General features: G+C 67.3%; 54 protein-coding genes, 1 tRNA gene and 1 riboswitch (1 of these 56 running past the window's edge). Of the genes, 29 read left to right on the forward strand and 26 right to left on the reverse strand.

Annotated features, from left to right (window positions below; translation table 11 throughout):
• Positions 1 to 687: 687 nt before the first annotated feature.
• Positions 688 to 2,505, reverse strand: a complete 1,818-nt coding sequence (typA, locus tag WFP78_RS02180; RefSeq protein ID WP_336958234.1) for a translational GTPase TypA — start codon at positions 2,503 to 2,505, stop codon at positions 688 to 690.
• Between the two features lie 255 nt (positions 2,506 to 2,760).
• Here typA and WFP78_RS02185 point away from each other — a divergent pair, with 255 nt between their 5' ends.
• From WFP78_RS02185 to WFP78_RS02195, 3 genes are read left to right on the forward strand one after another with little or no spacing between them, the layout of a single operon-like run.
• On the forward strand, positions 2,761 to 3,969 hold the full coding sequence (locus tag WFP78_RS02185) for a toxic anion resistance protein (protein ID WP_336958236.1): 1,209 nt from the start codon (positions 2,761 to 2,763) through the stop codon (positions 3,967 to 3,969).
• 4 nt (positions 3,970 to 3,973) lie between these two features.
• Positions 3,974 to 4,699 carry a hypothetical protein gene (locus WFP78_RS02190; RefSeq protein ID WP_336958238.1) on the forward strand — a complete coding sequence of 242 codons (726 nt, stop codon included), beginning with the start codon at positions 3,974 to 3,976 and terminating at the stop codon, positions 4,697 to 4,699.
• 41 nt (positions 4,700 to 4,740) lie between these two features.
• Positions 4,741 to 4,896 carry a hypothetical protein gene (locus tag WFP78_RS02195; RefSeq protein WP_336958240.1) on the forward strand — a complete coding sequence of 52 codons (156 nt, stop codon included), beginning with the start codon at positions 4,741 to 4,743 and terminating at the stop codon, positions 4,894 to 4,896.
• Between the two features lie 126 nt (positions 4,897 to 5,022).
• Here the strand turns inward: WFP78_RS02195 and WFP78_RS02200 are convergent.
• Positions 5,023 to 5,096: transfer RNA gene (locus WFP78_RS02200), tRNA-Gln, on the reverse strand.
• 244 nt (positions 5,097 to 5,340) lie between these two features.
• Between WFP78_RS02200 and WFP78_RS02205 the strand changes: the two genes are divergently transcribed.
• Both WFP78_RS02205 and WFP78_RS02210 read left to right on the forward strand, forming a co-directional pair.
• Positions 5,341 to 6,456 carry a Ppx/GppA phosphatase family protein gene (locus WFP78_RS02205; RefSeq protein ID WP_336958242.1) on the forward strand — a complete coding sequence of 372 codons (1,116 nt, stop codon included), beginning with the start codon at positions 5,341 to 5,343 and terminating at the stop codon, positions 6,454 to 6,456.
• Positions 6,453 to 7,130, forward strand: a complete 678-nt coding sequence (locus tag WFP78_RS02210) for an RlmE family RNA methyltransferase (protein ID WP_336958244.1) — start codon at positions 6,453 to 6,455, stop codon at positions 7,128 to 7,130. The genes WFP78_RS02205 and WFP78_RS02210 overlap by 4 nt, the downstream gene beginning before the upstream one ends.
• A gap of 90 nt (positions 7,131 to 7,220) precedes the next feature.
• Here the strand turns inward: WFP78_RS02210 and WFP78_RS02215 are convergent, their stop codons facing one another.
• The 5 genes from WFP78_RS02215 to WFP78_RS02235 form a co-directional block, all read right to left on the reverse strand.
• Positions 7,221 to 7,778: a hypothetical protein gene (locus tag WFP78_RS02215; RefSeq protein ID WP_336958246.1), complete on the reverse strand. Its 558-nt coding sequence runs from the start codon at positions 7,776 to 7,778 to the stop codon at positions 7,221 to 7,223.
• Positions 7,779 to 7,860: 82 nt separating this feature from the next.
• Positions 7,861 to 8,658, reverse strand: a complete 798-nt coding sequence (locus WFP78_RS02220) for a transporter (RefSeq protein WP_336958248.1) — start codon at positions 8,656 to 8,658, stop codon at positions 7,861 to 7,863.
• A 43-nt stretch (positions 8,659 to 8,701) separates the two neighbouring features.
• Positions 8,702 to 9,499 carry a DsbA family protein gene (locus WFP78_RS02225; RefSeq protein ID WP_336958250.1) on the reverse strand — a complete coding sequence of 266 codons (798 nt, stop codon included), beginning with the start codon at positions 9,497 to 9,499 and terminating at the stop codon, positions 8,702 to 8,704.
• A complete protein-coding gene (locus WFP78_RS02230) occupies positions 9,496 to 10,857 on the reverse strand; it encodes a M48 family metalloprotease (protein WP_336958846.1) in 1,362 nt (453 codons plus the stop codon). The genes WFP78_RS02225 and WFP78_RS02230 overlap by 4 nt, the downstream gene beginning before the upstream one ends.
• 264 nt (positions 10,858 to 11,121) lie before the next feature.
• Entirely contained in the window at positions 11,122 to 13,890 is a 2,769-nt protein-coding gene (locus WFP78_RS02235) for an Rne/Rng family ribonuclease (RefSeq protein ID WP_336958252.1), read from the reverse strand.
• A 565-nt stretch (positions 13,891 to 14,455) separates the two neighbouring features.
• On the opposite strand from WFP78_RS02235, the gene WFP78_RS02240 reads away from it, so the two are divergent.
• From WFP78_RS02240 to WFP78_RS02265, 6 genes are all read left to right on the forward strand, one after another.
• Positions 14,456 to 15,391, forward strand: a complete 936-nt coding sequence (locus WFP78_RS02240) for an N-acetylmuramoyl-L-alanine amidase family protein (protein WP_419722893.1) — start codon at positions 14,456 to 14,458, stop codon at positions 15,389 to 15,391.
• Positions 15,392 to 15,481: 90 nt separating this feature from the next.
• The gene (locus WFP78_RS02245) at positions 15,482 to 18,001 is read left to right on the forward strand and encodes a penicillin-binding protein 1A (protein WP_419722906.1); all 2,520 of its coding nucleotides are present in this window, start codon (positions 15,482 to 15,484) and stop codon (positions 17,999 to 18,001) included.
• Between the two features lie 145 nt (positions 18,002 to 18,146).
• Complete coding sequence (gene prfB, locus WFP78_RS02250; RefSeq protein ID WP_336958254.1) at positions 18,147 to 19,274, forward strand: peptide chain release factor 2; 1,128 nt, start codon at positions 18,147 to 18,149, stop codon at positions 19,272 to 19,274.
• A gap of 29 nt (positions 19,275 to 19,303) precedes the next feature.
• Positions 19,304 to 20,026, forward strand: a complete 723-nt coding sequence (locus WFP78_RS02255; RefSeq protein WP_419722894.1) for a class I SAM-dependent methyltransferase — start codon at positions 19,304 to 19,306, stop codon at positions 20,024 to 20,026.
• Positions 20,027 to 20,144: 118 nt separating this feature from the next.
• Positions 20,145 to 21,278 carry a GNAT family N-acetyltransferase gene (locus tag WFP78_RS02260; RefSeq protein WP_336958256.1) on the forward strand — a complete coding sequence of 378 codons (1,134 nt, stop codon included), beginning with the start codon at positions 20,145 to 20,147 and terminating at the stop codon, positions 21,276 to 21,278.
• A gap of 106 nt (positions 21,279 to 21,384) precedes the next feature.
• Positions 21,385 to 22,191: a cupin-like domain-containing protein gene (locus tag WFP78_RS02265; RefSeq protein WP_336958852.1), complete on the forward strand. Its 807-nt coding sequence runs from the start codon at positions 21,385 to 21,387 to the stop codon at positions 22,189 to 22,191.
• Here the strand turns inward: WFP78_RS02265 and WFP78_RS02270 are convergent.
• The 3 genes from WFP78_RS02270 to bla form a co-directional block, all read right to left on the reverse strand.
• Entirely contained in the window at positions 22,169 to 23,257 is a 1,089-nt protein-coding gene (locus tag WFP78_RS02270; RefSeq protein ID WP_336958258.1) for a GNAT family N-acetyltransferase, read from the reverse strand. The genes WFP78_RS02265 and WFP78_RS02270 overlap by 23 nt on opposite strands.
• 93 nt (positions 23,258 to 23,350) lie before the next feature.
• Positions 23,351 to 23,710, reverse strand: coding sequence for an Mpo1-like protein (locus WFP78_RS02275; RefSeq protein WP_336958260.1), 360 nt, complete (start codon positions 23,708 to 23,710; stop codon positions 23,351 to 23,353).
• 104 nt (positions 23,711 to 23,814) lie between these two features.
• Positions 23,815 to 24,879 carry a class A beta-lactamase gene (gene bla / locus WFP78_RS02280; protein ID WP_336958262.1) on the reverse strand — a complete coding sequence of 355 codons (1,065 nt, stop codon included), beginning with the start codon at positions 24,877 to 24,879 and terminating at the stop codon, positions 23,815 to 23,817.
• Between the two features lie 158 nt (positions 24,880 to 25,037).
• Here bla and ung point away from each other — a divergent pair, with 158 nt between their 5' ends.
• From ung to WFP78_RS02295, 3 genes are all read left to right on the forward strand, one after another.
• Positions 25,038 to 25,754, forward strand: a complete 717-nt coding sequence (gene ung / locus WFP78_RS02285; RefSeq protein WP_336958264.1) for a uracil-DNA glycosylase — start codon at positions 25,038 to 25,040, stop codon at positions 25,752 to 25,754.
• 141 nt (positions 25,755 to 25,895) lie between these two features.
• Entirely contained in the window at positions 25,896 to 26,183 is a 288-nt protein-coding gene (locus WFP78_RS02290; RefSeq protein ID WP_336958266.1) for a hypothetical protein, read from the forward strand.
• Positions 26,184 to 26,290: 107 nt separating this feature from the next.
• Entirely contained in the window at positions 26,291 to 26,557 is a 267-nt protein-coding gene (locus tag WFP78_RS02295) for a DUF3297 family protein (protein WP_336958268.1), read from the forward strand.
• A gap of 27 nt (positions 26,558 to 26,584) precedes the next feature.
• On the opposite strand, the gene WFP78_RS02300 is transcribed toward WFP78_RS02295, so the two are convergent.
• The 4 genes from WFP78_RS02300 to WFP78_RS02315 form a co-directional block, all read right to left on the reverse strand.
• On the reverse strand, positions 26,585 to 27,310 hold the full coding sequence (locus WFP78_RS02300; RefSeq protein ID WP_336958270.1) for a CHAP domain-containing protein: 726 nt from the start codon (positions 27,308 to 27,310) through the stop codon (positions 26,585 to 26,587).
• Positions 27,311 to 27,407: 97 nt separating this feature from the next.
• Positions 27,408 to 27,938, reverse strand: a complete 531-nt coding sequence (locus WFP78_RS02305; protein WP_336958272.1) for a CHAP domain-containing protein — start codon at positions 27,936 to 27,938, stop codon at positions 27,408 to 27,410.
• A gap of 115 nt (positions 27,939 to 28,053) precedes the next feature.
• Positions 28,054 to 29,124: a DNA replication/repair protein RecF gene (gene recF / locus WFP78_RS02310; protein ID WP_336958854.1), complete on the reverse strand. Its 1,071-nt coding sequence runs from the start codon at positions 29,122 to 29,124 to the stop codon at positions 28,054 to 28,056.
• 162 nt (positions 29,125 to 29,286) lie between these two features.
• Positions 29,287 to 29,838, reverse strand: a complete 552-nt coding sequence (locus WFP78_RS02315; RefSeq protein ID WP_336958274.1) for a hypothetical protein — start codon at positions 29,836 to 29,838, stop codon at positions 29,287 to 29,289.
• A 118-nt stretch (positions 29,839 to 29,956) separates the two neighbouring features.
• Here WFP78_RS02315 and WFP78_RS02320 point away from each other — a divergent pair, with 118 nt between their 5' ends.
• Complete coding sequence (locus WFP78_RS02320; protein ID WP_336958276.1) at positions 29,957 to 30,346, forward strand: VOC family protein; 390 nt, start codon at positions 29,957 to 29,959, stop codon at positions 30,344 to 30,346.
• 5 nt (positions 30,347 to 30,351) lie between these two features.
• The gene (locus WFP78_RS02325; protein ID WP_419722895.1) at positions 30,352 to 30,912 is read left to right on the forward strand and encodes a peroxiredoxin; all 561 of its coding nucleotides are present in this window, start codon (positions 30,352 to 30,354) and stop codon (positions 30,910 to 30,912) included.
• A gap of 24 nt (positions 30,913 to 30,936) precedes the next feature.
• Here WFP78_RS02325 and WFP78_RS02330 read toward each other — a convergent pair whose 3' ends face one another.
• Both WFP78_RS02330 and WFP78_RS02335 read right to left on the reverse strand, forming a co-directional pair.
• A complete protein-coding gene (locus WFP78_RS02330; RefSeq protein WP_336958278.1) occupies positions 30,937 to 31,833 on the reverse strand; it encodes a dienelactone hydrolase family protein in 897 nt (298 codons plus the stop codon).
• A 141-nt stretch (positions 31,834 to 31,974) separates the two neighbouring features.
• On the reverse strand, positions 31,975 to 32,391 hold the full coding sequence (locus WFP78_RS02335) for a gamma-glutamylcyclotransferase family protein (protein ID WP_336958280.1): 417 nt from the start codon (positions 32,389 to 32,391) through the stop codon (positions 31,975 to 31,977).
• A gap of 411 nt (positions 32,392 to 32,802) precedes the next feature.
• Here WFP78_RS02335 and WFP78_RS02340 point away from each other — a divergent pair, with 411 nt between their 5' ends.
• Complete coding sequence (locus WFP78_RS02340; protein WP_336958282.1) at positions 32,803 to 32,991, forward strand: PspC domain-containing protein; 189 nt, start codon at positions 32,803 to 32,805, stop codon at positions 32,989 to 32,991.
• Between the two features lie 120 nt (positions 32,992 to 33,111).
• Here the strand turns inward: WFP78_RS02340 and WFP78_RS02345 are convergent, their stop codons facing one another.
• Both WFP78_RS02345 and WFP78_RS02350 read right to left on the reverse strand, forming a co-directional pair.
• Positions 33,112 to 33,870, reverse strand: a complete 759-nt coding sequence (locus WFP78_RS02345) for a DUF72 domain-containing protein (RefSeq protein ID WP_336958284.1) — start codon at positions 33,868 to 33,870, stop codon at positions 33,112 to 33,114.
• 12 nt (positions 33,871 to 33,882) lie between these two features.
• Positions 33,883 to 34,461 carry a 2'-5' RNA ligase family protein gene (locus WFP78_RS02350; protein WP_336958286.1) on the reverse strand — a complete coding sequence of 193 codons (579 nt, stop codon included), beginning with the start codon at positions 34,459 to 34,461 and terminating at the stop codon, positions 33,883 to 33,885.
• A 144-nt stretch (positions 34,462 to 34,605) separates the two neighbouring features.
• On the opposite strand from WFP78_RS02350, the gene WFP78_RS02355 reads away from it, so the two are divergent.
• The gene (locus tag WFP78_RS02355) at positions 34,606 to 35,070 is read left to right on the forward strand and encodes a hypothetical protein (protein ID WP_336958288.1); all 465 of its coding nucleotides are present in this window, start codon (positions 34,606 to 34,608) and stop codon (positions 35,068 to 35,070) included.
• A gap of 43 nt (positions 35,071 to 35,113) precedes the next feature.
• Here the strand turns inward: WFP78_RS02355 and thiC are convergent, their stop codons facing one another.
• Positions 35,114 to 37,015, reverse strand: coding sequence for a phosphomethylpyrimidine synthase ThiC (gene thiC / locus WFP78_RS02360; RefSeq protein ID WP_419722907.1), 1,902 nt, complete (start codon positions 37,013 to 37,015; stop codon positions 35,114 to 35,116).
• A 42-nt stretch (positions 37,016 to 37,057) separates the two neighbouring features.
• Positions 37,058 to 37,165, reverse strand: a riboswitch (TPP riboswitch).
• A 37-nt stretch (positions 37,166 to 37,202) separates the two neighbouring features.
• Here thiC and WFP78_RS02365 point away from each other — a divergent pair.
• Positions 37,203 to 37,481 carry a hypothetical protein gene (locus tag WFP78_RS02365; protein WP_336958290.1) on the forward strand — a complete coding sequence of 93 codons (279 nt, stop codon included), beginning with the start codon at positions 37,203 to 37,205 and terminating at the stop codon, positions 37,479 to 37,481.
• 16 nt (positions 37,482 to 37,497) lie between these two features.
• Here WFP78_RS02365 and WFP78_RS02370 read toward each other — a convergent pair whose 3' ends face one another.
• The 4 genes from WFP78_RS02370 to WFP78_RS02385 form a co-directional block, all read right to left on the reverse strand.
• On the reverse strand, positions 37,498 to 37,953 hold the full coding sequence (locus WFP78_RS02370) for a DUF2141 domain-containing protein (RefSeq protein ID WP_336958291.1): 456 nt from the start codon (positions 37,951 to 37,953) through the stop codon (positions 37,498 to 37,500).
• The gene (locus WFP78_RS02375) at positions 37,950 to 38,693 is read right to left on the reverse strand and encodes a sterol desaturase family protein (protein WP_336958292.1); all 744 of its coding nucleotides are present in this window, start codon (positions 38,691 to 38,693) and stop codon (positions 37,950 to 37,952) included. The genes WFP78_RS02370 and WFP78_RS02375 overlap by 4 nt, the downstream gene beginning before the upstream one ends.
• Before the next feature lie 147 nt (positions 38,694 to 38,840).
• Positions 38,841 to 39,875 carry a CDF family Co(II)/Ni(II) efflux transporter DmeF gene (gene dmeF / locus WFP78_RS02380; protein WP_336958294.1) on the reverse strand — a complete coding sequence of 345 codons (1,035 nt, stop codon included), beginning with the start codon at positions 39,873 to 39,875 and terminating at the stop codon, positions 38,841 to 38,843.
• Between the two features lies 1 nt (position 39,876).
• The gene (locus WFP78_RS02385) at positions 39,877 to 40,152 is read right to left on the reverse strand and encodes a metal/formaldehyde-sensitive transcriptional repressor (RefSeq protein WP_336958295.1); all 276 of its coding nucleotides are present in this window, start codon (positions 40,150 to 40,152) and stop codon (positions 39,877 to 39,879) included.
• A gap of 189 nt (positions 40,153 to 40,341) precedes the next feature.
• Here WFP78_RS02385 and WFP78_RS02390 point away from each other — a divergent pair, with 189 nt between their 5' ends.
• The gene (locus tag WFP78_RS02390) at positions 40,342 to 41,394 is read left to right on the forward strand and encodes a cytochrome-c peroxidase (RefSeq protein WP_336958297.1); all 1,053 of its coding nucleotides are present in this window, start codon (positions 40,342 to 40,344) and stop codon (positions 41,392 to 41,394) included.
• Positions 41,395 to 41,409: 15 nt separating this feature from the next.
• On the opposite strand, the gene trpE is transcribed toward WFP78_RS02390, so the two are convergent.
• Together trpE and WFP78_RS02400 are read right to left on the reverse strand one after the other, a co-directional pair.
• Positions 41,410 to 42,933, reverse strand: a complete 1,524-nt coding sequence (trpE, locus tag WFP78_RS02395) for an anthranilate synthase component I (RefSeq protein ID WP_336958298.1) — start codon at positions 42,931 to 42,933, stop codon at positions 41,410 to 41,412.
• A 10-nt stretch (positions 42,934 to 42,943) separates the two neighbouring features.
• Complete coding sequence (locus tag WFP78_RS02400) at positions 42,944 to 44,899, reverse strand: peptidylprolyl isomerase (protein WP_336958300.1); 1,956 nt, start codon at positions 44,897 to 44,899, stop codon at positions 42,944 to 42,946.
• 291 nt (positions 44,900 to 45,190) lie between these two features.
• On the opposite strand from WFP78_RS02400, the gene tpiA reads away from it, so the two are divergent.
• From tpiA to WFP78_RS02420, 4 genes are all read left to right on the forward strand, one after another.
• A complete protein-coding gene (tpiA, locus tag WFP78_RS02405; protein ID WP_336958301.1) occupies positions 45,191 to 45,934 on the forward strand; it encodes a triose-phosphate isomerase in 744 nt (247 codons plus the stop codon).
• A 127-nt stretch (positions 45,935 to 46,061) separates the two neighbouring features.
• Positions 46,062 to 46,445: a preprotein translocase subunit SecG gene (secG, locus tag WFP78_RS02410; RefSeq protein ID WP_336958860.1), complete on the forward strand. Its 384-nt coding sequence runs from the start codon at positions 46,062 to 46,064 to the stop codon at positions 46,443 to 46,445.
• Positions 46,446 to 46,563: 118 nt separating this feature from the next.
• The gene (locus tag WFP78_RS02415) at positions 46,564 to 48,195 is read left to right on the forward strand and encodes a CTP synthase (RefSeq protein WP_336958303.1); all 1,632 of its coding nucleotides are present in this window, start codon (positions 46,564 to 46,566) and stop codon (positions 48,193 to 48,195) included.
• 163 nt (positions 48,196 to 48,358) lie between these two features.
• A complete protein-coding gene (locus WFP78_RS02420; RefSeq protein WP_336958305.1) occupies positions 48,359 to 49,039 on the forward strand; it encodes a Crp/Fnr family transcriptional regulator in 681 nt (226 codons plus the stop codon).
• A 136-nt stretch (positions 49,040 to 49,175) separates the two neighbouring features.
• On the opposite strand, the gene WFP78_RS02425 is transcribed toward WFP78_RS02420, so the two are convergent.
• A complete protein-coding gene (locus WFP78_RS02425; RefSeq protein WP_336958306.1) occupies positions 49,176 to 49,472 on the reverse strand; it encodes a hypothetical protein in 297 nt (98 codons plus the stop codon).
• Between the two features lie 112 nt (positions 49,473 to 49,584).
• Between WFP78_RS02425 and WFP78_RS02430 the strand changes: the two genes are divergently transcribed.
• The 5 genes from WFP78_RS02430 to WFP78_RS02450 form a co-directional block, all read left to right on the forward strand.
• A complete protein-coding gene (locus WFP78_RS02430; RefSeq protein ID WP_336958309.1) occupies positions 49,585 to 49,770 on the forward strand; it encodes a hypothetical protein in 186 nt (61 codons plus the stop codon).
• Entirely contained in the window at positions 49,767 to 51,149 is a 1,383-nt protein-coding gene (locus tag WFP78_RS02435; RefSeq protein ID WP_336958310.1) for an AtzE family amidohydrolase, read from the forward strand. Before WFP78_RS02430 ends, WFP78_RS02435 begins: the two co-directional genes overlap by 4 nt.
• Positions 51,150 to 51,301: 152 nt before the next feature.
• The gene (locus WFP78_RS02440) at positions 51,302 to 52,648 is read left to right on the forward strand and encodes an NCS2 family permease (RefSeq protein ID WP_336958862.1); all 1,347 of its coding nucleotides are present in this window, start codon (positions 51,302 to 51,304) and stop codon (positions 52,646 to 52,648) included.
• A complete protein-coding gene (locus WFP78_RS02445) occupies positions 52,645 to 53,574 on the forward strand; it encodes a 5'-methylthioadenosine/S-adenosylhomocysteine nucleosidase (RefSeq protein WP_336958312.1) in 930 nt (309 codons plus the stop codon). Before WFP78_RS02440 ends, WFP78_RS02445 begins: the two co-directional genes overlap by 4 nt.
• Positions 53,574 to 55,124: the 5' portion of a gamma-glutamyltransferase family protein gene (locus WFP78_RS02450; protein WP_336958313.1), read on the forward strand. 33 nt of this gene lie beyond the right edge of the window; the window shows 1,551 of its 1,584 coding nt (coding positions 1–1,551); it begins with the start codon at positions 53,574 to 53,576; the stop codon falls past the right edge of the window. The genes WFP78_RS02445 and WFP78_RS02450 overlap by 1 nt, the downstream gene beginning before the upstream one ends.

Raw genomic sequence — 55,124 nt, forward strand, 5'->3', positions numbered from 1 at the left:
ACATCAACGTTCCGCCATCCTGACAGGGGGTCCCTTTTGCGCGCCGATAAGGGGTCCCGTTTGCACGCCGATTGACATTGTTGTGCTTTGAGCGCGATCCTTCCGGCTGCCATCGTTCGCTCCTGCTCGATATCATCCTGCCGGAAGCGGAGCGTATCGATCTCTATCCAGGCGCTGTATCGACCTCTCCCGCACTGTAGGCGAGAGAGGTGCCCATGGAGCTGAAACATGGTCAGCATGACGTTTCTGAGGGGCATAGCTCCGCGCAAAGCGGATGAAGGACGGCCAAAACCATCCAGCTCATGCCGTCTGTAGAGCGCGATTTCCTGTGCTCCGGTTCGAGGAGGCTGCGCTCCCCGATATTTCCCCACTTCTGCTTTGCCGCCCGCTGCTGATCCTGGGAGAAAATCCGGGGATTTGGGAAGGGTGGGGATTGTTCATCGGCCGGGCGCTGCTGCGCCAGCCAGCGCCCCTTAAAGCCAACACCCTGCAAACGCTCCCGGATCGTAAAATGAGGCATTGCCAGAAAATGCCATCGGCACGGTAACATTGCTTGCGCGCCAGATCATCTGCCGGCTGTCAGGCCGCGACGAGGGCGTTTCACAACCGCGCCCTACCGTACACAAGAAAAGGGGCCGCAAACCCTATGGTTCGCGGCCCCTTTCGTGCGTTTGATTGCCCGGGCGCTTACGCGGCCTTGGCGCGGCTCATGCGCTTGCGCTCGTTCGGGTCGAGATAGCGCTTGCGCAGGCGAATGTTCTTCGGCGTCACTTCGACCAGTTCGTCGTCGTCGATATAGGCGATCGCCTGTTCCAGCGTCAGCTTCCACGGCGGGGTCAGGCGGACGGCGTCGTCCTTGCCGCTGGCGCGGAAGTTGGTGAGCGCCTTCGACTTCATCGGGTTGACTTCCAGATCGTCGGGCTTGGCATTCTCGCCGATGATCATGCCTTCGTAGAGCGCTTCGCCCACGCCCACCATCAGCACGCCGCGTTCTTCCAGCGGACCCAGCGCATAGGCATTGGCCTCGCCCGCGCCGTTGGAGATGAGGACGCCATTCTTGCGGCCCTCGATCTTGCCCTTGTGGGGGCCATATTTCTCGAACAGGCGGTTCATGATGCCGGTGCCGCGCGTGTCGGACAGGAATTCGCCATGATAGCCGATCAGGCCGCGCGACGGCGCGGAGAAGGTGATGCGGGTCTTGCCGCCGCCCGAAGGACGCATGTCGGTCATCTCGGCCTTGCGGATGTTCATCTTCTCGACGACGGTGCCGGAGAATTCCTCGTCCACGTCGATCATGACGATTTCATAAGGCTCGGTCTTGTTGCCGGCTTCGTCGGTGCCGAACAGCACGCGCGGGCGGCTGATGCCCAGTTCGAAGCCTTCGCGGCGCATCGTCTCGATGAGCACGCCCAGCTGAAGCTCGCCACGGCCGGCGACTTCGAAGCTGTCCTTGTCGTCGCTCTCCGTCACCTTGATCGCGACGTTCGATTCGGCTTCGCGGGCCAGACGGTCGCGGATCATGCGGCTCGTCACCTTGCTGCCTTCGCGGCCGGCCATGGGCGAATCGTTCACCGCAAAGCGCATCGACAGCGTCGGCGGATCGATCGGCTGGGCCTGAATCGGCTCGGTGACAGAGATGTCGCAGATGGTGTTGGCCACGGTCGCGACGGTCAGGCCCGCCAGCGAGATGATGTCGCCCGCCTTGGCTTCATCGACAGGCACGCGGTCGAGCCCGCGGAAGGACATGATCTTCGACGCACGGCCGGTCTCGATCACCTTGCCGTCCATGTCGAGCGCGTGGATGGCCTGGTTCACCTTGACGGTGCCGGAGGTCACGCGGCCGGTCAGGATGCGGCCCAGGAAGTTGTCGCGGTCGAGCAGCGTCACCAGGAAGGTGAAGGGCGCATCGACATCCAGCGCCGGCGGCGGCACATGGTCTACGATCTTCTGGAACATCGGGGTCAGCGTGCCTTCGCGCGCCGACGGATCGTCGCTGGCATAGCCGTTGCGGCCCGAGGCGTAGAGCACGGGGAAGTCGAGCTGCTCGTCGGTGGCCTCAAGGCTCACGAACAGGTCGAACACTTCGTCCAGCACTTCCTGGATACGCTCGTCGGGGCGGTCGACCTTGTTGACGACGACGATGGGCTTGAGGCCCAGGGCCAGCGCCTTGCCGGTCACGAACTTGGTCTGCGGCATCGCGCCTTCGGAGCTGTCGACCAGCAGGATGACGCCGTCCACCATGGAGAGGATGCGCTCCACCTCGCCGCCGAAGTCGGCGTGGCCGGGCGTGTCGACGATGTTGATGCGGGTGCCTTCCCAATCGATCGATGTCGGCTTGGCCAGGATGGTGATGCCCCGTTCCTTTTCCAGGTCGTTGCTGTCCATCGCGCGCTCCTCGACGCGCTGGTTGTCGCGGAATGTGCCGGACTGACGGAAGAGCTGGTCGACGAGGGTCGTCTTGCCATGGTCAACGTGCGCGATGATCGCGATATTGCGAAGGGACATGTCTTGCCTTTGGGATATATGGGCCCGGCCGGCACTGCGCCGCGACGGGTTTCGGTCGCGCCCATAGCGAGTTTCAGCTTTTTCCGCAACCGCGTTGGCTTTGGCTCCGGGAAGGGTGACGAGGATCGGCGGTTCCGCTCACCGGCTGTTCGGGGGCCTGACCGACAATGCTGGACGAACCCTGCCGAATGTTCGATCATGATGGCCTCTTGATGCCGGGGTGTTATACATTAATATAACACCAAAGGAGAACGCATGGCTTCCACGACGACGATCGCCGATTCCATCAGCCTGACACCGCCCGAGCCCGTGCCGGTCGTCACCCCGGAAAAGGCCGCGGGCCTTGTGCCCATCGACACGGCAACGAAGACGAAGCTGGAGGAAAGGGTCGACGCCTTTGTCGAGGATCTGGCCGCGCAGGACGCGAACAGTCCGGAATTCGGCGCGCGGGTCGATCAGCTCACCAATATGGGCCGCAAGGAAATCGCCGAGGCGGCGGGGCACAGCAACCGCTTCCTCGACCGGCCGGTGCGCGCGATGGATGCCGACAACAGCGTCGGCACCGACCTTGCCGAACTGCGCCGCACGGTGGAGGATCTGGACCCCGGCCGGCGCGGCAACATCACCGCGCCGCGCAAGCTGTTCGGCATCATCCCCTTCGGCAACAGGCTGCGCAACTATTTCGACAGCTACAAGAGCGCGCAGAGCCACATCAATTCGATCCTGGGCAGCCTGGCCAGCGGCAAGGACACGCTGATCAAGGACAATGCCGCCATCGACGTGGAACGGCAGAATATGTGGGCGACCATGGGCCGGCTGGAGCAGATGACCCACATCAGCAAGGCGATGGATGCGCGGCTCGAATCCAAGGCGCTGGAGCTGGATGCGACCGACCCGAGCAAGGCGAAGGCGATTCGCGAGACTGCGCTCTTCTACGTCCGCCAGCGCACGCAGGACCTGCTGACCCAGATGGCGGTGACGGTGCAGGGCTATCTGGCGCTCGATCTGGTGAAGAAGAACAATGTCGAGCTGGTGAAGGGCGTGGATCGCGCGTCGACCACCACGGTCGCGGCGCTGCGCACGGCGGTGACGGTGGCGCAGGCGCTGGTCGGCCAGAAGCTGGTGCTGGAACAGATCACCGCGCTCAACACGACGACGGCGAACATGATCGATTCGACCGGCGAGATGCTGAAGAGCCAGACGGCGGCCATCCATGAGCAGGCGGCGTCCAGCACCATTCCGGTCGAGACGCTGCAGCGCGCCTTCCAGAATATCTACGACACGATGGACAATATCGACGCGTTCAAGCTGAAGGCGCTGGAATCGATGAAGACCACGGTGAACACCCTGTCGCACGAGGTGGAGAAGTCGAAGGGCTATATCGCCCGCGCCGAAGGGCAGGCGCAGGCCGCGGCATCGTCCACCCCGCGCGACAATCCGCTACTGAGCGCGATCGAGGGATAGCGCGATGAGCCGTTCCGAACAGGTACTGGCCGATGCCGAGGCGGTGCTGCGCAGGCACAGCGATCGCGGGCGCAGCCTGTCGGCGCGCGCACGGGCGCGCCGCAATGCGGGCATCATGAAGAAGCTGGGACGGATCGCCGGTGCGGTCCTGGCGATTCTTGTCGGCGCGATGGTGGCGGGCTGGTTCCTGCCGCTGGGCACCAATGGCGTGATGATCGTGCTGGCGCTGTTGCTGGCGGCGGTGCTGCTGTTCGCGCTGCTCCCCACCGAGCGCCAGGTGAAGGTGGAAAAGCTCGCCGAGACGGACCTGAAGGCATTGCCGCTGCAGACCGAGATCTGGCTGGAAAGCCAGCGCAAGGCGCTGCCCGCGCCCGCCGTGCAGCTGGCCGATTCCATCGGCGTGCGGCTGGAAACGCTGGCGCCACAGCTGGAAAAGCTCAATCCGCAGGAGCCGGTGGCGGTGGAACTGCGCCGGCTGCTGTCGGATCATCTGCCTGAACTGGTGAGCGGCTATCGCTCCATTCCCGAGCCGATGCGGCGCGAAGAGCGCAATGGCCGCGTGCCCGAAAAGCAGCTGATCGAGGGGCTGGGCGTCATCGACCGGGAAATCGCGCAGGTGACGGAGAAGCTGGCGAGCGGCGATCTTGACCGGCTGGCGACGCAGAATCGCTTTCTCGAACTCAAATATGAAGAAGCCAAGGCGCTGGGCCGCGAGGAGGGCGGCGCATAGGGCCTGGCATATCGCCACCGCCCCGCGCCGCCGGTCGCCCTTTGATCCACCTCACCCTCATCATCGTGGATTTCCTGACGGGGCTGATCATGGCCGGCGTCTGGGCGCTGCTGGCCGCCGGCGGGGTTATTGCCGCCGCGCTTGGGGCCGGCCTTGTGGCGCTCACCGGATGGCGACATTGGCGGGGCAGGCGATAGCTGTTCCCATGGCCGCGCGCGCCAATGGGTGCGGCGGAGCCCTAGCCGGCCACAGTCTTATATACAGGAATCGGGAGGGAAAAGGCTCGCCAGCCTGCGGAAACCCATGGGCCGGCAGGAAGAGGATGGATGCCCCGCGAGGATTCGAACCTCGATTGACGGAGTCAGAGTCCGTAGTCTTACCTTTAGACGACGGGGCAATAGAGGGCGCGCTCTAGACGGCGCGATTGCAGGGGTCAAGCCCTATCGTCGCGCGCCGCCACCGGGAAATTTCGGCCCAGGGACGATGGAAAGCACCATTCCGGTGCATTGCCCATGGCGCCCCTTGGCCATGCGCATGCACATGGCCCGGCCAAACTTGCGCTTTTGCGCGCCCACGCTTACTCTTGACGCCAAGTACCGGCGCCTTTCGGCGGCGGCAGAGCATTAAAGTGAGATACGGCCATGGTGCAGCGTAGCCGCCCATCGCCGCAGCCTTCCGCCAGACCCCCCGGCATTGCTGGACAGAAAGGCGGAAGCCCCCCTGCGGTTTCGAGCAGTCCCGGTCCGTTTTCGGGGGCCGCGCCATCCCCTTTCAGCCATGGCGGCCGGTGGAATGGCCGCCGCGCCTATGCCGCCATCGACCTTGGCACCAATAATTGCCGGTTGCTGATCGCCAAGCCGTCCGCCGGCGGCTTCATCGTCGTGGATGCCTTTTCCCGCGTCGTGCGGCTGGGCGAGGGGCTGGCGGCCTCCGGGCGGCTCAGCGACGCCGCGATCGACCGCGCCATTGCCGCGCTCTCCGTCTGCGCGGACAAGCTGCGGCGGCGCAATGTGGCGCTGGCCCGGTCGGTCGCGACGGAGGCGTGCCGCCGCGCATCGAACGGCCCGGCCTTCATCGACCGGGTCTACCGCGAAACCGGCATCGCGCTCGACATCATCACGGCGGAGGAAGAGGCGCGGCTGGCCGTGCTCGGCTGCCACGCCCTGCTGGAACCCGGCGAAGGGCCGGCGCTGATCTTCGACATCGGCGGCGGATCGACCGAACTGGTGCTGGTCGATACCGAAGGCCCGGCGCCGCGCATCCTCGACTGGCAGAGCGCGCCCTGGGGTGTCGTCTCCCTGACGGAAGCGGAGCCCGGCGTGGGCGCGGGCGGCGACGAGCGGCTGGATGCCTATGGCCGGATGCGCGCCCGGGTGGCCGAAGCCTTTGCCGGCTTTGCCGCGCGCCTGCCGGCCCGTAACGGATCGGTGCGGCTGCTGGGCACATCGGGCACGGTGACGACGCTGGCCAGCCTGCATCTGGAACTGCCGCGCTATGACCGGCAGGCGATTGACGGCTTGATCGTGCCGGCGGCCTCCATGCGGGAAATCTCGACGCGGCTCTCCGTCATGGCCATAGAGGAACGGCGTGGCCTGCCTTGCATCGGCACGGAGCGGGCGGACCTGGTGGTCGCGGGCTGCGCGATTCTGGAAACAATCCTCGACCTGTGGCCTGCCGAGCGGCTAGGCGTCGCCGATCGCGGCATTCGCGAGGGCATATTGCGAGGGCTGATGGACCGCGACGGGATAGCTGCATGACACGGGGTACAGGCGCCGGCCGGGTGCGCGTGAAGACGGCAAAGGGGCGTACCGCCCAATCGACCCGCTGGCTGGAGCGGCAGCTCAACGACCCCTATGTGCGCCAGGCGAAGGCGGAAGGGTGGCGCAGCCGCGCCGCCTTCAAGCTGATCGAGCTGGACGAGAAATTCCGCTTCGTGAAGGGCGCGCGCGCTGTCGTCGACCTGGGTGTCGCGCCGGGCGGCTGGGCGCAGGTGGTGCGCAAGCTCTCGCCCAGGGCCGCCGTGGTCGGCATCGACCTGCTGCCGACGGACGAGATCGAGGGCGTCACCCTGTTCCAGATGGATTTCATGGACGACAAGGCGCCCGGCCTGTTGCGCGAGGCGCTGGGCGACGCGCCGGACCTGGTGATGTCGGACATGGCGGCCAATACCGTGGGCCATGCGCAGACCGACCATCTGCGCACCATGGGGTTGGTGGAAGCCGCCGCCTGGTTCGCGATCGAAAATTTGAAGCCCGGCGGCACCTTTGTCGCAAAGGTCTTTGCCGGCGGCACCGACGGCGAATTGCTGACCGTGCTGAAGCGGCACTTCTCGACCGTCAAGCATGCCAAGCCCCCCGCCAGCCGCAAGGGCAGCAGCGAATGGTATGTCGTGGCGCAGGGGTTCAAGGGGCAGCGCGACGCGGAAGCCTAGAGCATTTTCAAGTCAGGTGGAAACACCTGACGACTCGGAAAATGCGGCAACAAAGATAAGAGCGTTTTAAGGCGGGTCGCCGTTCGGCCCTTAAGGGCGTAACAGGGCAACCACCGCCACGGTCGCGAAAGCCGTCTGGGCCAGCAGCGCGGTCGTGCGGCAGATGATGCGCTGATCCAGCCCCGGCAGGCGGCCAAGCCGTGCCCCCGCAGCGATCCACAGGCCGCCCGCGCCAAGGCAGAGCGGCGCGAACAGCATGGCCGGTTGCACAAAGGCATCCGGCGGAAAGATGATCGTGCTGAAGATCAGCGCCTTGGGATTGAGCAGCGTCGTGAGGAATATGGTGGCGCCGCGCGCCGGCTGAGCGCTTTTCGGGGCAAGCGATGCGCCCCACAGACGCCGGGCGATCCCCAGCAGGAGGGCGATCGACAGAAGCTTGAGCGTGACCACGGCCCAGGGTGGGAGCAGCGGGATCAGCAACTGGTGGAACAGGCCGATCGCCAACAGATAGGCGCCAAGTTCGCAGGGCAGCAGCCGGAGCGATGCCCTGACGCCCGACATCGCGCCGCTCGCCGCGAGCAGGGCGTTTGTGGGCCCCGGCGTCGCCAGCAGGGCGATGGTGGCGATGGCGAAGGACAACGCGTGCATCGCGGCACGCCTATCCTGCTGCGCACCGACGGAAAATCAGGGGAAGCGCGTAGTCGCATGGCCGGGGGCTGCGCGGCGATCCTCAGAAACGGCGGGCGATCCCACAATAGACGCGCGCGTCCGGGCTGTGCGCGTTGAGACCGAAGGCGCTGCCCAGGTCGACCTGCCATGCATTGCCCGGTTGCCAGGCGAGCGCCGTTGCCAGCAGCAGCGCCGTGCCGTGGCCGGCGGGGTCGTCATCGCGAAAGGCGGACAATGCCACACTGGTGCTTACGGCATCGGACAGGTCGACATCCAGTCCTGCGACACTGCCATAGACGGCATGGCGTCCGCTGTCGTCCCTATCGACATCGGCATCGACCTCCGGCGAGAATTCCAGCGCAATGCCATGCGCGACCTCTGCGCTGATGGGCAGGATGATGCCTGTCGACCAGTCGCCCGCGCCGATTGCCGATCCGCCCGTGGGCAAGGTCATAAACGGTTGGACGGCGATGGAAAGGCCGGCACCATCGGGATTCACCAGGCTGCGCTTGTAGGCCAGGCCGATGTCGCCGGTGCCATGACCGCGCATGATGGCGCCGCTTGCACTATCGCGTTCGCGGTTGTGGCCAAGGGCGGTCCAGCCCAGTTGCACTTCGCTCTTGCCGTCGATGCCATAGCGCAGCAGCAGGTCGCCGGTCAGGACGGTATCGCTGCGATTGCCCCCGGCATCGTCCCGCGTCCAGTCCGCAAGGCTGGTTTCGGCCAGCACATGGCCCTTGTCTACGATGCAGGGTGGCGTCCCGAGGCCGGGGCGGGCGGGGCACAGGTCACGCAGATCCTGCGCCCTTGCCGATGTTGCCCATATCGCCAGGAGCAGGAGCGGCGCGCATGTCTTCATCGACACCCATGCCCCGCGCCCTGCCCCCGCGCCCTCATGGGCATCAGCCGCCCTTGCCGCTGCGCGCCTTGGTCACGGCGTCCTTGAGCGCTTCGTAGCCGACCGCGCCGTTCAGCACCTGATCGCCCACGACGAAGGTCGGCGTGCCGCTGGCCTGCAGCGCCTGGGCGACGCGGATATTGGCTTCGACCTCCGTGTCATATTTGGTGGAAACCATCGCGGCTTCGGCGGCCTTGCGGTCGATGCCGATGCCGGCGGCCGCCGCGAAGATGGTGTCGCGCGTCACCTTGCCGGCCGCATAGAGGGCCCTGTGATAGTCCATGTAGCGGCCCTTTTCGGCGGCCAGCAGCGAAACCTTGGCGGCATCGCCGCTGGCGGCGGAGAGTACGGGCAGTTCGCGATAGACGATCTTCAGCCCCTTGTCCCCGGCCACCAGCCTGGCGAGGTCGGGCAGGGAGGCGCGGCAATAGCCGCAGGCGTAATCGAAATATTCGACCAGCACGACATCGCCCTTCTCTGCGCCTTCCCAGGCGCCGGCATAGGGCGTTTCGATGGCCTTGCGATTGTCGTCGATCACGCTGCCCAGCCGCTTCTGCTGCAGCTTTTCCACCGCCTGCGGGATGATTTCGGGATGTTCGAGAATATAATCGTGAACGATCTTCTCGATCGCCACGCGGTCGGTGGCGTCCACCTTGGCGGCGGGGGCGACGGCCTGCATGCCGATCGCGCCGAGCGCCGCCGCAGCGACGAAAAGACTTCCTCCGAGCATCAATTGAATCTTCCTGTTGGCAAGGGCGGCGGTAAGGCCGGCGGCCGGTGGTTGGGGTTGGGTGTCTGTCATCTTCTCTTCTTGCTGCCTTCCAGCGCGGCGCGGGAAACCATGGCGATGTCCTGCGCGCGCAGCCAGTCGACGGTGCCTTCCTTCAATCCTGTCATTGCCGCTTCGGCGCTGCGCAGCGCCAGCCCGTCGGCGCCCTGCATCTGGTAGCGTTCGGCGGTGGCAAGGGCGGCGCGCGGCTGATCGCCCCGCTGTTCATAGACGACGCCCAGCTGATACCAGGCATCGGGATTGTCATGGTCGCGCGCGACGGCGCGGCGCAGCACCGTTTCCGCTTCGGCATAATGGGCGGGGTCTTCGGTGGCGATCAGCGCATGGCCGAGCAGCGCGGAGATGAGCGGCGAATTGTCCGATTTCTGCACCGCTTCGCGCAGGGGGGGAATAGCCTCAGCCGGCTTGCCGCTTTCCAGCAGCACCTGCCCCTCAAGCTCAAGGAAATAGGGGTCGTGCGGATCGGCGGCGACCAGCGCGTTCACCTCCGCCAGCGCCTTGTCCGGATAGGCGCTTTTGTGCCACGCATAGGCGCGGGCATAATGCGCCGGGATCGACTGGTCGCTTTCGGGATATTGGCGCAGCGTCTGCGCGGGATCGGACACGAAGCCGACCAGCTTGGCCTTGATCCGCTGGAAGCGGGTTTCCCATGCCGGATCATTGGGCTTCGTCCATGACGGATCGGGTTCATAGACTTCGCGCAACACCGCCATGCGCTCGCCCGACAGCGGGTGGGTGCGGCCGTAGCTGTCGTCCTGCGGGATGGCGAGGCGATATTCCTGGTTCTGCAGCTTCTTGAAGAATTCCAGGCTGCCCCGGCCGCTGATCCCGGCTTTGCTGAGGTAACGCGCGCCGGCAAGATCGGCCGAGCTTTCCTGCGTGCGGGAAAAGGCGAGATATTTGCCCATCGCCGCCTGCTGCCCCGCGCCCAGGATGCCCATGCCGGCTTCCGCGCCGCCCGCCGCAATGGCCGCCGCGCCCAGCACCAGGCTGAGCAGGGTGATGCCGGTCGCGGTCTTGATGCCTTCGGACGACCGGATGATATGGCCGCCCTCGATATGGCCAAGTTCATGGGCGATCACGCCCTGCACCTGGTTGGCGCTGTCGGCCGATGCGATCAGGCCGCTGTGAATCCACACATATTGGCCGCCCGCGACAAAGGCGTTGATCTCCGGATCGTTGATGATGAGCACCTGCACATTGCGGGGCTCCATATTGGCGGCCTTCACCAGCGGCGTGGAGATGTCCTGCAGAAAAGCCTCGGTCTCCGCGTCGCGCAGGATCTGCTGCGCGAGCGCCGGCCGCACGAGCAGGGCGAAGGACAGGATCAGCGCGGCAATCAGGCGCGGAAGACGGGGCAGGCGGGCCATCACCCCTTCATGGGCGTTCCGGCCGCGTTGATCAATGCGCGACATGCCCGGGTGCCGGACGGTCCCGCATATGATCGCATGGTAACGGGCGGGGACGAGCGGGCGCATGACCGTCTCGCGATGGTGGGTGGCCGATGAACCTGCACTGAAAGAGCGAGGCGCTGTCCGTTTCCGCTGCTCGGAGACGGGGCGCATGGCCCACAAAGGAAAAGGCCGGCGTCTCCTGTCTGGAAACGCCGGCCTTTTCCGTTTTTATCGGTGCGATCAGGCGCCGAAGGTGCGCTGCCACCAGCCGCGACGCGGCGGGCCTTCCTCTTCGGATTCGGCGTCTTCGGTTGCCGGTGCGGCGGGAGCCTCGCTGGCATGGACCGTTTCCAGGGCGGGCGCGGCTTCCGGCTCTACGGGCACTGCTTCCGGCGGCGCGGCAGGCGCTGCGGTTTCGGCTTCCGCTTCTGCGACCGGCTCGGCTGCAGGGGCCGCCTTTTTGCGGCTACGCCTAGGCTTGGGCGCGGGAGCCTCGGCTTCCGGCGCGGCCTCTGTTGCAGCGGCCTCCGGCGCAACAGCTTCTGCCGCAACAACGGGCGCGGCTTCCGCCTCGGCGGCGGGCACGGCCTTCTTGCGGGTGCGCTTGGGCTTGGGGGCCGGCGCTTCCGCTTCTGCCGGAACCTCGGCCACGACCTCTGTCACCGGCTCTGCGGCAGTCTGCGCCTCGACTACCGGCTTGTCCGTAGCCTTGCGGGCGCGGGGACGGCGGCGGGTCTTGGGTGCAGCCTCGGTTTCCGCGTCTTCGGCAGGCGCCTCGGTGATCGCCTCGGCAATCGGTTCCGGGGCAGTTTCACCCTCTGCAGCCTCTGCCGGAGCATCTTCGCCCGCGGTTTCGGTTGCGTCGGTCACGCCCTCTTCACCGCCACGCCGGCGGCGCCCGCCCCGGCGACCGCGGCGCCCGCGACGGCGGCTTTCGGCGGCTTCGGCCGATTCTCCTTCCACATGATCGCCGACGGGCTCTTCGCCCTCGACGCCGGTGTCAGCGTCGCCTTCGTCCGCTTCGTCCCGCGCGGCCTGTTCCTCGCCGCCCTGTTCATCACCGGCCAGTTCGTCACGGCCGCCCTCTTCGCGATTGCCCCGGCGTCCACGACGGCGGCGGCGACGGCGGCGGCCATTGCCATCGCGTTCCTCACGCTCGCCTTCGCTGCGCTCGGTGCGTTCGCCGCGGCCTTCACCAGCTTCGGCGGCTTCGACTTCTTCTTCCTCGAACTCTTCCTCATCCTCGGGCAGGTCGAGATCATCGTCTTCCTCGACGATCGGCGCATAATGCACGACCTGGGTCGGGCGCGGGCCGCTCGCCTCCACGGACATGCGCGCGCCTTCCACCTCGCCATCGGGCAGGATGGTGATGGTCACGCCATAGCGCATCTCGATCTCGTCCAGCTCGCGGCGCTTGTTGTTGAGGACGTAGAAGGCCGCTTCCTGGCTGGCGCGCAGCGTGATGATGCTGCCACGGCCACGCGCGGCCTCTTCCTCCAGCATGCGCAGCGCGGACAGGCCCGAAGAGGATGCCGTGCGGACAAGCCCGGTGCCCTCGCAATGCGGGCATTCACGGGTCGATGCCTCCAGCACGCCGGTGCGCAGGCGCTGGCGGCTCATCTCCATCAGGCCGAAGCCCGATATGCGGCCGACCTGGATGCGGGCGCGATCGTCCTTCAGCGCGTCCTTCATCGCCTTCTCGACCTTGCGGATATTGCCGTTCAGCTCCATGTCGATGAAGTCGATGACGACCAGGCCCGCCATGTCGCGCAGGCGCAGCTGCCGGGCGATCTCGCGCGCGGCCTCCAGGTTGGTGGCGACGGCAGTCTGCTCGATGCCGTGCTCGCGGGTCGAACGGCCCGAGTTGATGTCGATCGACACCAGCGCCTCGGTCGGGTTGATGACCAGATAGCCGCCCGATTTCAGCTGCACCACCGGATGGTACATGGCGGCCAGCTGATCCTCGACGCCGAAGCGCTGGAACAGCGAAACCGCGTCGGCATATTGCTTCACCTTGCGCGCATGGCTCGGCATCAGCAGCTTCATGAAGTCCTTGGCGGCCTTGTACCCATATTCGCCCTCGACAATCACTTCCTCGATGTCGCGATTATAGATGTCGCGAATCGCGCGCTTGATGAGGTCGCTGTCGTTGTGGATCAGCGCGGGCGCGGCGGACTTCAGCGTATTCTCGCGAATCTCGTCCCACAGGCGGGCGAGATAGTCGAAATCGCGCTTGATCTCGGTCTTGGTGCGCTGAAGGCCGGCGGTGCGCACGATGCAGCCCATGGTGGAGGGCAGCGCCATCTCCGCGATGATCGTCTTCAGCCGCTTGCGGTCGGCCGCGTTCGAAATCTTCCGGCTGATGCCGCCGCCATGCGACGTGTTGGGCATCAGCACGCAATAACGGCCGGCGAGCGACAGATAGGTGGTGAGCGCCGCACCCTTGTTGCCGCGCTCTTCCTTCACGACCTGGACGAGCAGCACCTGGCGGCGCTTGATGACGTCCTGGATCTTGTAGCGGCGGCGTAGCGCCATGCGCTTGCGGCGCAGTTCGTCGGCGGCCTCGTCGCCATTGCCGCCGCGATGCGGCTTGCGCGGCGCGTCGTCATGCGCCTCGCCGTCATCGTCCTCGCCCAGCGCGATGGGGGCGATATCCTCGACGGCGCCCTCGGCGGCCTCTTCATCGTCTTCCTCGGCACGCAACGCGGCCTCTTCGGCGGCATGCTCGGCTTCTTCGGCGAGCAGCGCGATCTTGTCCTCACGCGGAATCTGGTAATAATCCGGGTGGATTTCGGAAAAGGCGAGGAAGCCGTGGCGATTGCCGCCGTAATCCACGAACGCCGCCTGCAGCGACGGTTCGACGCGAGTCACCTTGGCGAGATAGATGTTCCCCTTGAGCTGTTTGTGCTCAGCGGATTCGAAATCAAATTCCTCGATCCGGTTTCCCTTGACGATGGCGACACGGGTTTCTTCCCGGTGGCGCGCATCGATCAGCATACGCATGGTCATTTAAAATACTCCGGGCATGGCGGGCGGCGGCCGTGGGCCGGCCGGCCATGCTGTAAATGGGGGACGGGCGGAGCACGCACGCCAGGTGCGGCGCACGGTGCGCCTTCGTCCCGTTGGGATGGATGAATGTGTCTGCTGCACGGGCATGGCCGGACATGGTTCCGGGCCGGGCATGAAGCGCCCACGACGCGGCACCCGTTACGGGGCTTTGCGTCGTCTGGAAAAAATGCCTCATGCAGCGTCAACCTGTTGCTTCGGCCGCGGTTGTGCGTCCGAAAAGTCTTGCCCCGATACCGGCCGCGCAAGGGCGGCTTCCACGGGATCGCAAAGGGGTAGCAGCAGCCGGCCCGCCCGGCAATGTTGGCGCTACAAATTTTTACGTGGCGCTACACGGGCTTGTCTTGCACAAATATGGTGAAGATGCCGTTAATCTGTGATTTTACCCGGACCGGCGGGGCCGATGCGGGAAAAGGTCTTCGCTGCACGGCTTTATAGCGGGCGATGATGGCGGCCCGCCCGCAATTGGCGCTGGACGAAGGGCGGCCGGGCCGGGCAGAACGGGCGCATGCTGCACGGGTTCATTCTGGCGACCGCCTGTTTTATGGCTGGCTCCACGCACATGGATGACCTGTCGGCACAGGCGACGGCCCCCGGCTGTGCCCGTGTCGCAGCAGCGCCCCGTCCGTTCGATTCCCCGATCGCGATGAACGCCCGGCCGCCGCGCCGGATGCACAGCATCACCGTGCCGATTCCCCCCGCCTCCGCCGCCATCGCCCTGCCGCCGGTGCTGGGGCCGCGCGGGGCCGACCGGCCGCTGGTCGTCATCGATGCCGGCCATGGCGGCCATGATCCCGGCGCGATCAACGGGCAGACCGGCGCGCGCGAAAAGGATGTGACGCTTGCCGTCGCGCAGGCGATCCGCGACGCGCTGTTGCAATCGGGGCGGGTGCGCGTGGCGCTGACGCGCGACGACGACCGCTTCCTGGTGCTGCAGGAACGTTCCGGCATCGCCCGCAGGCTGGGGGCGGACCTGTTCATCTCCATCCACGCCGATTCGGCCGATAATGACGAAGCGCATGGCGCGACCATCTACACCCTCTCGGAAACCGCGTCCGACCGGGAGGCCGCCCGCCTCGCCGCGCGGGAGAACAAGGCGGACATCATCAACGGCATCAACCTGGGCGGCCAGAACAGCGACGTGTCCTCGATCCTGATCGACCTGAGCCAGCGTGAGACGATGGCGCTTTCCTCGCAGTTCGCGCGCCTGCTCCAGCGCGAGGCCGCCCCCTATGTGCCGTTCCGCGACGCCTATCACCGCTTTGCCTCGCTGATCGTGCTCAAGGCCCCCGATACGCCATCGGTCCTGTTCGAGACCGGCTATATCAGCAATGCCGCCGATGCGGCCTTCCTCGCCTCGGGCGAGGGGCGGCGGAAGATCGCGCAGGGCGTGGCGAAGGCGGTCGAGGTGCATTTCGCCCGCCGCCTGGCCGCGACGAACTGACGGGCGCGTGGGACAGGGCGCCATGACCGCGGATCGTCTTTCGAAACGGCGCTGGCAATGGCCGCGCAATTTGCCTAGAGCCGCCCGGTGATGGAGACGGGTGAGACGCACAGCTTCGGATACCGGCTGCGCCGCGATGTCGGCGGCATGGCCAGCGGGATCGGCACGCTCTGGGCGCGCAAATGGGTTCGGCTGGCGAGCTATGCGCTGGGCGGCCTGCTGCTGTTCGTGCTCGCCTTCTGGCTGATCTTCGCCCGCGACCTGCCCGATGCGCGCACGCTGCTCGCCTATGAGCCGCCGCTGCCGACCATCGTGCGCGACGTGAACGGCCAGCCGATACACAGCTATGCCCGCGAACGGCGCGTGCAGCTGAACTATGCCGATTACCCGCCGCAGCTGATCCGCGCCTATCTGGCGGCGGAGGACAAGACCTTCTTCGAGCATCATGGCGTCGACATCCCCGGCTTCATCGGCGCGGTGTTCGACTATGCCAGCAAGCTCGGATCGGGCGAGCGCGCGCGCGGCGGCTCCACCATCACGCAGCAGGTCGCGAAGAACCTGCTGATCGGCGACGAATATTCGCCCACGCGCAAGGTGAAGGAGATGATCCTCGCCTATCGCATGGAAAATGTGCTGACCAAGCAGCAGATCCTGGAACTCTACCTCAACCAGATCTTTCTCGGCCGCAACGCCTATGGCGTGCAGGCGGCGGCGCGTGCCTATTTCGACAAGGATGTCGCCGACCTCAAGCTGCACGAAATGGCCTATATGGCGATCCTGCCCAAGGGCCCGGCCAATTATCGCCCGGAAAGCCCGCGCGGGCATGAGCGCGCGCTGGAGCGCCGCAACTGGGCGCTGGGCGAAATGCGCAAGAATGGCTGGATCACCGACGCGCAATATCGGGACGCCGTGGCCCAGCCGCTGGGCACGGTCGCCGCACATGGATCGCCCTATGGCAATGCGGGCGGCTATTATATGGAGGAAGTGCGCCGCCGCCTGATCGGGAAATTCGGCGAAAAGGCGCAGGACGGGCCGAACAGCGTCTATGCCGGCGGCCTGTGGGTGCGCAGCCCCTTCGACCCCGCGATGCAGCAGTTGACGGCCGATGCCCTGCGCGCCGGCCTGCAGCGCTATGATGCGGGCAAGGGCTGGTCCGGCCCGGTGGGCACGATCGTCATGGCCAATGGCTGGCGGCGCGAGCTGGCGGCGAGCTATGTCGGCATCGACTATGCCGGCTGGAAGATCGCGGCGGTGGTTTCCAAGGCCGGCGACGCGGCGGAAATCGGCTTTTCGGACGGCAGCACCGGCACGCTGCCGGCGTCGGCGGCGCAGATGGCCTATCGCCGCATGGGCGTGCCCGCCTTCGATGCGCTCAAGCCCGGCGATCTGATCGCGGTGGCGGCCAATGGCGGTAGCTGGGCGCTGCGCAACGTGCCCGAAGTCTCCGGCGGCATGATGATCGAGGATACCCATGCCGGCCGCGTCCATGCGATGCAGGGCGGCTTCGATGCGCGGCTTTCCTCCTATAACCGCGCGACGCAGGCGCTGCGCCAGCCGGGCTCGACCATCAAGCCCTTCGTCTATGCCGCCGCGCTCGACAGCGGCATGACGCCGGCGTCGATCATCGTCGATGGCCCTTTCTGCGTGCTGCAGTCGGTGCGGCTGGGGCAGAAATGCTTCCGTAACTTCTCAGGGAGCGGCGCCGGGCCGCAGACGATGCGCTGGGGCGTCGAGCAGTCGCGCAACCTGATGACGGTGCGCACCGCCTCGCAGACCGGCATGGACCGGGTGGTCCGCACCATCAAGGCGATGGGCATCGGCGATTACCAGCCCTATCTCTCCTTCGCGCTGGGCGCGGGCGAGACCACGGTGGAGCGGATGGTCAACGCCTATGCGATGCTGGTGAACCATGGCCGCCAGCTGGCGCCCAAGGTGATCGACTATGTGCAGGACCGGCGCGGCAAGGTGATCTGGCCGGAGAACTGGCGCGCCTGCGAGGGCTGCAACATGCCCAACTGGGACGGCAAGCCCATGCCCCGCTTCGGGGCCGAAGGGCGGCAGGTGATGAACCCGATGACCGCCTATCAGATCGTCCACATCACCGAGGGGGTCATCCAGCGCGGCACGGCGACGTCGCTGCGCGACCTCGACCGGCCGCTGTTCGGCAAGACCGGCACCACCAACGGGCCGACCAATGTGTGGTTCGTGGGCGGATCGCCCGATCTGGTGGCGGGCGTCTATCTGGGCTTCGATACGCCGCGCAGCCTTGGCGGCTATGCGCAGGGCGGCCGGGTCGCCGCGCCGATCTGGAAACAGGCGATGGCGCCGATCCTGGAAAACATGCCCAAGACGCCGTTCCTCGCGCCCAATGGCATCCGCATGGTCCGCATCGATCGCCGCTCGGGCAAGCGCGTCTATGGCGCTTGGCCGACGGACGACCCCAAGACACCGGTGATCTGGGAAGCCTTCAAGCCCGAATCCGAACCGCGCCGTACCATCCGCAAGGAAGAGATCGTCGCGCAGGAGAAGGCGGCGGCCACCCGCGCCAAGGCGGCGGGCCGGGCGCGCAACGACAATGATTTCCTGCAGGAGCAGGGCGGAATTTATTAGCTTGCAGCCGTTCGCCCCGGCGTGTCGCGGCCTGTCCTGAGCTTCCTCCCGAGGAAAAGGACGGGGCTTCGACAAGCCCGGCCCGAACGGATAATGGGAATAGTCCCCCGCGCCCGACGCGGGGTGGAATATCTGGAGAAACACCATGCGCGCCGAAGCGCTGCAATATATCGACCGTATCGACGCCGCCCTCGACCTGTTGCGGCGCTTCCTCGACTGGGACCGGGCGCTGCGCCGGCTGGACGAGCTGAACGCGCGCGTCGAGGACCCGACCTTGTGGGATAACCAGAAGGCCGCGCAGGAGGTGATGCGCGAGCGCACACGGCTGGACACCGCCATCGGCGCGACCCGCGCGATCGAGAGCGAAAAGAGCGACACCGCCGAACTCATCGAAATGGCCGAGGCCGAGGGCGACGAGGCGATGGTCGACGAAGCCGTCGCCTCATTGAAGGCGCTGGCCGAGCGGGCGGACGAGGACAAGGTGAAGGCGCTGCTCGCCGGCGAGGCGGACGCGAACGACACCTATCTGGAAATCCATGCCGGCGCGGGCGGCACCGAAAGCCAGGACTGGGCCGAAATGCTGCAGCGCATGTACCAGCGCTGGGCCGAAAAGCGCGGCTACAAGGTGGAGCTGGTCGATTATCAGGCGGGCGAGCAGGCGGGCATCAAGTCCGCCACGCTGCTGATCAAGGGCGAGAACGCCTATGGCTATGCCAAGACCGAAAGCGGCGTCCACCGCCTGGTCCGCATCAGCCCCTATGACAGCTCGGCGCGGCGGCACACCAGCTTCTCGTCGGTCTGGGTCTATCCGGTGATCGACGACAATATCGAGATCGAGGTCAATGAAGGCGACCTCAAGATCGACACCTATCGCGCATCGGGCGCGGGCGGCCAGCACATCAACACCACCGATTCCGCCGTGCGCATCACCCATATTCCCACCGGCATCATCGTCGCCTGCCAGAACCAGCGCAGCCAGCACAAGAACAAGGCGGAAGCGATGAACATGCTGAAGGCGCGCATGTACGAGGCGGAACTGCAGAAGCGCGAGGCCGCCGCCAGCGCCGAGCACGCGTCGAAATCCGATATCGGCTGGGGCCACCAGATCCGCTCCTATGTGCTGCAGCCCTATCAGATGGTGAAGGACCTGCGCACCGGCGTCGTCTCCACCGCGCCCGACGATGTGCTGGACGGGGCGCTCGACCCCTATATGGCCGCGGCCCTCTCGCAGCGCGTGACCGGCGAAAAGGTCGAGGTGGAGGACGTGGACTGAAGGCCCGGAGACTCGGGAAGGGATCGGCCATGCGCGCCGCCCTGATGCTGTCGCTGGTGCCGCTGCTGGCGGCGACGGTGGCGTGCGACCGGCTGGCGGACGACCAGTCCGACCGCCCGGCCAGCGCCCGCGCCTTTCCCCGCGCCGACCGCCCGGTCGCGCCGATCGTGTCGACCCGCTGGTCCACCGAGGAAGCGCGCGACCGCCTGAACGAGGCGGACGACATCATGAACCGCGCCGGGATAAAGCCCGGCATGACCGTGGCGGACATCGGCGCGGGCGAAGGCTATTACACCACCCGCCTCGCCCGCCGCGTGGGGCCGACCGGGCGGGTGCTGGCCGAAGACATCATGCCGGAGACGATCGACGCCCTGGGCCGCCGCATCACCCGCGAAAACTGGCATAATGTCAGCGTGAAGCTCGGCACCGCCGACGACCCCAGGCTGCCCGCAGGCAGTTTCGACCGGGTGCTCATGGTCCATATGTATCATGAGATCGCGGAGCCCTATGCCTTCCTCTGGCACCTGCATCCCGCGCTGAAGCCCGATGGCGAGGTGATCGTGGTCGACGCCAATCGCCCGACCGATCAGCATGGCACGCCCCCGCGCCTGCTCGCCTGCGAATTCGCCGCCATGGGCTATCGGCTGGAACAGGTGGTGCCAAAGCCCACGGCGGGCGGCTATTTCGCGCGCTTCCGCAAAGTGGGCGCGCGGCCGGATGTGGAAGATATCGTCCCCTGCGCGATAAAGTGACGGGGAAGGGATCTCACCTCTTCAACCCGAACGGATTTTAGGGGCCGTCCGCTGATTCCCTTGGCATGTCCATGCGTCCCTTAGCCTTTCTCTAAGATTTCCGGATTATGGCCGGGCCATGGACATGGCTCCCGACCCCGCCCTGAAAGCCGGCCTCGGCGCGCCCGTCCGGCTGGAGCGTGCCGAACGCTGGGCCGAACTGGCCCTGCATGTCGCGGAAGCCAACGCCTTTTACGCGCCCGACATGCTGCAGGCCGCGCTGGACCATCTGGCGGGGGATCCGCCGCCGCGCCTGCTGGAGGTCTTTGCCGGGGATGTCCTGATCGGCCTGCTGCCCGTTGCCGTCATGCCCCGCCATGGCCGGCTGCCCATGGCATGTGTCGGCAACTGGATGCACCGTCATTGCTTCTTCGGCGCGCCGCTTGTGCGCAGCGGGTTCGAGCAGGCGGCCTGGACCGGTTTTCTGGCGCAGCTGGACGCCGCGCCCTGGCCCCCCAATTTCCTGCACATGGCGGTGCTGGACGCGGCCGGGGCGAATGCCGCCGCGCTGGAGGCGGTATGCGTCGCCGACCGGCGGCCCTTCACCGAAATCCTCCGCCACGATCGCGCGCTGCTGCGCTCCGACCTTGCCGCCGATGCCTATTGGGAAGCCCATGTGCGGGCCAAGAAGCGCAAGGAGATCCGGCGCCTGCAAAAGCGGCTGGCGGAGCTTGGCGCGCTGGAAAGCCGCACGCTGTCCGACCCCGCCGACCTGCCGCGCTGGTGTAGCGATTTCCTCGCGCTCGAAGCGTCGGGGTGGAAGGGGCAGGAGGGCACGGCATTGTCCTGCACGCCGGGCGACATGCATTTCTTCCGCGCCGCCACCGCCGCCGCGCTTGCCGCCGGGCGGCTGCATTTCCTGCGCATCGACCTGGATGGCCGCGCCATCGCGATGCTGGTCAATTTCGGCCATGGCGACGGCGCCTTTTCCTTCAAGATCGCCTTTGACGAACAGCTCGCGCGCTTCTCGCCCGGCGTGCTGATCGAGATCGACAATCTCCACGCCGTGCAGGGCAGCGAGACGCTGGCCTGGATGGATAGCTGCGCGGCGCCTGATCACCCGATGATCGACAGCCTGTGGGCAGAGCGGCGCAGCATCACCCATTATCGCGTTGCGCTGCGCGGCACGGGGCTTGCCCGCCTGCGCCGCAGTGCCGCCTACACCATCGCCGGCGCCGTGGAGGCCGCCGTCGCCCGCATGAAGGGACATTGACATGATCGCATCGCACCCCGCCGATCGCGCGGAGGAAAACGCCGCGCCCAACAGCTTTTCCGCCAGCACCTTCTCCGCCAGCACCTTCTCCGAAAGCGCGCGGGTGATGTTCACCACGGCCTATCCCGACATGGCGGTGCGGCTGACCCATCATCTGGCGGGCCATCCGCTGTTCGGCCGCGAGGCGCTGGCTGCGCTGGCGGAGCGGATGCCGGCGCGCAGCATCGAATATAATCTGGGCACGCTGCCGCTGGGTGTGCGGCCCGAAGAGACGCCTGCCAACGGCCTGTCGCTGGGCGACACCATCCGCACCATCGACGATAATGGCAGCTGGGCCGTGCTGAAGAATGTGGAGGCGGACCCGGCCTATGCCGCGCTGCTCGACGCGGCGCTGGCGGAAATCGCGCCGATCGTTGCGCGCAAGACCGGGGCGATGGAGCATCGCGAGGCGTTCATCTTCCTCTCCTCGCCCGGCAGCGTCACGCCGTTCCACATGGACCCGGAGCATAATATCCTGCTGCAGATCGAGGGGGAGAAGACCATGACCGTCTTCCCCGCGGGCGACGAAACGCTGGTGCCGCTGGAACAGAGCGAGCGCTTCCATGCCGGCGGCCATCGCAACCTCGCCTGGAGCGACAGCTTCATGGCGCGCGGCAGGCCGACGACGCTCCAGCCCGGCGAGGCGATCCATGTGCCGGTGAAGGCGCCCCATTTCGTGCGCAATGGCGATGCGGTGTCGATCAGCTTCTCCATCACCTGGCGCTCGGCGCGCAGCGTGGCGGAAGGGGAATTGCATTCGCTCAACGCGCTGCTGCGCCGGCGCGGCCTGCCGCTGGTGAAGGTCGGCGCACGGCCCGAAAGCCAGGCCGTGCAGCGGCTGCTCTACCGCCTCATGCGGAAACTGGGCGCCTGAGCAGGCGTCGCAGCAGCGCCTCGGCCTCCAGCCGGGGCGAGAAGCGTTCCAGCGTCCACCACTGCAATTGCTCCTCGCCGGTCGCGAGGCTCTGCTTGTAGCGATCGCGCCCGGCGAGCAGGGCATAGCGCGTCCGCCCCGCCTGCGCGCTGTGGGCAATGGCGGCGGCATGGGTCATCAGCCCCGGCTTGCCCTTGGCCGACAGCGGCGCGGCGAAGGCGGACTGGTAATTCATCGTGACGCCATGATGGACGAAGTTCAGCAGCAGGCCGATGGTGGTTCCGTCGCCCGATGCGCGCACCCGCAGCATTTCCACCTCGCCCGTCGGCAGGCCGCGTAGCGCGATGGCAAGGGCGAAGGCGCGGAAGCGCGGATCGTCCCACGCATTGTCCGCATGGCGGCCGCTGTTGAGGGCGGTCATCTCCGCCAGCCATGCCTCCACCTGTGCCGGCTGCGTCGCGATGGCGACGTCCGGCGTCCCGGCGACATCCTTCAGCGACCGGCGGATCTGGCCGCGCGTATTGGCGCTGAGCAGCGAGAGATAGTCGCCCCCCGCCGCGCGCACCGCGTCCAGATCGACATGATAGGCCGGCATTGCATCATGGCGGATGCGGCGGCGGATGCGGCGCTGGGCCGTCATGCCGGCAAGCAGCGGCGAAGCGGGGGCCGCGCCCGCGATCTTCAGCACCCGCCAGTCGTTGCGCGCGGCAAGGGCGTCGACGGCGGTAGCCAGCGTGTCCGCCGGGGCATCGCGCGCGCACAGCAGGCCGTTATATTCGATGAAGGGCCGGTCCATCCCCGGATCGCCGGCCTGGTTCCACCACAATGTCGCGGCGGCGCCCAGCAGGCGCCGGTCCATCGAGCGGCCGACCAATGCCAGTGCGACATCGCGTCCGCCGTCTTGCACGCTCAGCAGTTCCGGCCTTGCCTCCGTCGCGTCCAGCCAGCTTGCGGTCCAGGTCCAGCCCAGGAAGAAGCCGCCGGCGCCACCCTGCTCCACGGCGCGCCAGCGCTGCCCGAGCGTGTCGAGGTCCGGCAGGGGAGAGAAGGTGGTGGTCAAGGTCATGCGTCACCCCTACAGGGCAAGCGTTACCGTCCCGGAAACATTGTCTTCCATGTTCTGGATTGACCGCGATGTCTTTCGGCGATTGACATCGCTCTATAGCCTGCGGGCCGGATCGATCACGCCATCGCCGATCACGCCGGCCTGGCGCAGGTCATGGCCGCTCTGCCCCATCACGAATCGATACCACAGCAGGAAGTCCGCCCCCAGCGACCAGAGCGGATGCCGGAAGGTCGCCGGGCGATTGCGTTCGACCAGCGCATGGCCCGCCCAGGCAAAACCATAGCCGGCGATCGGCAATATGGGCAACATCCGCCAATCGCCGCTGGCGACCAGCAGCACCGCGATCAGCAGCACCAGGCTGGTGCCGATATAGTGGAGCACGCGCGTGCCGACGCGGGCATGTTCCTGCAGATAATAGGGCCAGAATTGCCGGAAACTGGTAAAGCGCTGCATGGGTCCTCTCGCATCTCCCCTGCCCGGATCATATCGTCCGGGGCGGCAAAAGATAGGACGTCAGCGCCCGGATGCCCCCAGATCCCCTCAAGATGCCCGACGAGTCAGGCCGTGGTGAACAGATAATAGTCGAAGGCGGCGCGGGCGGCTTCCGCCATGATGCGGTCGCGCGAGACATGGCCCTTGCTGTCCTTCATCACGAACGCCGCGATCGCCATCAGGCTGCCGTCGGGCAGGGTGACAATGCCGGCATCGACGCCGGTGCCGTTGAGCGATCCCGTCTTGTGCGCGACCGGCGTGTCGGGGGGCAGCATGCCCTTCAGCCGCGCGGCGCCGGTGTGGCAACGGGTCATGATGTCGAGCAACGTCGCCGTGGACTGGGGCTTGAGCGCCTTGCCGGTGCGGATCGCGACCAGCAACTGCGCCATCGCCATCGGCGTGGAGGTGTCGCGCGGGTCGTTGGCGAAGGCGATGTTGGGCAGGTCCCTGGCGTCGCGCTGCTGCAATTCGCTGTCGGCGGCCATCGCCGCGTCCATGATCTGCCCCGGCGTGCGGCCGTCCTTGTGCAACGCTTCGGGCGAAAGGCCCATGGCGCGATAGAGCAGGTCGGCGGTGTTGCTGTCCACCCGCTGCCCCTTGATGCCGATGCTCCGCAGCCAGCCATTGACCACCTGCGGTCCGCCGGCCTTCGCCACCAGCACGTCGGTCGCCGTATTGTCGCTGCGCGTCAGCATCAGCTCCAGCAGGTTGTGGACGGACAGCACGACCCCGCGATGTGGCATCTGCTCGGCAATGCCGCTGGAGGGCACGACGATGGCGGGGTTGACGGGCAGCAGCGTGTCCAGGCTCACGGTGCCCTTGTCCACCTGCGACAGGATCGTGCCGGCCACCGCGATCTTGTAGCTGCTGGCCATCGGGAACAGCGTGTCGCCGTTCAGCGTGACGACGCGCGGATCGAGCGATCCATCGGGCATGATGCGCTGCGCGGCAATGCCCACCGATCCGTCCGACAGCGCCGCGAAGCGCGCGAATTCCGCCTTCAGTCGCGCATCGGCGGTCTGCTGCCGCACCGGGACGTCGGCGGGGCCGAAGGCGTCGGCCGCCGGGAACGGGGCGGCGAACAGCAGGAAGGGCAGCAGGCTTCTGGCGACGGTCTTGAACGGGTGCATGACCCTTAATTGGCGAGATTCCATGGCGCGGCAAGCCCTTTTGCCGCATCGTGCCAGGGCAGAGCGATAGGACGGATGCATGTTTGCGGCGACTTGACGGCGGGCCGCCTGCACGGCCATCGTCCGGCCCTTCGCAACCACTGTTTGGGAATGGCCAATTGAACGATCGGGTGAAGCTGCACGCAAGCTGGAAGGCTCCCCTGGCGGAAGCCTTCGCAACGCCCGCCATGGCGTCGCTGCGCGAGTTCCTGCTGGCGCGCAAGGCGCAGGGCGCGCAGATTTTTCCCAAGGGCAGCGAATATTTCCGCGCGCTCGACCTGACGCCGCTGGAGGATGTGCGCGTCGTCATCCTGGGGCAGGACCCCTATCATGGGCCGGGGCAGGCGCATGGCCTGTGCTTCAGCGTGCGGCCGGGCGTGCGCACGCCGCCCTCGCTGGTCAACATCTACAAGGAACTGCACGCGGACCTGGGCATTCCGCCCGCGCGCCACGGCTATCTGGAACATTGGGCGCGGCAGGGGGTGCTGCTGCTCAACAGCGTGCTGACCGTGGAAATGGGGCAGGCCGCCGCGCATCAGGGCAAGGGGTGGGAAGGATTCACCGACGCCATCGTGCGCCTGGTCAACGAGAGCGCGCCGCCCACGGTGTTCCTGCTGTGGGGCGCCTATGCGCAGCGCAAGGCGGCGTTCGTCGACAGCGTGGAGCGCGGCGGGCGGCATCTCGTCATCAAGAGCGCCCATCCCTCGCCCCTGTCGGCACATAACGGTTTCCTGGGGAGCCGGCCTTTCTCGAAGGCGAATGCCTTTCTGCAGGCGCATGGGCGCGGCGCGATCGACTGGGCGTTGCCCGCCGATCCCGGCCCCACCGCCGGCTGACGCACGCGTCTTCGTCCGGGCGCTGAACGCCCTCTTAACGCCCCGTTCCCGCGCCGTTCAGTCGCCGGGAGTCATCCTTCCTCTCACGCTGCGGGTTGCTGGCCCCGGCCCATATGGGGGTATGTGACGAGGAGATGAGACATGAGGATGAAGGTGAAGGGTGCGATCGCCGCCCTGCTGGGGATCGCCACGCTGGCCGGTGCGTCGGCCCCGGCGGCGGCGCAGAGCTGGGGCGATCGCGACCATCGCGGCGGCTATGATCGCCATGACGGCTATCGCGATTACCGCCATGATCGCGACCGGCGCCACTGGCGCGGCCATGATCGCGACAACCGTGGCTGGCGCGGCCATTATCGCCAGCGCTGCTGGACCGAATGGCGCTATAATCGCTATTATCATGAGCGGGTGCGGGTCCGCATCTGCCGCTGACCGGTGATGGTATATGAGGGTCGGGGGCCGCTCCGGTTGACGGACGCGGCCCTTAGCCGCTAGGCGGGCGCTCATTCCGCACAAGGTGCCGCCAGCAGGAACAGGCCATGACCGATACGCCCCCCGATCATCTCTCCACCAATCCGCGCAGCCCGCATTTCGACATGGACGTGCTGCAGCGCGGCATCGGCATCCGCTTCAAGGGCCGGGTGCGCAACGATGTGGAGGAATATAATATTTCGGAAGGCTGGATTCGCGTCGCCGCCGGCAAGACCCGCGACCGCCATGGCCAGCCGCTGACCATCAAGCTGAGCGGCGAGGTCGAGGCATGGTTCGAAAACCCGCCGGCGCAAGAGGCCGCCGAAGAGGCGTAGTCGCCTTTCGCTCGCGGCCGCGCGCTGTCAGCGCAGCCGCGCGTCCCGCTTCACATCGGCGATGATGTCGGCAAGGGCGCGGCGCGTGTCCCTGTCCGCCATGGCGAATTGCCGGCCGCGGGGCATGGCGCCTTCCATCGCGAAGATGTCGGCGCTCACCTTCAGGCGCGGCGGTTTGCCCGATGGGCGTGCCGCCCCGGCATCCATCGCCGCCATATAGCGGCGGCGCGGGACCAGATCGTCATTGCCGTCCTGTGGGCTATCGTCAGGATCGGTGCCGGGGGTGAAGGGCAGCAGGCGCTGCGCCGGGCCATAGATGAAGCCGTAGACCGGATTGGTGCGCGCGCCCATCCGGCCCGCCGGGCCATACCACACTCGCACCTGGCTCCAGTCGCCGTCCGCAGATACGTCGATGACCGGCACGTCCGTCTCGATGCCGCCCGGCGTGGACCAGTTGGCGTGGCGGACGAGGATTTCGCGGTCGGACAGGATCTGGCTGACGACGGCGACATGGCCCAGCGGCATCGGGCCGAAGGACTGGAAGGCGATCACCGCGCCCTTGCGCGGCACATGGCCGCGGGCGAAGCGCCCTTCGGCCTGGTCCCACCATGTCCAGGCGTCGCCGCGAATGTCGATGCCGGACAGGGTGCGGGCATAGGGCACGCATTGCAGCACGTCCGATGCGCCGGCAGGCGTTGCAATCCACAGTCCTGCCGCGACCAGCACGGCCGCGACATGCCTTGATGTCGTCATGTCAGCATTTCCCGGATGCAGGATCATCCCAAGGGGAGGATCATGCCCGGTAAAGCCTAGGATGTGGTTAAAGCGCTCTTCGGGATGTTCCGAGGCGTCAGTTGTTCGCCGCAGCCAGCGTCCGGTCTATCGCACCGGCGGCCGAAGCGATCTGCATATTGCCGCCCAACGCCTTGTGCTCGGGATAGATGAAGCCATGCGCCACATTGGCGCGCAGGCCAAGGTCGCCGATCGGGCCGTACCATACACGCACGTCCGTCCAGTCATTGTTCGCCGACACGTCGATGGCGCGCACGTCGCGCTCGATGCCGCCGCGATAGGACCAGTTGGCGTGGGTCAGGCGCACTTCGCGGGGTGAGACGACCTTGCTCACCATGGCGACATGGCCGGCGGGCATGGAACGGCTGGCGGCGAAGGCCAGCACGGCGCCGACGCGGGGTTCCTGGCCACGGTCGTAGCGGCCCTCGGCCTCACCCCACCAGCCGGCGGCGCGGCCGAACAGCTGGATGCCGGAAATCTGGCGGGCATAGGGTGCGCACTGCAGGGTGCCGGCAAAGGCCGGAGCACTCATCGAAACACAGCTCAGCGCGACCAGCAGCGCAAGAACTGCGCGAAAACCCTTCAACATGCGACTTTGCGACCCCTCGCTTTTGCGTGAGGAGGGTTAGGGCAGGTCGGGCGACGAATGGAAAGGTGCCCTGCGATGAACCGTTGCTGCAGCGCGTCATGAAGTGATCGGGCGCTCAATCGCGCGGCACGATGCCCCGTCCCGCTTCCACATGCAGCCGGGTTGCCGCGCCCAATGCCGCGAAAAGCGCGGGCTCCGTGCCGGTCATCCACATCTGGCTGCCGGTGGCGGCCAGCCGTTCGAACAGCGCGGCGCGGCGGGCCGGGTCGATATGCGCGGCCACTTCGTCGAGCAGCAATATGGGCGGCCTGCCGGTGCGATCGGCGACTAGCCCGGCATGGGCGATGATGAGCGAGAGCAGCAGCGCCTTCTGCTCGCCGGTGGAACAGAGTGCGGCCGGCTGCCCCTTGGCCGCGTGCTGCACGGACAGGTCGGCGCGATGCGGCCCGCTGAGCGTGCGCCCGGCCGCCGCATCCCGCCGCCGTCCCTCGCGCAGCTGGTCGACCAACGGCACTTCGCCCTCCGCCCATCCTTCCAGCGCGATCAGCGGGCGGGCAAAGGGGTGGTCGGGCTGGCCGGACAGCGCCTGCGTCAGCGCGATCAGCAGGTCGGCGCGGGCCGATGCGATGGCGCTGCCATGTTCGGCCATCTGTGCCTCCAGCGCGGCGAGCCACGCCGGATCGGCGCCGCGCTGCTCGGCCAGCAGGCTGTTGCGCGCCCGCATTGCGGCATCATAACGCGCGCTGTGCGTCGCATGGGCCGGGTGCAGCGCCAGCACCAGCCGGTCCAGGAAGCGCCGCCGCCCGCCAGGGCTGTCGGCGAACAGCCGGTCCATCGCCGGGGTCAGCCAGAGGACGGACAGATGCTCGGCAAGGCTGGTGGCGGCGCTGGCCTTGCCGCCGATCCGCACCTGCCGCCGGTCCGGCGCATCGGCGGTGACGCCGGTGCCGATCGTCACATTGTCCACCAGCGCGGCGATGCCGAAGCCGCCGCTGCCCCCCTGCCGCGCCATCTCCCGCAGCGGCGCGCCGCGCAGGCCACGGCCCGGCGCGAGCAGCGATATCGCCTCCAGGATGTTCGTCTTGCCCGCGCCATTTTCCCCCGTCAGCACCACGAAGGGGTGGCGGGGCAGGATCAGCGCATCCTCATGGCTGCGGAAATCGCTGACGGTCAGGCGGGCAAGCATGGCGGTGCTGTAGCGGGCTTTGCCGCCGCTGATAAGCATGTGCTTGGCCTGGCGCATGACCCGACCGGATCGGATCGAATTCGGATCGAATCATGCTCTCCTCCTCTTTTGCTTTCCGCATTGTCCGGGCCGCCAGAGGAAGGCATCTGGCTGGGAAATGCCCTATGCGCCGCCGGCGCAGCGCTTGCGGGTCACGGGCGCGCCATTGGTGACGATGGTCAGGCGCTGGCCATCGGGCGAAACGGACATGATCTGCGCCCGCGTCCAGCTGTCGCCCTCGCCGGAAAAGCGCGCCGTCACGATCACCGCGCCCTTTTCGGCCGGGGCCACCGATGTCGCCTCGCCCACGCTTTCATAATAGCGCAGCGCCCGGTCTGAAATGCTCAGGCGCAGCGGATCGCCCGCATCATCGCAGGCGGAGCGCAGGCCGGTCCACTCGCCGCGCAACCGGGCGGGAATGGTGGCGCGATCGACCGGGGTGATGGATTGCGCTGGCGCCGCCTCTCCATTCGTGACGGTGTCGGGCGTTTCCGTTTCCATCACCGCTTCATTGGCATTGCCATCGAAAGTGTCGGCCATGGGCGCCGTCACATTGGCGATATTGCTGCTCAGGCTGGCATTGTCCTGCTGTTGCTGGCCGCAGGCGGACAGGGCGGCAACGGCCAGCAGGGTGGCAGCGCCGCGCAGCCGGCGGATGGGCAGGCACAGGTCCATGTTCAGGCAATTCCTTGATGTCAAAGCAGTTCCCTCCATGCTCCCCACGATCCTATGCCGGATTGATCGGCAGGGAAATCCGGGTAGTTTCGTAGTGCCTGCAGCAGGAGAAGATGCGATGCCGGTTCTGGGAATGGGTGGGCTGTTTTTTCGCGCGCGCGATCCCGAGGCGCTGGGCGCGTGGTATCGCACGCATCTGGGCGTCGGCGGCGGGCTGTCCGCCGATCCGGACGTGCCACCGCATGAATGGCTGTGGATGATGCGGGCCGGGCCGATGGTGTTTGCGCCCTTCAAGGCGGACAGCGATTATTTCGCGGCCGACAAGGCGTTCATGATCAATTTTCGCGTGGCCGATCTGGACGGGATGCTGGCGGGCTTGCGCGACGCGGGAATAGCGATCATCACCAAGGCCGAATGGGATCATCCGGAAACGGGCCGCTTCGCCCGCATCCATGATCCCGAAGGCAATGCCATAGAGCTGTGGGAACCGCCCGCGCCCAAAAGCTGAGGAGAATGACCGTGACCGCCCGGATGATTCATGCCATCGCCGCCCCGCTTTGCGCGCTGGGTGCCCTTGCCCTTGCGCCGGTCGCTGCCCAGGCGGCGCTGCCCGTGGGGGCCAAGGCGCCCGATTTCACCACCCGCGGCGCGCTCGCCGGCAAGGTGATGGACGTGTCCCTCGCCAAGCTGCTGAAGAAGGGGCCGGTGGTGCTCTATTTCTTCCCCGCCGCCTTCACCCCGGGCTGCACCGCCGAAGCGCATGAATTCGCCGAGGCGAGCGAGGATTTCGCCAAGGCCGGCGCGACCGTGATCGGCATGTCGGCGGACCCGGTGGACAAGCTCGCCAAATTCTCGGTCGAGGAATGCCGCAACAAGTTCGCCGTCGCTTCCGCCGGGCCGAACATCATCAAGGGCTATGATGTGGTGCTGCCCCAGCGGGTCGGGCTGTCCAACCGCACATCCTATGTGATCGCACCCACAGGCCGCATCGCCTTCGTCCACAGCGAAATGAGCTATGCCGGCCATGTGAAGAGCACGCTGGCCGCCGTGCGCGCCATGCAGCCGGGGCAATAAGCGTCCCCGCTGCTGGGCGCGCGATCAGCCTTTCACATATTTGCCGAACCAGGCGAGCGCGGCTGCCCAGGCCGTCTTGGCCGCCGCCTCGTTATAGCTGGGGCGATAATCGGCCATGAAGCCATGGTCGGCGCCCGGATAGACGGTGAGCGACGAAGCCTTGTTGCCCACCGCCTTCAGCTTCGCGCGCATCGCTTCCACGTCAGCAACGGTGATGCCCTTGTCGAGCGCGCCATATTGGCCGAGCACCGGCGCCTTGAGCGCGGCCGCCTTGTCGATCACGACGCCCGGCTGCAGCGCGGTCGGCGTGCCGGTGAGCTTGCCGTAAAAGGCGACGCCCGCGTCCAGCGCCTTGCTCTGTTCGGCATAGAGCCACACGATCCGCCCGCCCCAGCAAAAGCCGGTGATGCCGCGCTTCGCGCCATTGCCGCCATGGGTGCCGGCAAAGGCATAGGTCGCGTCGATATCGGCCATCACCTGCGCGTCCGACGCCTTGGACACGATGTCGGCGATCAGCAGCTTGAAATCGCTGACCTTGGTGGCGTCGCCATGGCGGGCGAACAGGTCGGGCGCGATCGCATAATAGCCTGCCTTGGCGAAGCGGCGGCAGATGTCGCGCACCCATTCATGCACGCCGAAAATCTCGTGGACGACGACGATGATGGGGGCGGGGCCGCCCTTTGCCGGGCGTGCGACATAGGCGGGGATGGCGAAGCCGTCCGGTCCCTTGATGCTGACTGCCTCCGCCTTCAGCCCCTCGTCGCCGGTCGCGATGGTGGTGCCGGCGACTGGCTGGCAGGCCGCGGCAAAGCCCGCCGCGACCGCGCCGCCACCCACCAATGCGCGGCGGGAGAGGCCGGTGGAGGCCACCCAGTTGCGGTCTTCGGGCAGGCGCTCGTCATCATGATGATCGTCGGTCATGCTTTCTCCTCTCGCCGGAGCCGTTTCCCCTGGAGCATTTCCCAGTCGAGCGGGATCACCTGACGGCTCGGAAAATGCGGCACATCAGCCGCTCCAATATGGAGCCTAGCCGTTGCGACTGCGCACGCAACGGCTTTCGGTTCATCGTGATGCCAGATGGTCGAAACGGCCGTCGGCGATCTGCGACAGCCCCCGGGTGGGGCGTGCATAGGCATAGGTCCATGCCGTCCGGGGCGCGGCATCCGTGCCGTGCATCCGCACGTCCAGAAGGATACGGGCATATTCGCGCGGCTCGGGGAAATGCGGAGCGCATTCCTCATAATCGTCCAGCAGGGCGAGCATGGCATCCGCATCGGTCATCGCGAACAGATCGCCGGGGATGGGAGCCCCGGCATCGTCGGGAACGAAGCCCGGATAGCCGTCCAGCATGAAAAGGCGGCCCGGTGCCCATGCCTCGCCCAGCCATTGCGCGCCTTGTGCCAGGCGCGCGGCCATGGGCCCTTCCGCGCCGCGCCGCAGGGTGCCGTAGACGAACAGGAGGGGGCATGTGGCGGACATGGAGGAAGTCTATCGCGGCCGGGATGTCTGGGCCAGCGGCTGGCTTTCTGGATATCACATGTGTGAAATCCCAACATGCCGCAAATTTCCCCAACATCCAGTAGTATGGATAGGTGTCATTTTCTCCCTCATAGCCCGGAACCCGCGGAAATCCGGCGAAAACCGAAATTGGCACGCCCCCTGCAATAGATTGGGCATGACCGGATCAACCGGCCCAACACACTCAGGGAGTTAAGATCATGACCATTGCCAAGTTCCAGAATGTCACCGTTTCGCTGGTTGCCGCCCTTGTGGTCGCATCGCTGTTCGTCGGCGCCGCCGTCGCCCCGGTCGTCTCGCTCGCCTGAGCGGACGACTGGCGGCCACCCCATTCCTCTGCCTTCACCTCATCAACGCCAAGGGACCATCATCATGACCAGCCGCAGCTTCACCCTCGACCGTCCGAATGCCAAGATCATGGGCGTATGCGCCGGCGTGTCCAACCGGACGGGCGTGGACGTGACGATCGTTCGCGTCGGCCTGGTGCTGCTCACCCTGTTCGCGCTCGGCCCGGTTGCGGTCGTCGCCTATCTGCTGGCGGGCTGGCTCGCCGAGGGCTGAGCCCCCGCCGCAGGCCCAGTTCGCACCCCAGGCCGGGCGGCCCGCCCCCCCCTCTCAACGCCCGGCACCATATGCCGCCCCGCGCACCATGCGGGGCGGCATTTTTGTCGTGGGCGGGCGTCATGCGGGCGCGCGCAGCCGCGCGATCAGGGCCTGCGCGGCGGCGGGGTTGCGGACCTTCGCGCCGCTGATGAAGAAGAGATAGCAGTCGCCGGCGCCGGCGCGATGGCTGGCCCAGTCGCCCCAGGTCGCAAGGTCGGCGGCGTCATAGCCCGCCGGTTCATCGTCCCGGGATTGCATCAGCCGGGCATAGGTGAAGGGCGCCTTCCCGTCCTCCTCGGCCCCTTTCAGCCGGGGATATTCGGCATGGTCGGCAACGACCACGGCCACGCCGGCCTTGTGCGTCAGCGCGTAGAAGGCGGGATCGTCGAAACTTTCATGCCGCACCTCCAGCGCGTGGGACAGCGGCACGCCGTCGACCGCATCGGGCAGCAGCGACAGGAAGGCGCCGAAATCCGCCGCATCGAATTTCTTGGTGGGCATGAACTGCCAGAGGATCGGCCCTAACCGGTCGCCCAGCTCCGCGATGCCCTGGCCCACGAACTTATCGATCGACGGCCCGGCCTCCGCCAGCACGCGGCGGTTGGTGCAGAATCGGCTGGCCTTGACCGCGAAACGGAAGCCGTCCGGCACCGCCTTGGCCCAACTGGCGAAGGTCTGCGGCTTTTGCGTGCTGTAATAGGTGGCGTTGATTTCCGTCGCGGTCAGATGCGCGCCGACATAGGCCAGCTCATCCTTCCGGCGCAGCTCGTCGGGGTAGAAGGTGCCGCGCCACGGCTCATACACCCAGCCGCCGATCCCGATCCTGATGTCGCCCATGGTCCTGCTCCTTCAGAATAGCGCCAGCTGATCGCCGCCGGTCAGGCGCCATCGGCCCAGCTCCTCATGCCGGGTGCGGCCGACATGGCTGTGGATCAGCACGAAATCTTCCACATGCCAGCCAAAGCCGTCAATCGCGCGGCCACCGGGCGCGCCATTGCGGTAGGCGAGCGTCTGGTGCGGGCTGAAGCGCCAGCCTGCGCGCATCGGCACGCCCTCTCGCGCCATGGCGGCGGCGATGGTCCGTTGCAGGGTGGCAAGCGGCGGCACCGCGCCATCGGGGCGCAGTGCGAGCGAACGGTTGCTCAGCGAAAGGCGGTTGAGCGTCAGGGTGAAGGGCGCGGCCCTCGCCATCTTGCCCGCGCGCAGCATGGCGTCGACCAGCATCGTCGGCAGGCTCTGGAAATCATCGGTGATGGCGAGGGTGATGTGCTGATGCGCGCGCTGCACCAGCCGCGCACCGGTGGCGGTGCGCTCGGCAAAGGCGTGGATGCGGTTGGCCTCGACCGGCGCGGGCTTCAGCGCGAAGAAGAAGCGGTGCAGGACGCGGTGCAGGGCAGGGGCGTCACTGGCCCGTGGCGACTGATCCATGGCGGCTCTCCGACTCGGAATATATGTTCATGATATGTTCTTATATTCGGAGAGTCGAATCCGCTTTGTCGGGGGATGTCTGCGGAGATGTCGGTGCTCGTTCGTTTGAGCCAATGAACAGGCAAGCGGGAAGGGGCGGTTTCGATGCGCAGAGCGATGATGGCGATAGCGGTGGCCGGTATGATGATGACCATATCCCATGAGCCTGTGGTGGCCGCGGGCACGCAGGAGGCCACCTCCGCCGATGGTCCATTGAAGGTCGAAAGCTATTATCGGGTGAAATGGGGCGGGATGTCGACCTTCCTGCGCAGCTATCGGGCGCAGCGGCTGGCGCTGCTCACGGAAATGCGGCGCCAGGGCTTCATCAGCGATATCGTGCTGGAAATGCCCTTCACCCATATGGCGGGCGGTCCGCGCTGGGATGTGCGCATCACCATCACCTATGCCCATGGCGCCGACGGCATGGGCGTGGGCGCGCGCTACAAGGCGGCGATGGCGGCGGCCAAGGCAAGGATGTTCCCCGATCTGGCCGCCTTCGACGCGGTGGAGGCCGAGCGCGCTGCCCAGACCGAGGAGCATTGGGACGTGGCGATCGAGCCGGCGCCCTGAACATGAGGCGCGGGCGATGCATGGATCATCGCCCGCTGTCCCTTCACTCCGCCGCCGGCAGGTAAATCTCCCCGCCCTTCTCCTTGAACACCTCGCTCATCTCGCTCATGCCCTTTTCGGCGTCTTCTGCGGCGATGAACTGGTCGCTTGGCTGGTTCTGCTTGGCGGCGAAGTCCCGCACTTCCTGCGTGATCTTCATCGAGCAGAATTTCGGGCCGCACATGGAACAGAAATGCGCGGTCTTGGCGCCTTCGGCCGGCAGCGTCTGGTCGTGATATTGCTCGGCGGTGTCCGGGTCCAGCGACAGGTTGAACTGGTCGCGCCAGCGGAATTCGAAGCGGGCGCGGGAGAGGGCGTCGTCGCGGACCTTGGCGGCCGGGTGGCCCTTGGCAAGATCGGCGGCGTGGGCGGCGAGCTTGTAGGTGACGACGCCCACTTTCACGTCGTCGCGGTCGGGCAGGCCCAAATGCTCCTTGGGCGTGACGTAGCAGAGCATCGCCGTGCCATACCAGCCGATCATCGCGGCGCCGATGCCGCTGGTGATATGGTCATATCCCGGCGCGATGTCGGTGGTGAGCGGCCCCAATGTGTAGAAGGGCGCCTCGCCGCAGGCCTCCAGCTGCTTTTCCATATTCTGCTTGATCTTGTGCATGGGCACATGGCCCGGCCCCTCGATCATCACCTGCACATCCTGTTCCCAAGCGCGCTTGGTCAGCTCGCCCAGCGTGTAGAGTTCGGAGAATTGCGCTTCGTCATTGGCGTCGGCGATGGAGCCCGGACGCAGGCCGTCGCCCAGCGAATAGGCGATGTCATAGGCCTTCATGATCTCCGTGATCTCGTCGAAATGCTCGTAGAGGAAGCTCTCGCGGTGATGGGAAAGGCACCATTTCGCCATGATCGATCCGCCGCGCGAGACGATGCCGGTGACGCGCTTGGCCGTCATCGGGATATAGGCGAGGCGCACGCCGGCATGGATGGTGAAATAGTCGACGCCCTGCTCGGCCTGTTCGATGAGCGTGTCGCGGAAGATCTCCCACGTCAGATCCTCGGCGATGCCGCCGACCTTTTCCAGCGCCTGATAGATCGGCACGGTGCCGATGGGGACGGGCGAGTTGCGGATGATCCATTCGCGCGTGTCGTGGATGTTGCGGCCAGTGGAAAGGTCCATCACCGTGTCCGCGCCCCAGCGGATCGACCAGACCATCTTGTCGACCTCATTGGCGACATCGGAGGCGACCGCCGAGTTGCCGATATTGGCGTTGATCTTCACCAGGAAGTTGCGGCCGATCGCCATCGGCTCGGATTCCGGGTGGTTGATATTGTTGGGGATGATGGCGCGGCCGCGCGCCACTTCATCGCGCACGAATTCCGGCGTCACATAATCGGGGATGTCCGCGCCCCAATCCTGTCCGTCGCGAATATATTCGGCGAGGCGGGCGCGGCCCAGATTCTCGCGCTCGGCGACATAGATCATCTCGGGCGTGATGATGCCACGGCGGGCATAATACATCTGGGAGACGTTCATGCCCGGCTTGGCGCGCAGCGGGCGCTTGACGAGGTTGGGGAAGCGGGCGACGCCGCCGGAACGGTCCGGCCCCTTGAGGCCATTGTCTTCCGGCCTGATCTCACGCGCGTCATATGCCTCGACGTCGCCGCGCGCCATGATCCAGTCGCGGCGGAGCTGGGGCAGGCCGGCCATGATGTCGATGCGGACGTCGGGATCGGTATAGGGGCCGGAGGTGTCGTAGACGCGGACGGGCGGCTCGCCGCTGCCGGGCTCCAGATGGATCTCGCGCATGGCGACGCGGACGTCGGGATTGCCCTGCGCCGGAACGTGGATCTTCTTCGAGCCGCGAATGGGCCCGGTCGTGACGTTCATCGCGGCCTGCCGGTCGGCGAAACCTTCGGCTTCGGGCATTTCGGTGCGGGCGGGAATATCTGCCATCGTCATGTCTCTCCTCATGGCGGGGAGCGGGCGATGGTCCGTGCGCGGATGCCATTCCCTCCCTCCGCCGGTGTCAGCCGGATCAGGTTCAGCGGGTCGGGCGGACTTCAACCGCCCCTCTCAGCCATCATGGCTCCCCGGGGATGCTGGACAGGATAGGGAGGGTTGGGCAGAAGGTCCAGCGCTCATGAACGACCGACCCGATCTTTCCACAAAGGCAGGCCGCAAGGCCTATCGCCACGAACTGCGCATGGTGGCGGTGCGGCCCCGGCGCGTGGGGCTGTGGCTGCTGGTCGCGGCGTTGATGGTGATGGCGCTGCCCTGGGCGGCGGGGGTACACAGCATCGGCGGGCTTTCGCCCTGGATCGTGGGTGTCGGCATGGCGGTGGCGGCGATGCCGTTCCTGATGGTCGGCATCATGCTGCGCCGGCGCTATCACCGGCAGCGGATGAAGGATTTGCCCTGAGCGGTTGCAGGCAGCCTCACAGGAAATAGCGCATCTTCACCTGCTGCCGCGACGGGCCGCCGCCGACGGTGAAGTGCGCCGCGCGGAAGCTGGGCGCGCCGAAGCGGATCGGCGGATTTTCCGAAAAGCCCACGCCTTCGCGCGGGATGCCGGCAAAGGTGTCCAGCCGCTGATTGCCATTTTCATCATGGATGACGGCAATGGCATAGCTGCCCGCCGGCAGCTGCGCGACGGAAAGCGTGCGGTCGCCATTGGCGGGGATGGAATAATGCCGCTTGTCCGGATCGCCGGTGCAATCGGGGAAATGATCGGGCATGCGGGTGAGGCAGATGCGCAGCACGCCCTTGGCGGAACGCAGGCCGTCGACCTGCATGGTCAGCGGTTGCGCCAGGTCGGCCGGGGCCACGCCCATCAGCGCCAGTCCCACAGGGACAAGGACCGCCGCGCGCGCAAGGGTGATGGACAGGCTCATGCGGCATTTTCCTTCGGGTTCGCAAAGCCGCCAATGCCCGCATCGGTGCCGCACAGGCGATCCCAATAGCGGAAATAGAGGCCGTAATTGCAGGCATAGAGCTGGTGATGGCGCTGATGGTGGCTGGCCGTGATCAGCCATCTGCCGGCGGGGCCATGGACCAGCGCGCGCGGGAACATCTCCCACCCCATATGATTGCCGATGCCCATGACCGTCATGATCGTCAGCACCACGGCCAGCGCGCCGGCATGGATGGGGATGACGAACAGCAGCGCCGGGATGACGACGGCACCGGTCAGCGCCTCCCATGGGTGAAAGCTCATCGCCGCCCAGGCCGTAGGGGGGCGGCTGCGGTGGTGGACGGCATGGGCGATGCGGAACAGCCGGGGCGCATGCATCGCCCGGTGCGTCCAGTAGAACCATGTGTCATGCGCGGCGAGATAAAGCAGCACGGACACCGGCAGATACCAGAGCGGCATGGCGTGCGCGTCCGTATAGAGGCGCGTCCAGCCATGCGCGCGCCATCCCCAGGCGACGATGCCGGCGGGAATGCCATAGACGAGCGCGGAGACCAGCGACCAGCCGATCTCCGCCCTGATCTGCCGGTCGAGCCCGCCATAAAGCCCCGGATGCCGCAGCCGCGTCGCCAGCGCGAACCCGCCGCTGGACAGCAGATAGCGCAGCGCGACGATCAGGCTCATCGCCAGCGCGGACAGGGTGATGGCGGTAAGGGCGACCATGGGCGCGGGCTATAGCGCCGTTATGGCGGTGCGTCACGGCGGAAGGCAGAGGGCGCGCGTGCGCGAAATGAAAGGGTGGAGGGGAGAGGCGGGACAGGGGCATATCCGATCGGCCCTGTTCCTACGCCCAATCCCCACCCCGCATCCTTACCCCGCGCATTCCACCGTCACATGCTCCAACCCGGCGACTTCGCGCAGGCGTTCGCGGATGGCGTTGCCGTTGGCGGGGCCGGAAAGGCTGAGGATGGCGGCATGGGCGTGGGGGCCGATGCGCCAGACATGCAGGTCCGCGATGGTCGCGCCCTCCGCTTCTGCCAGCGCGCGGACGCGGGCCATCAGCTTGGGCTCGGCGGTGTCGAGCAGGACGGAGGCAGTGTCGGCCAGCAGGCTCCATGACCAGCGCGCGATGACGATCGCGCCCAGCAGGCCCACGGCCGGGTCCAGCCACCACCAGCCCATATAGCGCCCGGCGAGCAGCGCGGCGATCGCCAGTACCGATGTCAGCGCGTCGGCCAGCACATGGATATAGGCGGCGCGCAGGTTGTTGTCCTTATGGGCGTGGGGGGCGTGGGGGGCGTGGGGGGCGTGGTCGTGGCTGTGGTCATGGTCGTGCCCGTGATCGGGGCCATGGCTATGGTCATGCCCCAGCAGCAGCGCGCTCAGCAGGTTGATGATGAGGCCGACGATGGCGACCAGCGTCGCGTCGCCAAAGGCCACGTTCACCGGCTGGAACAGCCGCATGCCCGATTCGATCGCGATGCCCAGCGACACCATCGCCAGCAGCAGGGCGGAGGCGAAGCCGGCAAGGTCGCCCACCTTGCCCGTGCCGAAGGTGAAGCGCGGATTGCGCGCATGGCGGCGGGCATAGCCATAGGCGGCGGCGGCCACGGCCAGCGCGCCGGCATGGGTTGCCATGTGGAAACCGTCCGCCAGCAGCGCCATCGACCCGGTGAACCAGCCCGCGGCGATCTCCACCACCATCGTCACCGCCGTCAGCCACACGACCCAGAGCGTGCGCTTCTGGTTCCGGTCATGCGAGGCGGAGAGGTAGATATGGTCGAAATAATGGCTGTCTTCACCCTCTATCTCGCCGGCGAGAATGAAGGGGTCGGTCGCGTGGACATGCGCATGGCCATGGTCGTGGGCATGTCCGTGATGATGTGGCGGGTGTGTCTGGCTCATTTCATTTCCCATAGCGTCGGATGAGCGCCAGCAGTTCCTCGGCTGCGTCGGCACGGTCTCCATCGGTCAGGCCCGGTCGTGCGACATGCTCCCGCACATGGCTCTCGATCAATTCCTCCATCAACCCGCCGACAGCGCCGCGAATGGAAGCGACCAGCTGCAAGGTGGCGGAACAGTCCGCCTCGCCCTCCAGCTGGCGTTCGACCGCGCCCAGCTGTCCGGTGATGCGATGCACCCGGTCCAGCAGCTTGCGGCGATCCTCGATGATATGAGCCATAGCATAGCCCCCTACCCTATATTCGACAGGCCGGCAAGGCGCGCGAGGCCGGGGCTTGCGGATTCCTGCGCCGCTGTTCGTTCCGGATGCAGGGTGAATGGCGGCATGGCGCATCGGGTCTTCGCAAGGTCCGCATGCGGCCTGTAGGATGCGCGGGCAAGGGGCAGGCGGCATGGGTGGAAGCGGGCGATGAGGAAACGGCTGGCGGGCATGGCGATCGCGGCGGTGGGCGGCGCGGCGCTGGCGTGGTCTGCGCTGGCCGTGGCTTCGAATCCGGGGATGGCCGGTTGGCATTGGGGGCGCTTGCCTGTCGGCGCCGCGCCGCCGCCGGTGGCGGCCGCCAATGGCATGAGCGCGGCCAAGGTCGCGCTCGGGCGGCGGCTGTTCTACGATCCCGCCCTGTCGCGCGACGGCACGCTGGCTTGTGCGGGCTGCCATGAGCAGGGGCGGGGCTTTGCCGACGGGCAGCGCGTGCATGTGGGCGTGACCGGCGAGATGGGCATCCGCAATGTGCCCGGCCTCGCCAATGTCGCCTGGCGCAGTCCGCTCACCTGGACCGACGCGAAGATCGACACGCTGGAGCAACAGGCGCTGGTGCCGATGACCGGCGAGCGCCCGGTGGAAATGGGGATGAAGGGCGCGGAGGCGGAGATCGCCCGGCGGCTGGTGGCGGACCCCTGCTATCGCGCGCTGTTCGCCGCGGCCTTTCCGGGCAGGGCGCGGGGCGGGGCGGCGATCGGCCTGGGCGAGGTGACGGCGGCGCTCGCCAGCTTCCAGCGGACGCTGATCTCGACCGACATGCCCTATGATCGCTATCGTCGCGGACAGAAGGACGCGCTCTCGGCGCCGGCGCAGCGGGGCGAGGCGCAGTTCCACGCGGCGGGCTGCGTCGATTGCCACAGCGGCGCCGACCTGACCGACAACCGCTTCCACTATGCCGGGACGACAGCGCTGGGTACCTCGCCCGGCTATAATGAGAAGGCGCCGGTGGCCGGCGAGGCGCTGATCCAGGATTTCCGCACGCCCCCGCTGCGCAATGTCGCGGTGACGGGGCCATGGCTGCACGACGGCTCCGCCGCGACCATGGAAGACGCGATCCGCCGCCATGCCGCGACCCTGCTGGGCAAGGTGACGATGCCCGACATGCTGGCGTTCATGGAGGCGCTGACGGACCGGAGCTTCTTGACGGAGCCGAAGTTCGGGAAGCCTGTGGGGCGGTGTGGGGTGCGGGAAACGGGCTGAGATGCCGTTCCGCCCCTATTGCCCGAACCCGCTCTCCCGCGAAATCCGCACCGCTTCGCGCGCCGCGGCCAGCAATGCGCCGCTCTTCGCCTCGCATTCGCGCTGTTCGTAGAGCGGATCGCTGTCGGCGACGATGCCCGCGCCGGCCTGCACATGCATCATGCCGTCCTTGAGCACGGCGGTGCGCAGCACGATGCAGCTGTCCATATTGCCGTCGGGCGAGAAATAGCCGACGCCGCCGGCATAGGCGCCGCGCGTCTCGCTCTCCAGCTCGGCGATGATCTCGCAGGCGCGGACTTTCGGTGCGCCCGATACGGTGCCCGCCGGGAAGCCCGCGAACAGCGCGTCCAGCGCATCCTTGTCGTCCGCCAGCCGGCCCACGACGTTGGAGACGATGTGCATCACATGGCTGTAGAATTCGACGGTGTAGCTGTCCGTCACGGTCACGCTGCCGGCGGTGGCGACGCGGCCCACATCGTTGCGGCCAAGGTCCAGCAGCATCAGATGTTCGGCGCGTTCCTTGGGATCGGCGAGCAGGCTTTCGCGGTTTGCCGCATCCTCGACCGCGGTCCTGCCGCGCGGGCGGGTGCCGGCGATGGGTCGGATCGTGACCTCGCCGTCGCGCACCCGCACCAGGATTTCCGGGCTGGAGCCGATCAGCGCGAAGCCGGGCAGGTCCAGATAATAGAGGAAGGGTGAGGGGTTGATCCGCCGCAGCGCGCGGTAGAGCGCGATCGGCGGCAGGGTGAAGGGACTGGTGAAGCGCTGGGCGAGCACCACCTGAAAGATGTCGCCCGCCACGATATAGTCCTTCGCGCGGCGCACCATCTCGCCATAGCGGCCCTCGGGCAGGACGGGGGTGACGACGACATCGGGCACTTGCGCGGGCGCGGCGGTGGCGGGGAGTGGCGCGGCAAGGCGCGCGGCGGTGGCGTCGATCCGTTCCAGCGCTTCGGCAATGGCCCTGTCTGCGTCCGCAAAGCTGCCCTTCCACACCGGCGCGACCAGGAACAGCGCGTCGGCAAGGCGATCGAACACCAGGATGACGGTGGGTCGCACGAACAGCATGTCGGGCAGCGCCAGCGGATTTTCCGCCGGGCGGGGCAGCTTTTCCACAAGGCCCACGGTCTCATAGCCGAAATAGCCGACAAGGCAGGCCAGCGCGGCGGGCAGCTCCGGATCGGCCTCCGCCCGGCATTCCTGCACCAGCGCGCGCAGCGCGGTCAGCGGATCGCCGGCTTCGGGCGTGAAGGCGTCGCGGTCGGTGGCCCAGCCGCGGTTGATCTCCGCCTCGCGGCCCTTGGCGCGAAAGACCAGGTCGGGGGCAAGGCCGATCAGGCTGTAGCGGCCACGCACCGCGCCGCCCTCCACCGATTCGAGCAGGAAGTCGCCCCGGTCGGGCTCGAACAGCTTGAGCGCGGCGGAAATCGGCGTGTCGGTGTCCGCGATCTGGCGGCGCCACACCAGTGCGGACCTGCCCTGCGCCAGGGCGCGGCGCGCGGTCGATATGCCGGGGATTTCCGCTGTTCCGTCCGCCATGGGCCCGCCCTTACTGGGCGACGCCGTTGGCGCGGTGCAGTTCGGCCTGCGTCTTCGCCACGGCCGAAGCATTGCGGGTGACGCCCAGCTGCGTTTCCAGCGAACGCTCGAACTGTTCGGCGATCTCGCCGCTGACGACATTGCCCAGATCGCTGCGCACGCGCTCCACCAGCGCCGGGATCTTGGCCGCGTCGCCGGTCTGGATGCCGTCCAGCTGGATCACGAAATAGCCGCGACCGCCGCTGATCGGCAGGACCTTCACGCTCTTGGGCGCCATGGAGAACAGCATGGCGATCTCGGCCGGCGGGCGCTGGTCGCCGCGCATCACGTCGGCACGGCGGCCGCCCGCCTTCTGCACGGGGGGCAGCGCGACGCCGGCCTGCGCCACGGCCTGGTCCAGCGGCGTGCCCTTGGCGACGGCGGTGCGGATCTTCTCGGCCAGCGCCTTCGCCTGCTTGTCGCCCTCGGCCAGCTTGTACTGGGCGACGATCACCTGCCGGACCTTGTCCAGCGGCGGCGGCGCGGCGGCGACGATGTCGGAGATGGCGAGCAGGGCATAGCGCTTGCCCGCCTCCACCGGCACCAGCTGCGCATCGTCATCCTCGCTCATGTCGAAGGCGGGGCGCAGCAGCGCGGCGACTTCGGCCGGGGCCTTGTAATTCTGCTCCTGCACGCTCTGGCCCGTGGCGATCAGGTGCGGGGTGGTGGCGATGGTCAGGCCATTGTCCTTCGTCACCTCGTCAAAGGTCGCACCGCCGGCGACCTGGTCTTCCAGCTTGCCGGTGAAGTCGCCCAGCAGCTGCTGTTCCTTGGTCGCGCGCAGCGTCTCGCCAAGCTTGCCGCGCACCTGGTCCAGCGTCTGGGCGGGCGTGCGGGTGATCGCGGTGACGCGCAGCACATGCCAGCCGAGCGGCGACTTGACCGGGCCGGCCAGCGCGCCCTGCGCCGCCTTGTAGGCCGCGTCGGCGACCGCCGCATTGCTCTGCGCGGCCAGCGCTTCGCGCGACAGGTCCTTGAGGCTGGCGACGGCGAGCCCGGCCTGCTGCGCGGCGGCGGCGAGCGACGTGCCCTTGGCGACATCGGCGGCGATGCTCTGCGCGGCGGCCTGCGTCGGCAGCACCAGCTGGTCGATGCTGCGGCTTTCCTGTGCCGCATAGGCCGCCTTGTTGCCGGCATAGGCGGCGGCGATCTCCGCCTCGGTCGGCGTGGCCGCCGTGGCGAAACGGGCGATGTCGATCAGCGCATAGCGCAGGCGGCGCTGCTCGGGCACGGTGAAGCGATCGGCATTTTTCGCATAATAATCCTTCAGCTGCGCCTCGGTCGGGTCCGGCACATTGGCAAAGGCCATTGCGGGCACGGCGGCGATGCGGCCGGCGCGCGTTTCCAGCAGCAGCGAGGCATAGGGCAGGACGAGGCTGTTCGGCAGCTTCACGCCAAGGCTGGCGGGCGACAGCAGCTGCTTGGCGAGCAGGTCGCGGGTGATGTCTTCGCGCAGCGCTTTTTCGCTGATCCCCTCGCGGGCCAGCGCCTGGCGGAACATGTCCTGGTTGAACTTGCCCGATGCGTCCTGGAACGCCTGGATGCCGGCGATCTGCGCGTCGACCATCCGCTTGCTCACGCCCATGCCCTGATCGTCGGCAAAGGCCGAGACGGTGAGGCCGGCGACCAACTGGTCGAGCACGCGGGGCAGCGCGCCCTGTTCCAGGAAGGTGCCGATCTGCAGGCCCGGATTGGCGCGGCGCTGCTGTTCGAACACGCGCTGGGTGCGGCTCTGCAATTCGGTGGTGCTCAGCGATTCGCCGCCCACCTTCGCCACGGTGTCGCCACCGCTCATCACGGTGCCAAGGCCGCCGCCCAGCCCCTTGATATCGCCCGCCGCAAAGGCAAGGCCGATCATGGCAAGAAAAGCCAGCGCGATATAGGCGCCGATCCGGTGACCGAGAAAGCGGCGGAAAAAGCTGAGCATGGGGCGTCCGGCTATGGCGTTGAGGGCAAGAAGGGCCGCTTTAGGGCGGGAGCGCCCAAGCATCAAGCCCGGCGTCGTGTGGCGGCGGGAAGGGTGCCCGCGAGGCATGCCTTCCGCGGTGCGGGCCTTCTGCGGCACTGCCCCCCCTGAGACATTGGGGCTCTGAGACATTGACCTTGGCTGGTCTTCGCCGCGCTCGATCCCAATCGGCGCCACCCGCTCTGGACAATGGGGCGTCAGGCGTTATCGCTGCGCCGCACAATCTGTGGTGCAGCAGGGATTGGAGCGAAAATGAACAGATGCAAGCTGGTAGTCGGTAACTGGAAGATGAACGGGCTGCGCGCGCAGCTTCCCGAGGTGGCGGCGATCGGCGCGCTGGCCGCGGCGCATCCGCAGGTGGAGGTGGGCCTGTGCCTACCCGCGACGCTGATCGCGCCGGCGGCCGATGTCGCCGGCGGTGCCTTTGTCGGCGGGCAGGATTGCCACATGCAGGCGAACGGCGCGCATACCGGTTGCGTTTCGGCCGAGATGTTGAAGGAAGCCGGCGCGACATGGACGATCGTGGGCCATAGCGAGCGCCGCACCGACCAGCATGAAAGCGACGCCGATGTCGCGGCCAAGGCGGCGGCGGCCCATGCAGCGGGCCTGAAGGTGATCCTGTGCGTGGGCGAAAGCCTGGACGTGCGCGACGCGGGCGATGCCGAGGCGGTCGTGTCCGTGCAGCTGATCGCATCGCTGCCCGAAGGCGCGGCGGCGGACTGGCTGGCGATCGCCTATGAACCGATCTGGGCGATCGGCACCGGCCGCATCCCGACGATGGATGCGGTGGCCGCGATGCATGCCGCCCTGCGCGCGGCGCTGGCCGGGCGCATCGGCGCGGACGAGGCCGGGGCCATGCGCATCCTCTATGGCGGGTCGATGAACGGCGAGAATGCCGCCGAACTGATGGCCATTGCCGATGTCGACGGCGGCCTTGTGGGCGGCGCCAGCCTGACCGCGGGCAAGTTCGCCCCGATCGTGGAGGCGGCGGCCTGAGGGCGCATGCAGCTCCTTCCTGTTATCGCGGGAGGGGGCACGTGCCACCGCCGCCATTGAACCTTCGGGCCAACCTCGCTATGTGGCCGCCAATCCTACCCCTTCATCGGACACAGATGTCGTCATGATCTTCACCTTTCTTCTGGTCGTTCAGGCCATCGTCGCGACCGCCCTGGTCGCCGTCATCCTGATGCAGCGGTCGGAAGGTGGCGGGCTTGGCACCGGCGGCAGCCCGTCGGGCTTCATGTCGGCGCGCGGCGCGGCGGATTTCCTGACCCGCTCGACCGCGATCCTCGCGACCGTCTTCGTGACGCTCAGCGTGGTGATGGCGGTGATGGCTTCGGTGCAGCATGCGCCGAGCAATATCGACACCTCGCTGGTCAAGACGGCGCCCGCGCCGGCGGCCGGCGCCGTTCCCGCAGCGCCCACGGCCGATCCGCTGGCCGGCGCGGCGCAGGCGGTGGGCAATGGCGCCGCTGCAGGCAATTCGAGCGTTCCGCTCGCCAACTGACGGGCTTTTCCCGTTTTCGTCACGGTCGGCCCGGCCCCTCGGGCCGACCTTTTTTTGCGGGCGTCCGGCAAACGGGCGCTTGCCCAACAACATATATAGAGGCTAAGCCTTACCTCCCATGGCGCGGTTCATTTTCATCACCGGCGGCGTGGTCTCCTCGCTTGGAAAAGGCCTGATGGCCGCATCCCTTGCAGCATTGCTGCAGGCGCGTGGATATCGTGTGCGTATCCGTAAGTTCGATCCCTATCTCAACGTCGATCCGGGCACGATGTCGCCCTATCAGCATGGTGAGGTCTATGTGACCGACGACGGGGCGGAAACCGACCTCGACCTGGGCCATTATGAGCGCTTCACCGGCGTGCCCACCCGCCAGTCGGACAATGTGACGCAGGGCCGCATCTACCAGACGATCATCACGCGCGAGCGGCGCGGCGACTATCTGGGCGCGACCGTGCAGGTGATCCCGCATGTGACGGACGAGATCAAGGCGTTCGCGCTGGCCGAGACCGACGATGTCGATTTCATGCTGTGCGAGATCGGCGGCACCGTGGGCGACATCGAAAGCCTGCCCTTCATGGAGGCGATTCGCCAGCTGCACAACGATCTGGGCCGGGGCAATTCCATCTTCGTGCATGTGACGCTGGTGCCGTTCATCGCGGCGGCGGGCGAGCTGAAGACCAAGCCGACCCAGCACAGCGTGCGCGAGCTGACCTCGCTGGGCATCCAGCCCGACATCCTGCTGTGCCGTTGCGAACAGCCGCTGCCCGAGAGCGAGCGCGCGAAGATCGCGCTGTTCTGCAATGTCCGCAAGGAAGCGGTGATCCCCGCGCTCGACGCCAGCAGCATCTATGCCGTGCCAGAGCAATATCATGCCGAGGGGCTGGACGAGGAAGTGCTGCGCGCTTTTGGCCTGGATGGATCGGCCGAGCCCGATCTTGCCCGCTGGGTCGACATCATGGACCGGCAGGCGAACCCGGAGGGCGAAGTGACGATCGGCGTCGTCGGCAAATATGTCGGCCTGCCGGACGCGTACAAGTCGCTGCACGAAGCGCTGATGCATGGCGGCTTTGCCAACCGGGTGAAGGTCAACGTCAAGTGGATCGACGCCGAGCTGTTCGAGCAGGGCGACGATATCGCCTCCAAGCTGGAGCCGATGCACGGCATCCTCGTGCCCGGCGGCTTCGGCGTGCGCGGTTCGGAAGGCAAGATCGCCAGCGTGCAGTTCGCCCGCGAGCGCCAGGTGCCCTTCTTCGGCATCTGCCTGGGTATGCAGATGGCCTGCATCGAGGGCGCGCGGAACACCGCCGGCATCCCGGACGCCTCCACCACCGAATTCGGCGAGACCAGCGAGCCGGTGGTCGGCATGATCACCGAATGGATGGGCGCCGAAGGGCTGCAGAAGCGGTTCGAGGGCGGCGACCTGGGCGGCACCATGCGGCTGGGCGCCTATCCCGCGAAGCTGGACGGCAACAGCGTGGTTGCCGGCATCTATGGCGCCGCCGAGATCAGCGAGCGCCACCGCCACCGCTATGAAGTGAACGGCGGCTATCGCGACGCACTGGAAAAGGGCGGCCTTATCTTCTCGGGGATGTCGCCCGACGGGACGCTGCCCGAAATCGTCGAGCGGCCGGACCATCCCTGGTTCGTGGGCGTGCAGTTCCATCCCGAACTCAAGTCCAAGCCCTTCGACCCGCATCCCCTGTTCGCCAGCTTCATCGCCGCGGCGGTGAAGCAGAGCCGGCTGGTCTGAGACCGTTCGGTCGGTGACATACATCCAACCCTTCTCCCGCGGGCGGGAGAAGGGTTAAGCGACGTCCCGCGGATATCTCCGCAAACGGACACCCCCATTTGGCGAACCTCTCCCCCTCCGCCATAGTCCCGCCCGCGAATCGCTACCGATCGGGGGAACAGTCATGGACGCCAGCGAGCTTTACGGAAAACTGCCGGAACAGAGCCTGCTCCATTCGCTGACGCGCGAGGATCTGGTCGAGCTGCTGCGCGACGCGCGCGAGCACAAGGCGAAAAAGGGTGAGACGCTGTTGCGCCAGGGCGACGACGGCGACTTCCTGCTCATCCTGCTGGAGGGGCAGGCGCGGGTGACGATCTTCACCGCGAACGGGCGGGAAATCGTGCTGGCCTATGCCTCGGCCGGGTCGGTGCTGGGCGAGATCGCGCTGCTGGACGGCGGCGTGCGCACCGCCAGCGTCATCACCATGGAGCCGCTGCGCTATGTGACGCTGGCGCGGCTCGCCTTCGAACGGGTGATCGCCAGCAATCACGGCATCGCCCTGCGTATCATGCGCGAGCTGTCGCAGCGGCTGCGCCTTGCCAACCAGACGATCGAGACCGACCGCGCCTATGCCGCGGCCCCCCGCCTCGCCCGCTTCCTGCTGCGGCTGTTGCCGGAGGGGAGCGCGGACGGCGTGATCACGCTGAGCCAGACCGAACTGGCGATGTTCGCGGGGATCAGCCGCGAGAATATCAACCGCCAACTGGGCCTGTGGGCGCAGGCGGGCATCGTCAGCACCGAACAGGGCCGCATCCGCGTGATCGACACGCAGCCTCTGGAGGAAATCGCCGACGCGATGGAGTGAGGGGAAGGCGATGATCGGCCCCTCCCGCTTTCGGCCCCTCCCGCTTTCGGCGTGATCGCAAAGGGCCATTGTCCTGATGGGCAGGGCAGATCAGGCCATTGGGTGTATCCGGCGATGGCCATGACGGGCGCGCATATTATTGGGCCTCGTTCAATATCGCGTCGATCATCATGTGCCATATTCCCATGGTGTCGTCCCGATATCCGGCCTCGCTCATGCCCGGATGCACGTTTTTGACGATCTCCATCCCCGCTTCGACGGCCTCTTCGCCTGGCTCGTGGATCGCTGTGAGCACGGCCTGCACCTTTTCCCGATATGTCTGCCGCAGTGACTCGGTGCTGGGGTCGTTCCAGTCCCAGTCGGGCTTGGCGACGTCGTACATGGCGCGCGCGGCGCGTTCGATCGGGGAGACAGTCATGGCCATGTTATGCATCAGGCCGTGAGCGCATCAAACGGGAAAGTCCGATATCGAAGCGCCTGCACCATCTCTGTTGCCATCGCGCGCAGAGGCGGCATGATGTGCTGCGATGCAGCGAGGATCGGGCATGACGGGTGAGGGCGGTTCGGCGGAGGATGGGGCAGGCGCGGACCGCGCCGTCGTGGCGCTTGTCGCGCGGCTGATCGGGATGGATTTGCCCGAGGCGGCGGTGGCCGGTGTCGCCGCCAATCTTGCCTTGCTGGGTGCGCATCTGGCGCGGCTGGACGGGTTCGGGCCGGAGGATGTCGGGTGAGCGCCGGCCTGCCCACCGATCTGCCCACCGACATAGCCGGCATCGCGCGGGCGGTGCGCAGCGGCGCTGTCTCCGCGACGGCATTCGCACAGAGGGCCATAGACGCGATCCGTGCGGGCGACGGGGCGGTGCTGGCCGTGACGCGGCTGCTGGAGGCGCGTGCCCTGGCCGATGCGGCGGCGGTGGACGCGATTGTCGCGGCGGGGGGCGATCCGGGGCTGCTGGCCGGCGTGCCCTTCGGCGTCAAGGATCTGTTCGATATCGCCGGGCTGCCCACCACCGCCGGCGCCGCGATGCGCGCGCAGGCGCCGCCCGCCGCCGCCGATGCGGAGGGGGTGCGGCGCTGCGTGGCGGCGGGCGCGGTGCTGGTGGCGAGCCTCAACATGGATGAGTTCGCCTATGGCTTTGCCACGGTGAACGCGGCCTATGGCACGACGCGCAATCCGCATGACCCCGCGCGCCTTGCCGGCGGCTCCTCGGGCGGATCGGCGGCGGCGGTGGCGGCGGGCTTCCTGCCGCTGACCCTGGGCACGGATACCAATGGGTCGATCCGCGTGCCGGCATCGCTGTGCGGGGTGTGGGGATTGAAGCCCACCCATGGCGCGCTGCCGATGGCGGGGGCCTTTCCCTTTGTCGACAGCTTCGACGATATCGGCCCATTCGCCGCCAGCCTGGCCGAATTGCGGCTGGCGAGCGTGGTGCTGGCTGGCGCGCCTTTGCCCGTTGTCGATGCGGCGGGGTTGCGCGTGGCGCGGCTGGGCGGATGGTTCGCGCATAATGTCGCGCCGGAGATCGTGGCGGGCATCGACGCGATTGCGGCGCATCTGGGTGGCGTGCCGACGGTCGCGCTGCCGCAGGTGGAGCGCGCGCGCTCGGCGGCCTTCCTGATGACGGCGGCGGAAGGGGGCGCGCGGCATCTGCCGGCCCTGCGGTGCGATGCCATGGGCTTCGATCCCGCAACCCGCGACCGGTTGATTGCGGGGGCGATGCTGCCGGCCAGCGCCTATTTCAAGGCGCAGGATGTCCGGGCGTGGTTCCTTGGGCAGGCGCTGGACCTGTTCGCCGACCATGATGTGCTGATCGCGCCGGCCACGCCCTGCGCCGCGCCGCCGATCGCCGATCCGATGATCGACGTAGACGGCGCGCGGGTGCCGGCGCGGGCGCATCTGGGCCTGCATACCCAGCCGATCAGCTTCATCGGCCTGCCCGTGATCGCCGCGCCATTGGCCCGCCAGCCGGGTGAGCTGCCGGTCGGTGTGCAGCTGATCGGCGCGCCGGGGCGGGAGGATGCGCTGTTCGCGCTCGCCGCCGCGCTGGAGGCGGCGGGGCTGCTGCGCGCCATGCCGCCGCCCTGCGCGACCGGCCGGTTGCCAGCATGAAAGCCGCTGCTATGATGCCCCGGTCCGTCAGGCAAAACAGGCGGGAAATCCGGGGGGATGCAGCAGGAGAAGCGGAATTGCCGGTGCGACGCCCGATGAAGGCGCGCGCGCCGGTCCAGGGGGGAACCGATCCGACGATGACCGATGCCGCGATGCCAGATGTCTCTTCCTCACCCGCTTCTTCCCTCGACCGCCGCTTCCGCCTGACCGAGCGTGGTACGTCCGTGCGGACGGAGGTGCTGGCGGGTGTCACCACCTTCCTCACCATGGCCTATATCGTGCTGGTGAACCCGGCGATCCTGGGGCAGGCGGGCATGCCAGTCGCCGCCGTTGCCGCCGCCACCTGCTTTGCCGCCGCCTTTGCCAGCATCCTGATGGGGTTCGTGGCCAATGTGCCGCTGGCGATGGCGCCGGGCATGGGGCTGAACGCCTATTTCAGCTTCACCGTGGTGCAGCAGATGGGCGTGCCATGGCCGGTGGCGCTGGGCTGCGTGTTCATTTCCGGCGTGGCGTTCGTGATCCTGACGCTGGTGGGCGTGCGGCAGCTGATCGTCGCGGCCATCCCGCCTTCGCTGTTCGCGGCGGTGGCGGGCGGCATCGGCATGTTCATCGGCTTTATCGGGTTGAAGAACGCCGGCATCGTCGTCTCCAATCCCGCGACGGTGGTGGCGCTGGGGGATATGCATGCGCCGGGCGTGCTGCTGGCGATCTTCGGGCTGGTGCTGATCGCCGCGCTTTCGGTGTGGCGGGTGAAGGGTGCGATCCTGATCGGCATGGTGGTGACGACCATCGTCGCGGCGCTGGTGGGGCAGGTGAGCTTCAGGCCCGAACCCTATAATCTGGCGGCGCTGACGCAGACGGCCTTTCGCCTCGACCTGTCCGGGGTGTTCGGCGGCGTCGGCAAACATGGCCTTGGCCTGCTGGAGATCGTCTTCGTCTTCCTGTTCGTCGACCTGTTCGACAATCTCGGCACGCTGGTCGCCGTCACCAAGCGCGCCGGGCTGATGGATGCAGCGGGGCGCATTCCGGGGTTGAACCGCATCCTGCTGACCGATGCGACCGCGACTATCGTGGGATCGATGGCGGGCACCAGCACCGTCACCAGCTATGTCGAGAGCGCGGCGGGCGTGCAGGCGGGCGGGCGCACGGGGCTGACCGCCATCGTCACCGGCGTGCTGTTCCTCGCCGCCATGTTCGCCGCGCCCTATGCGCAGCTGGTGCCGGTCGCCGCGACCGCGCCGGCGCTGATCCTGGTCGGCAGCCTGATGATGGCGCCGCTGGTCGAGGTGGCATGGGACGAACCGTTCGAGGCGATCCCGGCCTTCCTGACCGTCGTGTTGATCCCGCTCACCTTTTCCATCGCCAACGGCCTGGCCTTCGGCATCACCGCTTATGCGTTGCTGAAGCTGCTGCGCGGCACCGCTACCAGGGGAGACTGGCTCTTGTTCCTGCTCGCAATATTGTTCGTCGTCCGCTTCGCCTGGATGAGCGTGGCATGATGCGCGCGCTTTACGCCGCCGCCCTCGCCCTGCTGGCGCTGGTCGCCGCGCCGGTCATGGCGCAGAAGGTCGACATGACGCCGCGCACGGCGGTGATGACGGCCTTCCCGCCCGAATGGGACTCGCTGGTCCATATGGTCGAGCAGCCGGTGGAGCATCATATCAACGGCCTCAATATCCTGACCGGCACGATGGCGGGCAAGCCGATCGTGCTGATGCAGAGCGGCGTGTCGATGGTGAATGCGGCGATGACGTCGCAGCTGCTGCTGGACCGCTTCACCGTGAAACGCATCGTCTTTTCCGGGATCGCGGGCGGCATCGACCCCGGCCTCGATGTCGGCGATGTCGTGGTGCCCGAGCGGTGGAACCAGTATATGGAGGTCTCGCTCGCGCGGAAGCTGCCCGACGGCAGCTGGGCGCCGCCCGAGCGGCAGGATGCCGACGCGCTGCCCAATTACGGCATGATGTTCCCGCGCGGCGTGCGCGTGGGTAATGCGACCGAGCCGATGATACGCCACCGCTGGTTCATGGCCGATCCCGCGCTGCTCGCTATCGCCCGTTCATCCGTGACCGGCGCCAGGCTGGCGCGCTGCCTGCCGACGACCGGCCCGGCGACGCCAAAATGCCTGGAGAAGGCGCCGAAGGTCATCGTCGGCGGTGGCGGCGTCAGCGGGCCGGCCTTTGCCGACAATGCCGAATATCGCGAATATCTGTTCAAGACCTTCCAGGCGCAGGTGCTTGACATGGAGAGCGCGGCGGTGGCCCATGTCGCCTATGCCAACAGCGTGCCCTATATCGCCTTTCGCAGCCTGTCCGACCTGGCCGGCGGTGGCGATGGCCCCAACCAGATGCTGATCTTCATGAACCTGGCGGCGGTCAATTCCGCATCCGTGGTGCGCGGCTTCGTGGCGGCGCTGCCCGATTGATGCGGCATAGCCCCCAATCGCTGCGTGGCATGGTGAGCGCGCCGCATCATCTGGCGGCGCAGGCGGGGCGCGACGTCCTGGCCGATGGCGGCAATGCGGTGGAGGCGGCGGTGGCGGTGGCCGCCACGCTTGCCGTGGTCTATCCGCACATGACCGGCATTGGCGGCGACGGCTTCTGGCTGGTCGCCCATCCCGACGGATCGGTGGAAGCGATCGACGCCTGCGGGCGCAGCGCTGCGGCGGCGGACCTGTCGCTCTATGCCGGGCTGGATGCCGTGCCATGGCGCGGGCCGCTGGCGGCGAACACGGTGGCGGGCACGATTTCCGGCTGGGCATTGGCGCTGGAAAGATATGGGCAGGGCATGCCGATCGACCGGCTGCTGCGCGATGCCATCCACCATGCCGAAGCGGGCGTGGTGGTGACGCGCGGCGGGGCGGAGATCGCGGCGGCCAAGGGCGCGGAATTGCGCGGCCTGCCCGGTGCCTGGTGCCAGATCTTCGAGCCGGAGGGACGGCCGCTGCGGGAGGGCGACAGGCTGCGCCAGCCGGCGCTGGGCGCGACGCTGCGGCGGCTGGTGGCAGACGGGCTGGGGAGCTTCTACACCGGCGCGCTGGCGGCCGACATTGCCGCCGATCTGGCCGCGCTGGGCAGCCCGGTCTCGGCGCGGGACCTGGCCGACCATCGCGCCGAACCCACCGTGCCTCTGCATGTGCCGGTGACAGGTGCGCGCCTGTATAATCATGCGCCGCCGACGCAGGGCATCGCCGCGCTGCTGATCCTTGCGCTCTACGACCGGCTGGGCGTGACGGGCGCGGCGGACGGTTTCGCCCATGTCCACGGGCTGGTCGAGGCGACGAAGCAGGCGTTCCTGTGGCGCGACGCGCATTGCGGCGATCCCAAATGGATGACCGCCGATCCGCAGGCGCTGCTGGACGACGGCGCGGCGCTCGACGCCATGGCGGCGCGGATCGACCCGGCGACGGCGCTCCCTTGGCCGCAGCCCTCGCAGCATGGTGATACCACATGGTTCGCCGCTGCCGACGGTGAGGGCCGGGTGGTGAGCTGCATCCAGTCGACCTATTTTGAATTCGGCTCCGGCATCGTGCTGCCGGGGACGGGGATCACCTGGCAGAACCGGGGGGCCTCCTTCCGCCTCGCGGCCGATGGCTGGAACGCGTTGAAGCCACGGCGCAAGCCCTTCCATACCCTCAACCCCGCGCTCGCCCGCTTCGATGACGGCAGGATCATGGCCTATGGCACCATGGGCGGGGAGGGCCAGCCGCAGACGCAGGCGGCGCTCTTCTCCCGCTATGCCTGGGGCGGCGTGGATTTGCAGGAGGCGATCTCGCGCCCGCGCTGGCTGCTGGGGCGGACTTGGGGCGAGGACAGCACGACGCTGAAGATCGAGGACGGGTTCGACGCCGCGCTCTATGCCGATCTTGCCGCCGCCGGGCATCGGGTGGAACGCGTCGGGCCGCTGACGGCGATGATGGGCCATGCCGGGGCGATCGTGCGCCATGCCGATGGCCGGCTGGAAGGCGCGACCGAT

The sequence above is a fragment of the Sphingobium aquiterrae genome (assembly GCF_037154135.1).
Lineage (GTDB): Bacteria > Pseudomonadota > Alphaproteobacteria > Sphingomonadales > Sphingomonadaceae > Sphingobium > Sphingobium aquiterrae.

Coding starts and splice junctions, on each gene's coding strand:
- typA (WP_336958234.1), bottom strand. CDS start 2,505: ATGTCCCTTCGCAATATCGCGATCATCGCGCACGTTGACCATGGCAAG.
- WFP78_RS02185 (WP_336958236.1), top strand. CDS start 2,761: ATGGCTTCCACGACGACGATCGCCGATTCCATCAGCCTGACACCGCCC.
- WFP78_RS02190 (WP_336958238.1), top strand. CDS start 3,974: ATGAGCCGTTCCGAACAGGTACTGGCCGATGCCGAGGCGGTGCTGCGC.
- WFP78_RS02205 (WP_336958242.1), top strand. CDS start 5,341: ATGGTGCAGCGTAGCCGCCCATCGCCGCAGCCTTCCGCCAGACCCCCC.
- WFP78_RS02210 (WP_336958244.1), top strand. CDS start 6,453: ATGACACGGGGTACAGGCGCCGGCCGGGTGCGCGTGAAGACGGCAAAG.
- WFP78_RS02215 (WP_336958246.1), bottom strand. CDS start 7,778: ATGCACGCGTTGTCCTTCGCCATCGCCACCATCGCCCTGCTGGCGACG.
- WFP78_RS02220 (WP_336958248.1), bottom strand. CDS start 8,658: ATGAAGACATGCGCGCCGCTCCTGCTCCTGGCGATATGGGCAACATCG.
- WFP78_RS02225 (WP_336958250.1), bottom strand. CDS start 9,499: ATGACAGACACCCAACCCCAACCACCGGCCGCCGGCCTTACCGCCGCC.
- WFP78_RS02230 (WP_336958846.1), bottom strand. CDS start 10,857: ATGGCCCGCCTGCCCCGTCTTCCGCGCCTGATTGCCGCGCTGATCCTG.
- WFP78_RS02235 (WP_336958252.1), bottom strand. CDS start 13,890: ATGACCATGCGTATGCTGATCGATGCGCGCCACCGGGAAGAAACCCGT.
- WFP78_RS02240 (WP_419722893.1), top strand. CDS start 14,456: ATGCTGCACGGGTTCATTCTGGCGACCGCCTGTTTTATGGCTGGCTCC.
- WFP78_RS02245 (WP_419722906.1), top strand. CDS start 15,482: ATGGAGACGGGTGAGACGCACAGCTTCGGATACCGGCTGCGCCGCGAT.
- prfB (WP_336958254.1), top strand. CDS start 18,147: ATGCGCGCCGAAGCGCTGCAATATATCGACCGTATCGACGCCGCCCTC.
- WFP78_RS02255 (WP_419722894.1), top strand. CDS start 19,304: ATGCGCGCCGCCCTGATGCTGTCGCTGGTGCCGCTGCTGGCGGCGACG.
- WFP78_RS02260 (WP_336958256.1), top strand. CDS start 20,145: ATGGACATGGCTCCCGACCCCGCCCTGAAAGCCGGCCTCGGCGCGCCC.
- WFP78_RS02265 (WP_336958852.1), top strand. CDS start 21,385: ATGTTCACCACGGCCTATCCCGACATGGCGGTGCGGCTGACCCATCAT.
- WFP78_RS02270 (WP_336958258.1), bottom strand. CDS start 23,257: ATGACCTTGACCACCACCTTCTCTCCCCTGCCGGACCTCGACACGCTC.
- WFP78_RS02275 (WP_336958260.1), bottom strand. CDS start 23,710: ATGCAGCGCTTTACCAGTTTCCGGCAATTCTGGCCCTATTATCTGCAG.
- bla (WP_336958262.1), bottom strand. CDS start 24,879: ATGCACCCGTTCAAGACCGTCGCCAGAAGCCTGCTGCCCTTCCTGCTG.
- WFP78_RS02290 (WP_336958266.1), top strand. CDS start 25,896: ATGAGGATGAAGGTGAAGGGTGCGATCGCCGCCCTGCTGGGGATCGCC.
- WFP78_RS02295 (WP_336958268.1), top strand. CDS start 26,291: ATGACCGATACGCCCCCCGATCATCTCTCCACCAATCCGCGCAGCCCG.
- WFP78_RS02300 (WP_336958270.1), bottom strand. CDS start 27,310: ATGACGACATCAAGGCATGTCGCGGCCGTGCTGGTCGCGGCAGGACTG.
- WFP78_RS02305 (WP_336958272.1), bottom strand. CDS start 27,938: ATGTTGAAGGGTTTTCGCGCAGTTCTTGCGCTGCTGGTCGCGCTGAGC.
- recF (WP_336958854.1), bottom strand. CDS start 29,124: ATGCTTGCCCGCCTGACCGTCAGCGATTTCCGCAGCCATGAGGATGCG.
- WFP78_RS02315 (WP_336958274.1), bottom strand. CDS start 29,838: ATGGACCTGTGCCTGCCCATCCGCCGGCTGCGCGGCGCTGCCACCCTG.
- WFP78_RS02320 (WP_336958276.1), top strand. CDS start 29,957: ATGCCGGTTCTGGGAATGGGTGGGCTGTTTTTTCGCGCGCGCGATCCC.
- WFP78_RS02325 (WP_419722895.1), top strand. CDS start 30,352: ATGACCGTGACCGCCCGGATGATTCATGCCATCGCCGCCCCGCTTTGC.
- WFP78_RS02330 (WP_336958278.1), bottom strand. CDS start 31,833: ATGACCGACGATCATCATGATGACGAGCGCCTGCCCGAAGACCGCAAC.
- WFP78_RS02335 (WP_336958280.1), bottom strand. CDS start 32,391: ATGTCCGCCACATGCCCCCTCCTGTTCGTCTACGGCACCCTGCGGCGC.
- WFP78_RS02340 (WP_336958282.1), top strand. CDS start 32,803: ATGACCAGCCGCAGCTTCACCCTCGACCGTCCGAATGCCAAGATCATG.
- WFP78_RS02345 (WP_336958284.1), bottom strand. CDS start 33,870: ATGGGCGACATCAGGATCGGGATCGGCGGCTGGGTGTATGAGCCGTGG.
- WFP78_RS02350 (WP_336958286.1), bottom strand. CDS start 34,461: ATGGATCAGTCGCCACGGGCCAGTGACGCCCCTGCCCTGCACCGCGTC.
- WFP78_RS02355 (WP_336958288.1), top strand. CDS start 34,606: ATGCGCAGAGCGATGATGGCGATAGCGGTGGCCGGTATGATGATGACC.
- thiC (WP_419722907.1), bottom strand. CDS start 37,015: ATGGCAGATATTCCCGCCCGCACCGAAATGCCCGAAGCCGAAGGTTTC.
- WFP78_RS02365 (WP_336958290.1), top strand. CDS start 37,203: ATGAACGACCGACCCGATCTTTCCACAAAGGCAGGCCGCAAGGCCTAT.
- WFP78_RS02370 (WP_336958291.1), bottom strand. CDS start 37,953: ATGAGCCTGTCCATCACCCTTGCGCGCGCGGCGGTCCTTGTCCCTGTG.
- WFP78_RS02375 (WP_336958292.1), bottom strand. CDS start 38,693: ATGGTCGCCCTTACCGCCATCACCCTGTCCGCGCTGGCGATGAGCCTG.
- dmeF (WP_336958294.1), bottom strand. CDS start 39,875: ATGAGCCAGACACACCCGCCACATCATCACGGACATGCCCACGACCAT.
- WFP78_RS02385 (WP_336958295.1), bottom strand. CDS start 40,152: ATGGCTCATATCATCGAGGATCGCCGCAAGCTGCTGGACCGGGTGCAT.
- WFP78_RS02390 (WP_336958297.1), top strand. CDS start 40,342: ATGAGGAAACGGCTGGCGGGCATGGCGATCGCGGCGGTGGGCGGCGCG.
- trpE (WP_336958298.1), bottom strand. CDS start 42,933: ATGGCGGACGGAACAGCGGAAATCCCCGGCATATCGACCGCGCGCCGC.
- WFP78_RS02400 (WP_336958300.1), bottom strand. CDS start 44,899: ATGCTCAGCTTTTTCCGCCGCTTTCTCGGTCACCGGATCGGCGCCTAT.
- tpiA (WP_336958301.1), top strand. CDS start 45,191: ATGAACAGATGCAAGCTGGTAGTCGGTAACTGGAAGATGAACGGGCTG.
- WFP78_RS02415 (WP_336958303.1), top strand. CDS start 46,564: ATGGCGCGGTTCATTTTCATCACCGGCGGCGTGGTCTCCTCGCTTGGA.
- WFP78_RS02420 (WP_336958305.1), top strand. CDS start 48,359: ATGGACGCCAGCGAGCTTTACGGAAAACTGCCGGAACAGAGCCTGCTC.
- WFP78_RS02425 (WP_336958306.1), bottom strand. CDS start 49,472: ATGCATAACATGGCCATGACTGTCTCCCCGATCGAACGCGCCGCGCGC.
- WFP78_RS02430 (WP_336958309.1), top strand. CDS start 49,585: ATGACGGGTGAGGGCGGTTCGGCGGAGGATGGGGCAGGCGCGGACCGC.
- WFP78_RS02440 (WP_336958862.1), top strand. CDS start 51,302: ATGCCAGATGTCTCTTCCTCACCCGCTTCTTCCCTCGACCGCCGCTTC.
- WFP78_RS02445 (WP_336958312.1), top strand. CDS start 52,645: ATGATGCGCGCGCTTTACGCCGCCGCCCTCGCCCTGCTGGCGCTGGTC.